Origin of the sequence: uncultured Dokdonia sp. (genome assembly GCF_947496725.1) — a bacterium.
GTDB lineage: Bacteria > Bacteroidota > Bacteroidia > Flavobacteriales > Flavobacteriaceae > Dokdonia.
The window spans coordinates 230,686-288,356 of record NZ_CANMDS010000001.1; the positions used below are offsets into that span (position 1 = coordinate 230,686).

Annotated in this window: 51 protein-coding genes (1 of these 51 running past the window's edge); 26 read left to right on the plus strand and 25 right to left on the minus strand. The window is 37.9% G+C overall.

The window, feature by feature from the left end; all coding sequences use genetic code 11:
- The 8 genes from Q0948_RS01040 to Q0948_RS01075 all read right to left on the minus strand — a co-directional run.
- Positions 1–397, minus strand: partial view of a glycoside hydrolase family 3 N-terminal domain-containing protein gene (locus Q0948_RS01040; RefSeq protein ID WP_298348390.1) — the 5' end (the start) only. It extends 2,525 nt beyond the left edge of the window; only the first 397 of its 2,922 coding nucleotides appear in the window; its start codon is at positions 395–397; its stop codon lies off the left edge, out of view.
- A gap of 150 nt (positions 398–547) precedes the next feature.
- Positions 548–1,042 carry a hypothetical protein gene (locus Q0948_RS01045; RefSeq protein ID WP_035324540.1) on the minus strand — a complete coding sequence of 165 codons (495 nt, stop codon included), beginning with the start codon at positions 1,040–1,042 and terminating at the stop codon, positions 548–550.
- A 198-nt stretch (positions 1,043–1,240) separates the two neighbouring features.
- Positions 1,241–2,032 (minus strand): (Fe-S)-binding protein, encoded by a 792-nt coding sequence (locus tag Q0948_RS01050; RefSeq protein WP_021778728.1) that lies wholly within the window; start codon positions 2,030–2,032, stop codon positions 1,241–1,243.
- A gap of 32 nt (positions 2,033–2,064) precedes the next feature.
- The gene (locus Q0948_RS01055) at positions 2,065–2,499 is read right to left on the minus strand and encodes a phosphoheptose isomerase (RefSeq protein WP_298348385.1); all 435 of its coding nucleotides are present in this window, start codon (positions 2,497–2,499) and stop codon (positions 2,065–2,067) included.
- Positions 2,492–2,830, minus strand: coding sequence for a hypothetical protein (locus Q0948_RS01060; protein WP_298348383.1), 339 nt, complete (start codon positions 2,828–2,830; stop codon positions 2,492–2,494). The genes Q0948_RS01055 and Q0948_RS01060 overlap by 8 nt, the downstream gene beginning before the upstream one ends.
- Positions 2,820–4,166: a 4Fe-4S dicluster domain-containing protein gene (locus Q0948_RS01065; protein WP_298348380.1), complete on the minus strand. Its 1,347-nt coding sequence runs from the start codon at positions 4,164–4,166 to the stop codon at positions 2,820–2,822. Before Q0948_RS01065 ends, Q0948_RS01060 begins: the two co-directional genes overlap by 11 nt.
- A 24-nt stretch (positions 4,167–4,190) precedes the next feature.
- The gene (locus tag Q0948_RS01070) at positions 4,191–5,135 is read right to left on the minus strand and encodes an MlaD family protein (RefSeq protein WP_298348378.1); all 945 of its coding nucleotides are present in this window, start codon (positions 5,133–5,135) and stop codon (positions 4,191–4,193) included.
- A 66-nt stretch (positions 5,136–5,201) separates the two neighbouring features.
- Positions 5,202–6,323, minus strand: coding sequence for an N-acetylmuramoyl-L-alanine amidase (locus tag Q0948_RS01075; RefSeq protein WP_298348376.1), 1,122 nt, complete (start codon positions 6,321–6,323; stop codon positions 5,202–5,204).
- A gap of 181 nt (positions 6,324–6,504) precedes the next feature.
- Between Q0948_RS01075 and Q0948_RS01080 the strand changes: the two genes are divergently transcribed.
- Both Q0948_RS01080 and Q0948_RS01085 read left to right on the plus strand, forming a co-directional pair.
- On the plus strand, positions 6,505–9,294 hold the full coding sequence (locus tag Q0948_RS01080) for a putative LPS assembly protein LptD (protein WP_298348374.1): 2,790 nt from the start codon (positions 6,505–6,507) through the stop codon (positions 9,292–9,294).
- Positions 9,295–9,345: 51 nt separating this feature from the next.
- Positions 9,346–9,726 carry a Rid family detoxifying hydrolase gene (locus Q0948_RS01085; RefSeq protein ID WP_298348372.1) on the plus strand — a complete coding sequence of 127 codons (381 nt, stop codon included), beginning with the start codon at positions 9,346–9,348 and terminating at the stop codon, positions 9,724–9,726.
- A 14-nt stretch (positions 9,727–9,740) separates the two neighbouring features.
- Here Q0948_RS01085 and holA read toward each other — a convergent pair whose 3' ends face one another.
- On the minus strand, positions 9,741–10,745 hold the full coding sequence (gene holA / locus Q0948_RS01090; protein ID WP_298348370.1) for a DNA polymerase III subunit delta: 1,005 nt from the start codon (positions 10,743–10,745) through the stop codon (positions 9,741–9,743).
- Positions 10,746–10,781: 36 nt separating this feature from the next.
- Between holA and Q0948_RS01095 the strand changes: the two genes are divergently transcribed.
- The 4 genes from Q0948_RS01095 to Q0948_RS01110 all read left to right on the plus strand — a co-directional run bounded on the left by Q0948_RS01095 (position 10,782) and on the right by Q0948_RS01110 (position 14,227).
- Positions 10,782–11,225, plus strand: a complete 444-nt coding sequence (locus Q0948_RS01095) for a type I restriction enzyme HsdR N-terminal domain-containing protein (protein WP_298348369.1) — start codon at positions 10,782–10,784, stop codon at positions 11,223–11,225.
- A 63-nt stretch (positions 11,226–11,288) separates the two neighbouring features.
- The gene (locus tag Q0948_RS01100; RefSeq protein WP_298348367.1) at positions 11,289–12,278 is read left to right on the plus strand and encodes a glycosyltransferase family 2 protein; all 990 of its coding nucleotides are present in this window, start codon (positions 11,289–11,291) and stop codon (positions 12,276–12,278) included.
- Between the two features lie 82 nt (positions 12,279–12,360).
- The gene (locus Q0948_RS01105) at positions 12,361–13,224 is read left to right on the plus strand and encodes an OmpA family protein (protein ID WP_298348365.1); all 864 of its coding nucleotides are present in this window, start codon (positions 12,361–12,363) and stop codon (positions 13,222–13,224) included.
- A 241-nt stretch (positions 13,225–13,465) separates the two neighbouring features.
- Positions 13,466–14,227, plus strand: coding sequence for a Two component regulator three Y domain protein (locus Q0948_RS01110; protein WP_298348363.1), 762 nt, complete (start codon positions 13,466–13,468; stop codon positions 14,225–14,227).
- A gap of 85 nt (positions 14,228–14,312) precedes the next feature.
- Here the strand turns inward: Q0948_RS01110 and Q0948_RS01115 are convergent, their stop codons facing one another.
- Entirely contained in the window at positions 14,313–14,930 is a 618-nt protein-coding gene (locus Q0948_RS01115; protein ID WP_298348360.1) for an L-threonylcarbamoyladenylate synthase, read from the minus strand.
- A gap of 74 nt (positions 14,931–15,004) precedes the next feature.
- Positions 15,005–15,220, minus strand: coding sequence for a DUF2945 domain-containing protein (locus Q0948_RS01120; RefSeq protein WP_021778714.1), 216 nt, complete (start codon positions 15,218–15,220; stop codon positions 15,005–15,007).
- A gap of 106 nt (positions 15,221–15,326) precedes the next feature.
- Here Q0948_RS01120 and Q0948_RS01125 point away from each other — a divergent pair, with 106 nt between their 5' ends.
- The gene (locus Q0948_RS01125) at positions 15,327–16,250 is read left to right on the plus strand and encodes an alpha/beta hydrolase (protein WP_298348357.1); all 924 of its coding nucleotides are present in this window, start codon (positions 15,327–15,329) and stop codon (positions 16,248–16,250) included.
- 83 nt (positions 16,251–16,333) lie between these two features.
- On the opposite strand, the gene Q0948_RS01130 is transcribed toward Q0948_RS01125, so the two are convergent.
- Positions 16,334–18,670 carry an ATP-dependent helicase gene (locus Q0948_RS01130; protein ID WP_298348356.1) on the minus strand — a complete coding sequence of 779 codons (2,337 nt, stop codon included), beginning with the start codon at positions 18,668–18,670 and terminating at the stop codon, positions 16,334–16,336.
- A 204-nt stretch (positions 18,671–18,874) separates the two neighbouring features.
- On the opposite strand from Q0948_RS01130, the gene Q0948_RS01135 reads away from it, so the two are divergent.
- The 13 genes from Q0948_RS01135 (at position 18,875) to Q0948_RS01195 (ending at position 30,008) form a co-directional block, all read left to right on the plus strand.
- Positions 18,875–19,258: a VOC family protein gene (locus Q0948_RS01135; RefSeq protein WP_298348353.1), complete on the plus strand. Its 384-nt coding sequence runs from the start codon at positions 18,875–18,877 to the stop codon at positions 19,256–19,258.
- Between the two features lie 158 nt (positions 19,259–19,416).
- Positions 19,417–21,261 (plus strand): hypothetical protein, encoded by a 1,845-nt coding sequence (locus Q0948_RS01140; RefSeq protein ID WP_298348351.1) that lies wholly within the window; start codon positions 19,417–19,419, stop codon positions 21,259–21,261.
- Between the two features lie 48 nt (positions 21,262–21,309).
- The gene (locus tag Q0948_RS01145) at positions 21,310–22,029 is read left to right on the plus strand and encodes a suppressor of fused domain protein (RefSeq protein WP_298348349.1); all 720 of its coding nucleotides are present in this window, start codon (positions 21,310–21,312) and stop codon (positions 22,027–22,029) included.
- Between the two features lie 21 nt (positions 22,030–22,050).
- Complete coding sequence (locus Q0948_RS01150; RefSeq protein WP_298348347.1) at positions 22,051–22,587, plus strand: DUF2199 domain-containing protein; 537 nt, start codon at positions 22,051–22,053, stop codon at positions 22,585–22,587.
- 20 nt (positions 22,588–22,607) lie between these two features.
- Positions 22,608–23,159, plus strand: coding sequence for a GNAT family protein (locus Q0948_RS01155; protein ID WP_298348345.1), 552 nt, complete (start codon positions 22,608–22,610; stop codon positions 23,157–23,159).
- Between the two features lie 28 nt (positions 23,160–23,187).
- The gene (locus Q0948_RS01160) at positions 23,188–23,712 is read left to right on the plus strand and encodes a hypothetical protein (RefSeq protein ID WP_298348343.1); all 525 of its coding nucleotides are present in this window, start codon (positions 23,188–23,190) and stop codon (positions 23,710–23,712) included.
- A 72-nt stretch (positions 23,713–23,784) separates the two neighbouring features.
- Positions 23,785–23,955, plus strand: a complete 171-nt coding sequence (locus Q0948_RS01165; RefSeq protein WP_298348341.1) for a hypothetical protein — start codon at positions 23,785–23,787, stop codon at positions 23,953–23,955.
- Positions 23,942–24,280 (plus strand): hypothetical protein, encoded by a 339-nt coding sequence (locus Q0948_RS01170; protein WP_298491230.1) that lies wholly within the window; start codon positions 23,942–23,944, stop codon positions 24,278–24,280. The genes Q0948_RS01165 and Q0948_RS01170 overlap by 14 nt, the downstream gene beginning before the upstream one ends.
- Positions 24,281–24,329: 49 nt before the next feature.
- Positions 24,330–25,544: an MFS transporter gene (locus tag Q0948_RS01175; RefSeq protein WP_298348337.1), complete on the plus strand. Its 1,215-nt coding sequence runs from the start codon at positions 24,330–24,332 to the stop codon at positions 25,542–25,544.
- A gap of 39 nt (positions 25,545–25,583) precedes the next feature.
- On the plus strand, positions 25,584–26,057 hold the full coding sequence (locus Q0948_RS01180) for a hypothetical protein (protein WP_298348334.1): 474 nt from the start codon (positions 25,584–25,586) through the stop codon (positions 26,055–26,057).
- A 324-nt stretch (positions 26,058–26,381) separates the two neighbouring features.
- Positions 26,382–27,788, plus strand: a complete 1,407-nt coding sequence (locus Q0948_RS01185; protein WP_298348332.1) for a vanadium-dependent haloperoxidase — start codon at positions 26,382–26,384, stop codon at positions 27,786–27,788.
- 191 nt (positions 27,789–27,979) lie between these two features.
- A complete protein-coding gene (locus Q0948_RS01190) occupies positions 27,980–28,813 on the plus strand; it encodes a DUF6503 family protein (protein ID WP_298348331.1) in 834 nt (277 codons plus the stop codon).
- Positions 28,814–28,907: 94 nt separating this feature from the next.
- Complete coding sequence (locus Q0948_RS01195; RefSeq protein ID WP_298348328.1) at positions 28,908–30,008, plus strand: two-component regulator propeller domain-containing protein; 1,101 nt, start codon at positions 28,908–28,910, stop codon at positions 30,006–30,008.
- A gap of 75 nt (positions 30,009–30,083) precedes the next feature.
- Here Q0948_RS01195 and Q0948_RS01200 read toward each other — a convergent pair whose 3' ends face one another.
- Positions 30,084–33,509 (minus strand): methylmalonyl-CoA mutase family protein, encoded by a 3,426-nt coding sequence (locus tag Q0948_RS01200; protein ID WP_021778700.1) that lies wholly within the window; start codon positions 33,507–33,509, stop codon positions 30,084–30,086.
- Between the two features lie 143 nt (positions 33,510–33,652).
- Here Q0948_RS01200 and purU point away from each other — a divergent pair, with 143 nt between their 5' ends.
- The 3 genes from purU to Q0948_RS01215 all read left to right on the plus strand — a co-directional run bounded on the left by purU (position 33,653) and on the right by Q0948_RS01215 (position 35,584).
- The gene (gene purU, locus Q0948_RS01205; RefSeq protein WP_298348325.1) at positions 33,653–34,507 is read left to right on the plus strand and encodes a formyltetrahydrofolate deformylase; all 855 of its coding nucleotides are present in this window, start codon (positions 33,653–33,655) and stop codon (positions 34,505–34,507) included.
- Between the two features lie 81 nt (positions 34,508–34,588).
- Positions 34,589–35,299: a DUF4197 domain-containing protein gene (locus tag Q0948_RS01210; RefSeq protein ID WP_298348323.1), complete on the plus strand. Its 711-nt coding sequence runs from the start codon at positions 34,589–34,591 to the stop codon at positions 35,297–35,299.
- A gap of 114 nt (positions 35,300–35,413) precedes the next feature.
- Positions 35,414–35,584, plus strand: a complete 171-nt coding sequence (locus tag Q0948_RS01215) for a Lacal_2735 family protein (protein WP_298348321.1) — start codon at positions 35,414–35,416, stop codon at positions 35,582–35,584.
- Here the strand turns inward: Q0948_RS01215 and Q0948_RS01220 are convergent.
- The 4 genes from Q0948_RS01220 to Q0948_RS01235 all read right to left on the minus strand — a co-directional run bounded on the left by Q0948_RS01220 (position 35,573) and on the right by Q0948_RS01235 (position 40,437).
- The gene (locus Q0948_RS01220) at positions 35,573–36,364 is read right to left on the minus strand and encodes an ABC transporter substrate-binding protein (protein WP_298348319.1); all 792 of its coding nucleotides are present in this window, start codon (positions 36,362–36,364) and stop codon (positions 35,573–35,575) included. The two genes, Q0948_RS01215 and Q0948_RS01220, sit on opposite strands and share 12 nt — an antisense overlap.
- 2 nt (positions 36,365–36,366) lie before the next feature.
- Positions 36,367–37,188, minus strand: coding sequence for an orotidine-5'-phosphate decarboxylase (gene pyrF, locus Q0948_RS01225; protein ID WP_298348317.1), 822 nt, complete (start codon positions 37,186–37,188; stop codon positions 36,367–36,369).
- A 7-nt stretch (positions 37,189–37,195) separates the two neighbouring features.
- Entirely contained in the window at positions 37,196–38,275 is a 1,080-nt protein-coding gene (prfA, locus tag Q0948_RS01230) for a peptide chain release factor 1 (protein WP_021778694.1), read from the minus strand.
- A 980-nt stretch (positions 38,276–39,255) separates the two neighbouring features.
- A complete protein-coding gene (locus Q0948_RS01235) occupies positions 39,256–40,437 on the minus strand; it encodes an AIR synthase related protein (RefSeq protein WP_298348313.1) in 1,182 nt (393 codons plus the stop codon).
- Positions 40,438–40,718: 281 nt separating this feature from the next.
- Between Q0948_RS01235 and Q0948_RS01240 the strand changes: the two genes are divergently transcribed.
- A complete protein-coding gene (locus Q0948_RS01240) occupies positions 40,719–44,099 on the plus strand; it encodes an ankyrin repeat domain-containing protein (RefSeq protein WP_298491227.1) in 3,381 nt (1,126 codons plus the stop codon).
- 176 nt (positions 44,100–44,275) lie between these two features.
- Positions 44,276–44,623 carry a hypothetical protein gene (locus tag Q0948_RS01245; protein ID WP_298348309.1) on the plus strand — a complete coding sequence of 116 codons (348 nt, stop codon included), beginning with the start codon at positions 44,276–44,278 and terminating at the stop codon, positions 44,621–44,623.
- 218 nt (positions 44,624–44,841) lie between these two features.
- Here Q0948_RS01245 and Q0948_RS01250 read toward each other — a convergent pair whose 3' ends face one another.
- From Q0948_RS01250 to Q0948_RS01285, 8 genes are all read right to left on the minus strand, one after another.
- Positions 44,842–46,347: a carboxypeptidase regulatory-like domain-containing protein gene (locus Q0948_RS01250; RefSeq protein WP_298348307.1), complete on the minus strand. Its 1,506-nt coding sequence runs from the start codon at positions 46,345–46,347 to the stop codon at positions 44,842–44,844.
- Positions 46,348–46,352: 5 nt separating this feature from the next.
- Complete coding sequence (locus Q0948_RS01255; RefSeq protein ID WP_298348305.1) at positions 46,353–47,750, minus strand: CsgG/HfaB family protein; 1,398 nt, start codon at positions 47,748–47,750, stop codon at positions 46,353–46,355.
- Between the two features lie 8 nt (positions 47,751–47,758).
- The gene (locus Q0948_RS01260) at positions 47,759–48,166 is read right to left on the minus strand and encodes a curli production assembly/transport component CsgF (RefSeq protein WP_021778685.1); all 408 of its coding nucleotides are present in this window, start codon (positions 48,164–48,166) and stop codon (positions 47,759–47,761) included.
- 13 nt (positions 48,167–48,179) lie between these two features.
- On the minus strand, positions 48,180–48,941 hold the full coding sequence (locus Q0948_RS01265; protein WP_298348302.1) for a CsgE family curli-type amyloid fiber assembly protein: 762 nt from the start codon (positions 48,939–48,941) through the stop codon (positions 48,180–48,182).
- Positions 48,942–48,974: 33 nt separating this feature from the next.
- The gene (locus tag Q0948_RS01270; RefSeq protein WP_298348300.1) at positions 48,975–49,472 is read right to left on the minus strand and encodes a hypothetical protein; all 498 of its coding nucleotides are present in this window, start codon (positions 49,470–49,472) and stop codon (positions 48,975–48,977) included.
- Between the two features lie 116 nt (positions 49,473–49,588).
- A complete protein-coding gene (locus tag Q0948_RS01275) occupies positions 49,589–51,115 on the minus strand; it encodes a hypothetical protein (RefSeq protein ID WP_298348298.1) in 1,527 nt (508 codons plus the stop codon).
- Positions 51,116–51,750: 635 nt separating this feature from the next.
- Positions 51,751–53,652, minus strand: coding sequence for a hypothetical protein (locus tag Q0948_RS01280; protein WP_298348296.1), 1,902 nt, complete (start codon positions 53,650–53,652; stop codon positions 51,751–51,753).
- 338 nt (positions 53,653–53,990) lie between these two features.
- Entirely contained in the window at positions 53,991–56,174 is a 2,184-nt protein-coding gene (locus Q0948_RS01285; protein ID WP_298348294.1) for a glutamine synthetase III, read from the minus strand.
- 311 nt (positions 56,175–56,485) lie between these two features.
- On the opposite strand from Q0948_RS01285, the gene Q0948_RS01290 reads away from it, so the two are divergent.
- Positions 56,486–57,496: a glutamine synthetase beta-grasp domain-containing protein gene (locus Q0948_RS01290; RefSeq protein ID WP_298348292.1), complete on the plus strand. Its 1,011-nt coding sequence runs from the start codon at positions 56,486–56,488 to the stop codon at positions 57,494–57,496.
- The last annotated feature ends 175 nt before the right edge of the window (positions 57,497–57,671 follow it).

Below are 57,671 nucleotides of genomic sequence, written 5' to 3' on the forward strand. Positions count from 1 at the left end.
TATTCCAAGGGAAAGCATATGTGCTATCTAGTCGCATTGCAAGTCCCCACTCTGCATCCATACCCACGAGGAGTTTTGTTTTTGACATTGCTTGAAACTCATTATTGAGTTTTGCCTGTCGCATAGGGCCACCTTTAGAGAATATGAGACCGCCTATGTGCTCTTCTTTAATGAGCTTTTTGATTTTATCTATCTTGACCTGAGGGTCACTTGAGAATATGTCAACCATAAATAGTTGACCTATGCGCTCCTTTGGAGTCATTTGTTGATAAACAGAATCAACCCAAGCGCGCTGTGCCACAATATCCTTTGCATATAAAGGATATTGCTCTTGACCGTAAGCAAAAGTCGTAATTAAAAGAAATAATAGTATGGTGAGATTGCGTGTAAACGCCATATAGTCTAAGTTTTTAAGTTGTCGTGTAGAAATCAAAAATAACGCCAAGGAGTGCTTTCTAATTACTAATATAAAAATAGGAGGTTTATTGTAACCCTGTTCTTAAAAATTAGAAATCTTAACAACATCTTATGAACTAAGAGAGACTAGCTATTTTCCTTTTTTAAGAAAGCGAGAATGCCAGCTATCTTTTGCAGCAATCTCCCAGTTTACTTTATACTCACCTACAGTAGCTACTAGATTATTAAACACTATAGTGTTCTTGCCTACTGCACCGTCTTTGATCATTTTTTTAAAATCAAGAAGTGTTTTATAATGTATGCGATCATTTTGATAATAAGTCACATTCATTTTATCAAGAAGATCTACACCTAGCTCCTCTTGTAATGATATAATAAATCGCACCTGGCTATCTATAGAGCATCCACTAGCGGCAGCTTCTGTTTGATCAAGGCCTATGGCTATAAAACGATTATATTTTATTTCAAAACCTGCCTTAAGACTTGCTCCGTGAGCTGTCCAGCCGGTTAAAAAAGTACTCAAATCTTTTTCTAGTTGAGCTACTTGCTCATCTGTAAATTTTTGATCAGACTGGTATAACCAGATTCTTGATGTGTCTGAAAGTGAATTAAAATCTACAAGCATATATTCTATTTTAAAAGTAAAAAAAAGCGGATGTTACATCCGCTTAAAATAAACTAAAACTATCGTACTTAAGGTATCGATATGTGAGTCTAACAATGATTATAAGGAGTAAAATACTACCAGGTGTCGATATGATATGAATGACTTTATCAAACAAATTTACCTTCTGACCAGGCTTATCCTTATCACCCATAGTCTCTACAATTCTTCTGCAGAGGCAATCATCTCTGCAACATCCATTACCTCGATGCTACCTTCCTTTTCTTTATTCTTAACACCATCTGTCATCATTGTGTTACAAAAAGGACATCCTGCTGCTATCACGTCTGGCTTCACCTCTAGTGCTTGCTCTGTACGCTCTATGTTTACATCTTTATTACCTGGTTCTGGCTCTTTGAACATTTGTGCTCCACCAGCTCCACAACATAAACCATTAGTCTTACACTTGCGCATTTCTACAAGCTCTACATCAAGTTTACGTAGTAATTCTCTAGGAGCTTCGTACACACCATTTGCACGTCCTAAATAGCAAGGATCGTGGAAGGTGATACGCTTTCCTTTAAACTTACCTCCCTCTACTGTAAGACGACCGTCATCAAGTAGTGATTTTAAGAATTGTGTATGATGTACCACTTCATAGTTTCCTCCTAGTGATGGATACTCATTTTTAAGTGTATTAAAACAGTGCGGGCAAGCCGTTACTATTTTTTTTACTTCATAACCATTAAGCACTTCAATATTTGTAACTGCCTGCATCTGGAACAAGAATTCATTTCCTGCTCTTTTTGCTGGATCTCCAGTACAACTTTCTTCTGCGCCTAAAACTGCAAAATCTACGTTTGCTTTATTTAATATACGAGCAAATGCTTTTGTAATTTTCTTTGCTCTGTCATCAAAACTCCCTGCACAACCTACCCAAAAGAGTACTTCTGGCTGCTTTCCTTGCGCCAGATATTCGGCCATTGTGGGTACTTTAAGTGTCTCACTCATATGCGTATATTACTATGTAATCTAATTATAATTTAATCTTCAAAGACCTCTATGGTCACATTCTTTTCTACTAGGTCTGTAAATTTACCTTTGTAGCGTGTTGCTTTTACTAGGTGATTATCTACCCAGTGATAATTTCCTCCTCTAGGTTTCCCCATTAAAAGGCTATGAAATTTAAACCCGTGACGGTTTAACCATTCTGTTGTTACATCTCTATGCTCTTCTGTTCTTGAAGTAAAGAAACAGATTATGTGCCCCTCATCATACCACTTGTTAAGCGTTTTTAATGCATCTGGAAAAGGCTCACAAGTACCCATACGCTCTGGCTCCTCATTTGGAACATCTTCTGTAATTGTACCATCTATATCTATAAGATAATTTTTAACACCTTCTGGAAGTACTGGACTTACGTGCTCTCCATCTTCTAACTTCTCGCTTAATAGCTTGTCTACGTCTTCTTTATTCATTGGTATCGTTTAGGTTTTTAAAATCTTCTTTACTAAATCTTACGTAGAGCGCCAGTCTATGCTCTCCAGGTTTTTTATATCTAGGGTTGTGACGCTCTATCATAGATTGTCGCATTGCCTCATCTCTTAATACTTGCATCTGGGGTTTTGTACACCAATCACAAAATATTTTTCTTACTGTAATGCTATCTATTTGTAACTGTGGCCCTACGAAGAGACGTGTGTACATTTTAAATTGTAAACTATCAATTTTATAATTTTTTGTAGGGGTTTGCGCTTTCGCGAAAGCGAAAAACAACAATCCTACTATTATAAAAATGTTACCCCTCATTAATCCAGTTACCTCTGTCTAATTGATTAAACGGCCACGGTGCTCCGTTATTTTCTATATTAGACATTGCATTATTTAAATCTGTAGGTGCTGCACTTTCTTCCATCACCATATAACGTCTCATATCTACAATGATACTCAATGGATCAATACCTATAGGACAAGCCTCAACACAAGCATTACACGTAGTACAGGCCCAAAGCTCCTCTTTTGTGATATAATCATCTAGCAATTGCTTGTTATCTGGTACAAATACACCGTTATTGCTGTCTATATTTTTACCAACTTCTTCAAGACGATCACGAGTATCCATCATAATCTTACGAGGGCTTAGTTTTTTTCCTGTTTGGTTTGCAGGGCACTCACTCGTACAACGTCCACACTCTGTACAACTGTAAGAGTTCATAAGTTGTACCCAGTTAAGATCTGTCACATCACTTGCTCCAAATTTTCCTACCTCTGCCTCTTCTGCTCCTTCTGGTGGTGCGGCAAATGGGTCTGCATTAGGATCCATCATAAGCATTACCTCATCTGTAACAGCTTGTAGATTATTAAACTCACCTTGTGGTTTAAGCTTTGCATACCAAGTGTTTGGGAATGCAAGTAAGATGTGTAAGTGTTTTGAGTAGTATAGGTAATTTAAGAAAACTAATATTCCTAAGATGTGTATCCACCAGGCAGCGCGCTCTACGATTATAAGAGCACTCTCAGACATTCCTTCAAAAAGTGGTGTTATGAAACTACTTATAGGGAAAGAGCCCATTATACTACCATCTGCAGATGCATAGTGAGCAGCTCCCATAGTTTGTAATTGTAAGTCGGCAGCATTCATTGTGAGGAAAAGCCCCATTAATACTACTTCAAAATAGAGTATGATATTACCATCAGACTTAGGCCATCCCTTCATCTCTGGTTTTAAGAATCGCTGTATTTTAATCACATTACGACGTAACCAGAAAATGATTACAGCTACAAGTACTAAAAATGCAAGAATCTCAAAGCTACCTATAAGAAAATCATATAACCCTCCTAAGAAGCTAAATACTCTGTGTGTACCAAAAAGACCATCTATAATGATCTCAAGGACTTCTATGTTTATAATGATAAAACCTACGTAAACAACAACGTGTAGAATACCAGATACTGGTCTTTTTACCATCTTGTACTGGCCTAAGGCAATCTTTGCCATATTCTTCCAGCGCTGTGGCTTGTTATCAGAACGATCTACATCTTTTCCCAGATTTATATTACGGGAAAGCTTTTTAATGTTTTTTACAAAGAAACCAACCCCAAGAACTAGGGCTACAAGGAAAATAAAATTTTGAATGTATTGCATAAAATTCGTTAGTTAAGCTCGCGCCTACTGTAACGAATCTTTAGGCGGAGTGTACGCTCCCGGTTTTTTACCAAAAAGCGAAAAATGAACATATCTCTTAGGGTTGAGCTTCATATCCTGAAGTAAGTCCCCCATCTGATTTGCTGTACGATCCAAATTTAAGTAAAGTTGCTCATCATTCAAAAGTTTACCTACGGTTCCTTCTGGAGAATTTAACTTATTAGAGATTTCTTGAAAATCTGCTATAGTCTTTTCTAAATCTGCAACCATTGTCCCCATTTGTATCTGCGACAACGAATCTGATAATGTTGCAAAATTACCACTCATTTTGTCAAGATTTGCTATGGTACGGTCTAATTTTACTTGGTTTTCTGATAATAAGGCATTTACAGACCCAGATATTCCTTTAAGCTCTCTAGAAGCTGTTGTAAAGTTTGCAATCGCGTCTCTTAAGTTTGCTCTTGTATCTCTATCTAGTACAGAATTTACGTTTACCAGAAGAGAATCTGTGTCACCTATTACCTTCTCAACTTGATTTTGTAATGGCGTAAGGCGCTCGTTTACTAGCTCCATAATACCCTCACCCATCTCACCTGGTAATGTATCTCCAGTTTTTGCATTTTGACCCTTCTCATAATTAGGAACTATCGCTAGTGACTTACCTCCTATTAATCCTCCACCGTAGACTCTAGCAAGACTCTGGTTTGAAAACTCAAAATCTTTCTCAACCACAAACTTTACGACAAGCTTACCAGAACTGTCTGCAAAGTCTATAGATAGTACTCTACCTACTGGCAACCCATTAATAGTCACCTGTGATGAAGGTGCAAGACCTTCTACGTTATCATATTTTGCGTAGAGAATTTTACTCTTATCTAGTAGATTATTTCCTTTAAGATAATTGTAGCCAAAAATAAGTAACAGCAATGCTGCAATTACTAGTATGGCGGTTTTGATTTCTTTAGACATTAATTGAGATGATGGTTATAAAAACAAATGTAGGTGAATTGTTAAAGGTCTACCTTACAGATAAGACTAATTTAACACTTGCTTAAGCTGTAACTTGTTGTCACTTTTATCAAAAGGTACAATAAAAGCTTCCTTATACCCCTTTGCTTTTGCATCTTTTAAAAATCTTCTAGCCAGTGTATAATCTGAGGTTGCTTCATAAAAATATTTATAAAGCCTCCCATCTTTAATTCGGCTCACATTCTTAAGTCCCTTAAAATTGTAAGATTTAGTCTCAAGCTTGCGCTTACTTGCCGCTAGCTGTACTTTAAAAGTAACATCTATATAAACCTTAGATTTTTCAACACGCACAGGTTCATTAACCACAGGTGCATCTGCCGCTACGGTAATACTTTCTGTCGCTTGTATAGCCTTCTTATAATTAGTCACCGCGGTACTTATGGCCTTTGCCATCTTGACTCTCCCCGCGTTTGAGTTTAAAAATCTTCCCTCTTCATTGTTAGTAAGAAAGCCAGTCTCTACAAGTACGCTAGGCATTACAGACCTGTGCAGTACCCAGAAAGGGCCTTGCTTTACACCTCTACTACTTCTTCTCACGGCACTTGTAAATTCTTTTTCTATAAAACTCGCTAGATTTAAACTCTGGTCAAGATACTCCTCTTGCATAAGCTCTAGCCCTATCATTGTTTCTGGTTTATTAGGATCAAAGCCAGCATAGCGCTCTTCATAATTATCTTCAAGAAGGATTACCGCATTTTCCTTTTTGGCAATGCGCATATTTTTTTCATTCTTATCGATACCCATTACAAACGTCTCTGTACCCTTTGCCTGGCTAGAGTGCGAGTTACAGTGTACACTTATAAAGAGATCTGCATTTGCTTCGTTTGCGATATCTGCTCTGGTTGCTAGTGGTATAAAGACATCCTTCTTTCTAGTATAGATAACTTCTACGTCTTTTTGCTTTTCAAGTTCGGCACCTACGGCTAATACAATGTCTAGCGCAATATTTTTTTCATAATACCCGTTTCCACGGTTTCCGCTATCGTCACCACCGTGACCGGCATCAAGCACGACCTTAAATTTCTTACTGGTTGAGGATGATTGCGCTTTCGCGAAAGCGCCATTAAGACAACTCCACACGAGTAGCCCAATTGTTAAATAAATCTTAAATGTGTCTTTTTTACGCATCCTTTGTATCAAATCTTACTCTTTTAAGCGTTAGGTATAAAATTAAACTCGTTTACTGATGTAACGTGCTGAATACGGGTGTTATTTTCAAAAAATATTTTCTAAGGCAAAAGCCGAAAAAAATATACGTAATTTTGGCACTTTAATTGATTGATATTCGCACAAAAATAGGCTAATCCCATTGCAAACAAAAACTGGACTCCTTCTTATTATCTGCTCACTTTGCTTGCTGCCGCTTCTTACAGTAAATGCTCAGGACGTTCCATCCAAGAATGATGCCAGACGTGTACCGCCTCAAGACACCACGCTTATGCAGAGTGCTACAGAAGGCTTTAAGACGCTAAAAGCTCCTGTAGACACATTAACTACAAAAAACATTAGCGTAGAGGAGCTACTTATAAAACCTCAAGACTCTGTAAAGAAAAAACCAGAAACACTTACAGATAAGGTAACCTATAAAGCTACAGACTACCAGCGCATCTCACAGCGCAAAAAGAAAATATACCTATATAACGAGGCAGAGATTCTTTATGAGGATATGAAAATTAATGCCGGAGAGATCATACTTGACTATGAGTCTAACACGGTGTTTGCAAAAGGTATTAAAGACTCTGCTGGTAATTATTCTCAAATACCGGTCTTTATACAAGGCGTAAATGAGGTACAACCAGACTCTATAAAATTTAATTTTGACACACAGCGCGCCCTCATCTATGGCTCACGCGTAGAAGGTGCTGGAGGGCAACAAATAAACCTCAAAGCCGAACGTAGTAAACGTGTAAACGACTCTGTGGTGTTTATGAGTAATGTAAAGATCACCACCTCAGAAGATCTAGACAATCCAGAATATTACTTTTATGCTAGGCGTGTAAAGTTTGTACCTGGTAAAAAGCTAGTTGCGGGTCTTACTAATATGTACATCGCAGATGTGCCTACACCCATCGGGATTCCTTTTGCTTTTTTCCCTATGGAAAAAGAGCGTAGTGTGTCTGGCTTTATTGTACCTGGTGTGGGTGAGAGTAATGAGCGTGGCTACTCTGTAACAGATGGTGGTTACTACTTCTCACTAAGCGATTATTTTAATCTTGCGCTTACAGGAGATTATTATACTAATGGTAGTTATGCCATACGAGCAGATACAGAATATAAACTGCGTTATAAATTTAACGGTCGTTTTAGTTTTAGCTCTGAGCGCATCCTTTTTAGTGAGCGAGGCTTACCAGACTTTTCTGAAACAAACACCTATAACATACGCTGGAACCACTCTCAAGACACAAAATCTAGTCCTAACAGTAGGTTTTCTGCCTCTGTAAACTTAGGTAGTAGTAACTTTTATAGACAATCGTTAAGTCAGGCAAACACGGGTAACTTTTTAAATAACAACTTTAGTTCTTCTGTGTCTTACTCACGTACCTTCCCAGGTACGGTACCTGTAAACCTTACGGTAGCAGCAACACACTCTCAAAACTCACAGACAGAGCAAATTACGATGTCGCTACCTACCACACAGCTTAACGTAGATAGAATCTACCCCTTTGCAGGTAAGTCTGGGTCCAAAAAAGGGCTTATTAAAAATGTAAATCTGAGCTATGCCCTACGAGCAGATAACCGTTTTAACACTACAGATGATGAATTTTTCACCTCAGAGATGTTTGAGAGCGCTCAGACAGGTATAAGACACAGCATCCCAATCTCTACTAACTTTAAACTCTTTAACTACATAAGTGCCTCAGTAAATGGTAACTTTGAAGAGAGCTGGGTTTTTAAAACTATAGATCAGAGTTTTGATCAAGACACAAAAACAGTGGTACGCGATACCGTAAATGGTTTTGATGCCTACCGTACTTATAGAGGTGGTGTAAGCCTAGGGACAACTGTATATGGTACTTTTAACTTTAAAGAAGGTAGTAAAATACAAACCATACGCCACGTGGTACGTCCTTCTATAGGGTGGTCATACACTCCTGCCTTTAGCCAGTTTTATGACACCTATGAGCGCAATGACCCTAACGACCCATTGAGTGACGTTTTTGATGAGACTGTTGAGTACTCACGTTTTGATGGAGGTTTTTTTGGAGCACCTAGTAACCAGGTGTCTAACTCACTTTCTTTTAGTCTAGCAAATACACTTGAGGCTAAAGTGAGAAGCAAAGACAGCACAGCTACAGAGCCCCGTAAAATCAATCTTATAAACAACCTTAACATAAGGACCTCTTATAATTTTGCCGCAGAAAGTCTCAGGCTTTCTCCTATAAATGTTAATGGCTCTATACCTATTATACAAGACAAGCTAGATATCAACTTTGGTGGAAATCTAGATATCTATGCGCTTAACAGTTCTAATCAAAGAATAGATAAGCTCAACATAAATAATGGTGGTAGCCTTTTTAGACTTACTTCTGGGCAAGCGAGTTTTGGTTACAGTTTTTCAAGTAGAGACTTTGAGAAAGGTGGTAAAAAAGATCCCGGTCGCAATACAGATCGTACAGAAAACTCAACCTTTGCTGGTGGTGGCCGTCCAGATGACTTACTGGGTCAAGGAGTAGATATTACCGGAAATAGAAATGCCGGAAGAGATGAACCAGATGAAGATGAGGAAGAAAAAGAAGTAGAATTCTACACCTTTAAAGTGCCGTGGAATTTACGTTTTGGCTATCAAGTAGGTTATGCAAATAATGCTAGACAAGACCAGATAAGCACCCACTCTATTGTAATAAGTGGTGATATAAAACTAGGCAACCGCTGGACCGTAGGAGGATCTACTGGGTATGACCTTGCAAACCCTGGTATTACATACACCTCACTTAACTTTGCAAGAGATCTTGAGAGTTGGAATATGCGCTTTAGCTGGGTACCACCTGTAAATAATGACCTGAGTAGAACCTCGTGGAATTTCTTTATTGGGATTACCGGTAACCTGCTTAGTGATATAAAATATGACAAACGCCGTACCCCAGACCAGCAATTATAATAGAGATAGTAGTAATTACGCTTTCGCGAAAGCATACTAAAAACCATACTAATGAAAAAAATAATCACAACTTCAAACGCCCCAGCACCTATAGGACCGTACAATCAAGCAACCCTTGTAAACGGAATGTTATATACTAGCGGACAGATTGCCATCATACCAGCAACTGGCGAATTTTTTAAAGGAAGTATAGAAGAGGAAACTGAGCTTGTAATGCAAAGTGTAAAAGCGATTCTTACCGAAGCGGGAATGACTTTTGAAAATGTGGTAAAGACTTCCATCTTTATAAGTGATATGGAAAACTTTGGGAAGATAAACAGTGTGTATGGTAAGTACTTTAACGAGGCAACAGCTCCTGCTAGAGAAACCGTAGAAGTGGCAAACCTACCTAAATACGTAAATGTAGAAATAAGCGTAATCGCCGCCGAATAATAGGTGTCTAGTCCTTAGTTCATAATCTTTACGAGCAGTTCTTTGAGTAAATCATTACTTGCAAAGGCACTTGCTCCTACTCCTTTACTTTTTACATCTACCTCTCTTATGAGGGCGATACAGGCGCTCACCTTTTTCATAGGGTAGTTACGAGCGGCGGTGATGTACTCACCTACAAAAAAGGGAGATACTCCTAGCGTTTTTGCCACTGTAGCTTTATCCTTTTGCGGTAAGCCGTGATATTTTAGTATACTTGAGAAAAGGCTAAAAAGTTGCCCCACGGTAAGTACTAGCGGGTTATCTTTTGGGTTTTGTGTAAAGTACTGTGCGATGCGCTGTGCTTTTACGACATCTTTTTCTGAGATAGCTTTACGAAGCTCAAAAATATTAAAGTCCTTACTTATACCTATGTTCTCCTCTATAGCCTTTGGGGTAATCTCACTCCCTTTAGGTAAAATAAGCATCAGTTTATTGAGCTCATTTACTACTTTACTTAAATCATTACCTAGGTAATCTACTAGCATTTGTGCTGCCTTAGGCTGTATGTGGTAGCCTTCATCTATTAGTACACGGCGCAGCCAGTCACCTACTTGGTTTTCATAAAGCTTCTTGCTTTCATAATGCACTCCGTGCGTTTTAAGTGCTTTTGAGAGTCCTTTGCGCTTGTCTAGTTTCTTATACTTATAAGCCACTACCAGCACTGTAGTAGGCTGCGGATTTTTTACATAATCTGCAAGCTTTTCTATTGTACGAGAGAGGTCTTGTGCTTCTTTTACAATCACCACCTGTCGCTCTGCCATCATAGGGTATCGCTTTGCATTGCTCACAATATCTTCTATAGAGACATCACGACCATAAAGTACTACTTGATTAAATCCTTTTTCGGCTTCATCAAGGAGGTTATGCTCTATGTAATCTGTGATTTGATCTATAAAATAGGGTTCCTCTCCACTTAAAAAATAGATAGGTTTTATGATCCCATTTTTAATATCGTCTACTATGTTTTTTGCGTGCTTCACCTTTGGCTTTTCCCGTAGAACTCGTACTATTGTGGTATGCAACAGCTCTCTTTTCCTGCATACTCCTTTAGGCTCAAAAATAGCGAAAACAAACCGTATATATTTGACCTCATACGCAAAAAATTCTTGGTATTAACTCCAGAAGAATGGGTGCGACAGCACGTACTACAATGGTTAACAAACGATAAGGGATATCCCATAAGTCTCATTAATGTAGAAAAAGAGATACGCGTAGGAAATACCCGTAAACGCTATGACATTGTGGTTTTTAAACCAGATGGATCTCTGTATATTATAGTAGAGTGCAAAGCGCCAAAGGTGCAAATCACTCAAGCTACTTTTGACCAGATAGCCAGGTATAATCTGGAGTTGCAAGCAGACCTGCTTATGGTTACAAATGGTCTCTCACATTACTATTGTAAAGTAGATGCTACCGCAGAGCGTTATGACTTTTTAAGAGAACTACCAGATTATAAATAACATAATGGACTTTATTGCGCTTTCGCGAAAGCGTATTAACATAAAAAAGCTTTTATTTGCACCGTGAAAATTGCAATCGTCATCCTCAACTGGAATGGTAAATCGCTACTAGAACGATTTTTACCTTCTGTAGTATCCCATAGTCCAAACGCTGAAATATATGTCGCAGATAATGCGAGTACAGATACTTCTGTTGCTTATGTTCAAGAGCAATTTAAGGAGGTTAAGATTATACAAAACTCAGAAAATGGTGGCTATGCAAAAGGCTATAATGATGCATTAAAGCATATTATGGCAGACATCTATGTACTGCTTAACAGCGACGTACAAGTTACCGAAGGCTGGCTAGAACCTGTGATTGCATTATTTGATAATCCGCTAGTAGGTGCTGTACAACCTAAAATAAAAGACCTTAAGAAACCTACACACTTTGAGTATGCTGGTGCGGCCGGAGGCTATCTAGATGCTTTTGGTTATCCATTTTGTCGCGGGCGTATTTTTGATACCTGTGAAGAAGATACGGGTCAATATAATGACACAAGGGAGGTACAGTGGGCAAGCGGAGCTTGTCTTTTTGTAAGAGCACCCTACTTCTGGCAAGTAGGAGCGCTAGACGAAACTTTTTTTGCACATCAAGAAGAGATAGATCTTTGCTGGCGTTTACGTAATATGGGATATCAAGTACTAGCGAGTGGTGCTAGTGAAGTATTGCATCTAGGTGGCGCTACACTTCCATCAGAAAATCCTAAGAAGACATTTTATAATTTTAGGAATACCTTGTTTAATGTGATGAAGAATGTAAAGGGAATAAGAGCTTTCTTTATCGTCTTTGCACGACTTATACTTGACGGTATTGCTGGTCTTAAATACCTTTTTGCAGGAAAGCCCAAGCATTTACTTGCCATTGTAAAAGCGCACTTTAATTTTTATTACCACTTACCATCATTACTGGTTAACCGCATGACACTCAAGCATCCTACTCCCTACGCGCAGACCTTCTCAATAGTATGGAAGTACTTTGTTCAAAAAAAGCAGTACTTTAAGGACCTGTAAGAAATCTATAAATATGTGTTAACGATGATCCACAAGCAAGTGGGTTTCGTACATTTATAAACATTTTAAAGTTAAACAACCTATGAAACGATTATTGATTGCTGGTATAGCTAGCACTTTACTCTTAACTTCTTGCGTTTCTAAAAAAGAATATGCTGCGCTAGAAGCGAGACAGCAAGAAACTCAAGACCTTTTAAACTCTGCTACGGTTAAGCTCAACGCTTGCCTTGAAGAAAAAGCAAGTGCAACCACTCGTGTAAAATCACTTGAGGAGCGAGTTGCCGAAATGAGAAATGACAAGAATGAACTTATACAAAGTTCTAAAGACCTTACGGTTCTTACTAAGCAGGGCGCTGTAAATCTTGAGAAGTCACTTGAGAGCCTTAAAGAAAAGGATCTTAAAATTAATAGACTACAAGATGCCCTTACTAAAAAGGATAGTGTAACTCTTGCTCTAGTAACTAGTCTTAAACGTGAGGTAGGTATCAATGATCAAGATATTGAGATTAATGTAGAGAAAGGTGTGGTATTTATATCACTATCTGATAAAGTACTCTTTAAGAGTGGTAGTTACCAGATTACTTCTAGAGCAGAAGAGATACTAGGTAAAGTTGCTACTGTTATAAATGGTAAGCCAGACTTTGAAGCGCTAGTAGAAGGTCATACAGATGATGTACCTTATAATAGAGGTGTCCTCATAGATAACTGGGATCTAAGTGCAAAAAGAGCAACTGCTATTGTACGTAAGCTTGTTGAGCTAGGTGCAAACCCTGCACAACTTATTGCAGCTGGACGAAGTGAGTTTGTACCACTTGTACCTAATGACACTCCAGAAAATAAATCTACAAACAGAAGAACGAAGATTTATGTACTTCCTAAGATTGATCAATTTTATAATATGATTGAGCAGGAAATGAAAAATATGTCTGAAGAAGAAGGGAACTAATCCCAATCTATTTTAACAAGATTTGACTAAAGGTTACCGTTTAACGGTAACCTTTTTTCGTTCATATACACAATTCTGACTCGACGAAAGACACGCCGAACTACCAAAACACCGATTAAATACACAAATTACACGATTAAATGTTAAAAAATCGTGTATTTCGTCGATAATCGAGAAAATAGTGTTGTTTACCGATTAAATGCTCTTACATTTGAATAACCCAATCATAAACAAGAGAACTATGAAATCAATTACACTAACTATCCTTTGCTTCTTTTTTACAGCTTTTGCTATCGCAGAAATTACTCCTGCTCAAAAACAAGCCCTTGTAGATTTATACAACAGCACAAACGGTAATGAGTGGACAAACTCTTGGGATCTTAACGATTCTCCAGAAAACTGGAAAGGTGTAACTATCTTTAGAGATCAAGTTCTTGCAGTAAGTTTAAGAGACAATAACTTAACGGGTACATTACCTGCTTCTTTAAGTAACTTAACTTCTCTTAAAGTACTTAATTTACACAACAACAAACTAGAAGGAACAATACCAGCAAGTCTTGCTACTATAAAAGGGTTAAAAACAATTAACTTATCTCTTAATAGACTAGAAGGAACAATACCTACAAATATTCTTGCAATGGGTTCGCTTGAGTATTTAGATCTTTTCTTTAACCGTCTTGAAGGTTCTTTACCGACAGATCTTTCTGGATTAAAGAAACTTAAAAGATTAAGCATTTACAGTAATGACTTAGAAGGTGAGTTACCTAGCTCAATCACAAGTCTTACTAACTTAAAAGAATTACAACTTAACAGTAATAAATTTACTGGAGAGTTACCAGAAGGAATCGCAATGTTACCATCTTTAAAGAAACTAAGTGTTTTTGATAATGATTTTAGCGGTGAGTTTCCAAACAGCATCAACACATTAAGCTTAGATGAGTTAGTTTACCACGATAACAACTTCTCTACAGTAGCATCAGACGCCCTTGCAGGCGGAGAATAAGTTACTAGTTTCATAGCTAGTAAGCCCCCCAAATCTTTTTATTAGATTTAGTTAAGAGCCTCTTCCTTTGAAGAGGTTTTTCTATTTATAGCTCTGGACTTCCTTTTCCTTCTCTTATAAGAATAGGCTCATCACCTGTAAGATCAATTACGGTAGAAGGTACATTGCCTCCATAACCTCCATCTACTATTACGTCTACCCTATTTTGCCATTTCTCAAAGATGAGCTCTGGATCTGTGGTATATTCTATCACCTCATCTTCATCATAAATAGAGGTAGATACAATAGGATTTCCTAGTGCACGTACAATGGCTCTTGTAATCTCATTATCTGGTACACGTATACCCACTTCCTTCTTTTTCTTAAAAGAGCTAGGCAAGTTATTATTACCAGGTAATATAAAGGTGTACGGTCCCGGCAGGGCACGTTTTAATATTTTAAAGGTCTTTGTATCTATCTGTCGCACATAATCTGAGAGATTGCTTAAATCTTCACACACAAAGGAAAAGTTTGCCTTAGCAAGCTTTACGCCCTTTATCTGCGCCACCTTTTCTAGTGCCTTTGCATTTGTAATATCACAGCCCAGTGCATATACAGTATCACTTGGGTAAATAATAAGACCACCAGCTTTTAAGATCTTTACAATTTGCTTGAGATCTTTAGGGTTTGGGTTTTCTTCGTAGAGTTTTATAAACTGTGACATAGCATAACATTTAGATAGGTTAAAATTACAAAGAATAACAGCGCCATAAAGACGCTGTGTATAATTAGGAGGTATTATGCGTCTGCGCGCTCTACTTCACTTTCTAGCTTGAGTACATTTGTACCGTCTTCTTGCTCTATGTAGAGGGCTTTGTTTCCTTCTTCGCCATCGCGGGTAACTTCGTTTCCTTTTATGGTACGGGTGACACTCTTTGTAAATGTAGACTGTACTTTACCCTCTGCTGTGCCATTTCCCCAGCTCCATTTTACTTTTGTTCCTTCTTTAATCATCTTGTTTTTTATTTAAAGTTAGGGAGTTTGCCACAAACTCCATAAAAAACTAACGCAACCTTAACATAAAAAGCACATCTACACGTTAGTACTTAAAACTATCTTAATGAGACCGCTACACACACTCCTACTTGCTGTATTACTATCATTCTTAACAATAAACTGTTCTGATAGCGAGGAGCTAGTACCAGAAGTTATCACAGATGATGTTGTTGCAACAGATGACGGCCCTACAGAAGAAGCAGACCTAGAAGCCTTAGTACTTACAGATGTATCATATGGTGACGACCCGTTACAGGTGTATGACATCTACCTCCCTGCTGGTCGTAAGGCAACCAGGACTAAAACCATTATCCTCATACACGGTGGTGGCTGGGTAGAAGGAGATAAGGAAGATGTTACTGCTTTTATAGACCTCGTGCAATCGCTACACCCAGACCACGCAGTGGTAAATATGAATTATGTACTGGCAGACCCTCCTAGTGTGCCTGCGTTTCCTAACCAGTTTCTAGATGTGCAGGCGGTAATAGATCAACTAGACGACACCCACGAGGAGCTAAGCTTTCTTAACGAGTATGGGTTTGTAGGTCTTAGTGCTGGGGCACATCTGGCTATGATGTATGATTATACCTATGATACACAAGACCAAATAAAATTTGTAGCAAACATAGTGGGACCAGCAGATTTTACAGATCCTTTTTATGCAGATGAGCCTGGTTTTGAGCAATATCTAGATGCACTTACAGATGAGAGCGCATACCCGGCAAATACAAACCTTGCCGAAGCATTAAGCCCTGCCATTGTAGCAAATGTAGATAGCAGCCCTACCCTACAGTTTTATGGTAATGAAGACCCGCTGGTACCCCTCACAAACGGGCAGCGACTAGACACGGCATTATCTAACAATAATGTACCTCACATCTTTACAGTATATGATGGTGGTCACGGTAACTGGGACGAGACAAGTTACCTAGACGTACGTACCAAGATAGGGCAATACATAGATCTCTACCTTGCGATAGAAGAATAAACAACTGTGTTGCGAGTAAGATGTAATGAGGCTGTTTACGCTTTCGCGAAAGCGCAACAAAAACCCTTATCACTCCTCACCTACTACTCTACAATCTTAAGTTTTGCAAAGCGCAGAAGCAATTTTTTAAGTCCGCCGTTTTCAAAATTGATTTCAGCTTTTTGGTCTTGACCTTTGCCTTCTATACCGGCTACAATTCCTTTTCCAAAACGTATGTGCTCTACAACAGTACCTGGCTCTAGACTACCTGCCAGTGATGGCGTAGCACTATCTCCTGCGGCTGGACGTATCTTTCTAAGTTTACGTAGTTGGTCTTGTGTAGGTGTTCCTACCTTAGGTGGTGTGCCACTTACCGGCTTCTTGAGACGCAGTTTACTCTTATCTACATCGCCAAAGATATCTGCATCTATAAGCGGTTTATAGCGATAACTCTCCATAGGTGTCTGGTAGTCCAGATACTTATCATCTATCTCCTCTATAAAGCGGCTAGGCTCTGCATCTACCAGTTTACCCCAGCGATAGCGAGACTCTGTGTAGGTGAGATATGCCTGCTTCTCTGCTCTAGTGAGTGCTACATAAAAGAGACGTCGCTCCTCCTCTAGCTCACTACGTGTACTCATACTCATACCAGAAGGAAAGAGATCTTCTTCCATCCCCACGATGTATACAAATGGAAACTCCAGCCCCTTTGCAAGGTGTATAGTCATAAGTGCCACACGGTCATCATCACCCGTATCATTATCTAGTGTGGTAGCCAGCGCTACATCTTCTAGAAACTCTGCCAGCGAGCCAGTGGCATCTGCCAGCTCTTTTTGCTCTTCTACAAAGTCGCGCATACCGTTAAGGAGCTCCTCTATATTTTCTATACGAGCAATTCCCTCTGGCGTACCGTCTTTTTTAAGTTCTTGTAATAGGCCTGTCTTTCTTGCAACCGTCTCTGCTACGGTAAAGGCGTCACTCTCTTCATTAAGAATCTGGAAACTCTTAATCATCGTGACAAAATTCTTAAGCTTGGTCTGTGTACCGCGATTTATATTCATCGAGGGACCTAGCTGTTCTATTTTATCCATCACCTCAAACATAGAGCGGCCATAATGCTTTGCCGCCACCGTAAGTTTGTCTAAGGTGGTACCGCCTATACCACGGGCAGGGTAGTTTACCACACGCTTGAGTGCTTCCTCATCTTTTGGGTTAACCAGTACACGCAGGTAGCCCAGTACATCCTTTATCTCCTTGCGCTGGTAAAAGGAAAGTCCACCATAAATACGGTATGGGATGTCACGCTTGCGCAGGGCATCCTCCATTGCACGAGACTGTGCATTTGTTCTGTACAGTATCGCAAAGTCACCATTGTTAAGCTGGTGGTTCATTCTATTTTCAAAAATGGAGCTTGCCACATAGCGTCCCTCCTCACCATCTGTAGGCGAGCGGTGCACGATAATCTGGCCTCCATCTTCGTTTGCCGTCCATACGGTTTTATCAAGACGGGTTTTATTTTTTTCTATCACGCTGTTTGCCGCCTCCACAATATTTTTTGACGAGCGATAGTTTTGCTCCAGGCGGTACATTGCCACATTCTCATAATCCTTCTGGAAGTTAAGAATGTTATTAATGTTTGCCCCTCTAAAGGCATATATACTCTGCGAGTCATCACCCACCACACAGATATTTTGAAACTTATCTGAGAGTGCCTTTACAATAAGGTACTGGCTATGGTTTGTATCTTGATACTCATCTACCAGTATGTATTTAAAACGGTTTTGGTATTTATTAAGCACCTCTGGAAAGCGGTTGAGCAGCTCATTTGTGCGTAGCAGTAAATCGTCAAAATCCATCGCGCCGGCTTTAAAACAGCGATCTACATACTCTGCATAGATCTCTCCCATACGTGGGCGTTTTGCCATCGCATCTGCCTCTACCAGCTCTGGATTATTTGCATAGGCACGCACGGTAATCAAGCTATTTTTAAAAGAAGAGATACGGTTTTGTACCTGCTTGTACTTGTAGATATCCTTATCTAGCTGCATCTCCTTGATAATAGCACTTATAAGACGTTGTGAGTCTTGGGTATCATAAATAGTAAAGTTAGACGGGTAACCTAGCTTATCTGCCTCGATACGCAAGATTTTGGCAAATATGGAGTGAAAGGTTCCCATCCATAGGTTTTTTGCCTCATTGTTACCCACAATACCGGCAATACGTTTTTTCATCTCACGTGCCGCCTTATTTGTAAAGGTGAGCGATAAGATATTAAAGGCATCTACCCCTTGTGACATCAAGTATGCGATGCGCATTGTGAGCACACGTGTTTTACCAGAGCCCGCGCCCGCAATCACAATAAGGGCACCATCTTTATGTAGTGTAGGTGCACGCTGGGCATCATTTAAGCCCTCAATATATACTTCTAATTTTGAATCCATAGCAGGGATCTAAATTACGGACTCCACCCGTGAATTAAAACCCAAAAAGAGACTTTTATAGCCATTTTTTTAACAATGGATATGGGTACGCTTTCGCGAAAGCGTAACACCACACAACCCCACCTACCCCGAGACAGGTAGCCGCACCACCGGCTTGCCTGTACCCAAAAAAATGATGATCTTTAAACCTCACAATCATCACCTATGCATACATTTACCTTTAACCATATAGCGCTCTCTGTGACAGATGTGGCGGGGGCTGTCGCTTTTTACCAAAACGTTTTTGGCTTTACCGAGATAGAAAACACCGCCTCTGTCTCCCCCACTCGCTGGCTCGCGATGGGCAATGGCAAACAACTACACCTCATACCGCGCCCAGATGCCATCATAAAAACTAATAAAGCCGTACACTTTGCCCTAGCCACAGATAACCTGGGCGGTTTTATCACACACCTCAAAACCCTCGCCATAGACTACTCAGACTGGCGCGGCACGCCTACTAAAGATTATGTGCGCAACGACGGCATACAGCAGGTATACTTTCAAGATCCAGATGGCTACTGGGTGGAGGTAAATGATGATGTGTAGCCTCTCCGTTTTTTACTAGTACTTATTTTAAGAAAATATTAAGACCTGCTTTACGGAAATCCGTAACAATGAGAGGGTTGTATGGGGTATATTAGCAATAGTGTTTATAGACTAGTTATGAGTAAGCTAAAGTAACGATAGTAAAAAAATAAAAATATATGAAATTAGAGAAGATTCTGGATAAACTCGGTTCGATAGAAAAGAACTCTTTCATTAAGATAATTGATAACATAATATCTAAAAGTCCAAAAAACGCAAAACAAATTGACAAGATTTTAAGCTCGTCAGATAAAGGTCTAAAATCTGTTGACAATCAAAATATTTCGAAAATTTTTGCTCTAACAGCAGGCGAATTTCAAGAACATATAAAATGTGAGTTTCAGGAAATCACATCACAACTAGACATTTTAATTGACATCATAATTCGCGATGGAAATTGCATAATGAAACAGGATTGGTTTTCTCGTTTATATGAAACCGAAATCAAGCATATAAAAAGTAGAATAAAAACATTAAATGCAGATTTTGAAAATGACAAATCAGAGTTAAGTGCTTCTAGGAAAAGAGACTATAAAATTTACAAAGCGTGTTTACACACTGCTTATCACAATGATGTCGAGAACAATAGAGATGCTAAAATAACTTCAGATGAATTATCAATAATACTTACACTTTCTAAACAATTAAGTCTCTCACAAGAAGAAGTAAAGTTGATTAATTATTCCATTTTACCTATTAAAAAGCTTGATATTCAAGATGTAATTAAGGGACTAAAAAATATTGGCGTTATTTTTTATTCAAATAAAGAAAATACAATCTATGTAGCTGATGAAATGGTTAGAATGCTACGAAGAGTTAGACAAAAAGAAGTAGCTGAAAAATTCTACCGTAGAACGTTAAAACTTCTTAGAGCACCAATTATTAACCAAATTGCACGCGAACATAACATTGACAGAAAATTAACCTATTCTCAAAAAAATGAAGAAATAATAAAAGAAGGTGTTTCATTTACAAGTTTACTTTCAGAAGATATTTATAAGCCAGAAAGTACGTTAACTGAAAAGAAAAAAACACTGAACGAATTGTGCGAAAAAGGCTTGAATATTCAAAATCTAAAAGGAAGTGTTCTCGAAGAAAAAATCAGCAGTCTAATTGAACATTTTGAAAGTGTTGAACGAGACGAAAAAGTTGGTATTTCCTTAGATGGATTTGAAAAACTTCTTACAGAATTAAATCAGTCGTTGCCAAAACTTAATAAACAGATAAGAGAGCAATTTGAACTTCAAGACGAATTTGTTTTAAAAGCGGATTTCTTGCTTGATTACAATATTAAACCAAGAGATATCTTAGATCTAATCGTTAAACAAGATTTAACCAAATTCATCAAAGACAATGGAATTAAACAACGTGGTGATGATATTTTAAATATACTAGAGCATTATAAAGATGTTGAGAATTTATATTTAGAGAATTATGAAAACGTTGCTTACAGGAATTTAAACCTTTTAAAGGAAAATGGAATAACTGTAAAAGAAAGTGAACTCGGTTTAAAATTTGAAGAATTGACAAAGACTATTTTTAGTGGTTTAGGTTTTAATGTAGACGAAATCTTAAAAAACAAACTAAATACTAAAAAGGATATGATGGATATTCTTTTAAACTTAGAAAACAATGAAATAATAATTGTTGAGTGTAAAACAAGTAAAGAAAGAGGTTACAACAAGTTTAGTTCTGTCTCAAGACAATTAAAATCTTACCAAAACGTAGCTTTAAAAAATGATTTACGAATTGTAAAAATTCTACTTGTTGCACCGGAGTTTAGTGATGATTTTGTTACAGATTGTGAGATGGATACAGAAATGAATTTATCACTTATAACTGCATCTACACTTTCAAACATTTCAGAGGCTTTTAAATCATCAAAGTATTCTGAATTTCCACACGTTTTATTTCGCGATATTGTGATTAATGAAGAACGAATTATAAAAGCGCTGAGTAAATAAAAAAACTAATTCCTAAAAGAGAGCTAAGTATAAACTACCTTATATTAAATGGAAAAATCTGAATCTGGCGCACCAATATATCGTTATACGGCATCCAAAAAGAATGATTTTGAGATAGCTACTGGAGGAAATTCTATACAAGAAATATCAGATCATATCGAAAAACATATTGGAGAAATTCATATGGTATTTCACGAAATCATATCAGATCAAGTTCATATAGATATACACTGGGTAAAGCCTACAAAAGAAAAACCATTTCATACGTTAGTAACATCCGGTATGAGTGATAAGCCAATGAATACACCAGATGATGTCATAAATTGTGATTATACAGAAATAAGTATTTGCTTACCTCCAGAATGGAAAATATCTCAAGAGGACTTTAAAGATGAAAGTAATTATTGGCCTATTAGATGGTTAAAGTACTTAGCGAGGTTTCCTCACGAATATAATACTTGGCTTGGTTATGGACATACAATTCCAAATGGCGACCCAGCTGAACCTTTTGCTTCTAATACAAAGCTCAATACAGTGGTACTCTTACCTACAATTATTTTTAGTGAAGATTTTCATACTTTGGAATTACCGAATAAAAATATTGACTTTTATTCATTAATACCTCTTTATAGCAAAGAAGTAGAATTAAAAATGAAAAAAGGTGTAGAAGCACTTTTTGATGGTTTCGACAAATTTTCTGTAACTGATATATTAGATATTCACAGACCAAATACTGTAAAGAGGAAAAAACTTTTTGGATTATTTTAAGGAAGATAAGTGAGTTAAGAAATGTTCTGGAAAAAGAAGAAAAACAAATCGACTAAATTCGACTGTTCTAAATGTGGCAAGGCCCATTCAGAATGGCCTGCATTGGGTTACATATCACCAGATAATTATCACAACCTTATTGAAAAAGAAAAGGCAGAGTTAGCAATATTAAATAGTGACTTTTGCGAAATTCATTATGAAGACCAAATTGACCGCTTTATAAGGGTTACTCTAACACAAAAAGTAAATAGTAGTTGTCAAAATCTAGATTATGGACTTTGGGTTTCTCTTAGCGAAAAAAGTTATTCAGATTACAAAGAAAATTTTAATAACACCCATCACGAAACTGGTTATTTTGGCTGGTTATGTAGTAACATAGCTTCATATGAAAGCACTTCATCAATCCCTTGTGACGTAATTACAAAGGGCGGAAATGAAAGACCTGAGATTTTACCGCACAAAGACTTTGAACATCCCTTTGTACAAGATTATTATAACGGAATTTCCAAAATGGAAGCAGAAAGTAGAATAAGGGATATGTTAAAGAAAGCAGGGTGATTAAGAACTAAACCAATAAAATGACACATATAGCATTAACAGCTCAGAGCATCTCACTACGGCTTATAGAACTCTCAGACCTGGCAGCTATACACGCACTGCATTCTATTCCCGAGACAGATAGATACAACACGCTAGGCATCCCAAAAGATCTAGAGGAGACCAAGCATATTATCACCAGCTGGGTAGCAGCTCATAGTGCGACACCTATCACAACTTACACCTTTGCCATACTGCGTGCTACAGATCAAGAGTTCGTTGGGCTTATCGGTTTAAAGTTATGGCCTCAAAAACATCGTAGAGGTGAGATATGGTATAAGATCCATCCAGACCACTGGCGCAAAGGCTATGCCACTCAGTCTGTAAACTTGATCTTAGATTTTGGTTTTGACACGCTCAAACTACACAGAATACAAGCAGGCTGTGCCGTAGCAAATACCGGCTCTATAAAAGTGCTAGAAAAAGTAGGAATGATACGAGAAGGCCGCGGCCGCAAGGTCTTACCTCTTAAAACCGGCTGGTCAGATAATTTTGAATACTCCATTCTAGATACCGATGCGCGTGGGGAGTGAGGGTGTGAATTTTTGAGTTGAATAATATATGGCAGGTTTACTTTTCTTTTTTATTGTACTTCCACTTTCTATTATACTATTCTTATTATGGTGTTTTAGTCAGAAAAAGTACTTTGTGCAACTTTTAATTGGGCTTTGGGTTGGCATTATTATACTCTTTATTATCTCAACCATTGCAAAACCATTCTACACCAAAAAAGTACTTGATAAAGAAGATTTTTATGGTGAATATGTTATCGACAGAAATTATTTCTCTGGAAAACAAGCAGACTGGCAATACAACAACTTCCGATTTGAAATTAAGGATAATGACTCTATCTACTTTTATACAACAGAAGGAGAAACGATACATAAAACTTTTAAAGGTACTATTACAACCCCTAGTCCATATCAATCTGCAAGACTGTCAATTCATATGGAGCAACCTATACATCATATACTAAACTCAGACCCGACCATTTATCGTGAAGTATGGGGGTTTTTCTTAGTTTTTAATTCACCTGAGTTCAACAATATGTACTTTCGAAAAGGTAAGTGGAAAGAAATTAAGTAGTCCAAAAAAATAGACCGACTTTAAAATTGAAAACAATTTAATAGCGATGCAAATATTTATAAAAATTGTAAAATGGATAACGTTATTGTTTTTAATACTTGTAATTCTATCATTTACAATTTTTCAGAATACACCTATAGAAATTGCCAATATGCACTGGCAACAGTACTACTATCGCTTCCTATTAGAAGGTTTACCTATAATGGTAATCTTAACCCTTATATGGACTTTGAAAAAAAGTAACTCTAGAAAACAAAACCTTCTTATTGTAATTTTAACTATTGCGATGACAATTGCAATTTCATTTTACTCATTATTTTTAACCTTTCGATTTGGTTTTGGCACTTGGATAGATTACAATATTGCATATGAGAATAAATCAAATCCCACTCAAACTATTAATGAACAAATTTATGATGTGGGCGCCTTCGGTTACGGTGGAAAAAGAACTGTTAAACTCACTCCTTTTTTAAAATATTGGAACAAAGTAAAACACGTTGATACCTTGAGTATTGATCACAAAAAATGGAAGCGAGTAGATAAAGAAGGTGATATAAAGTTCCCCTGATAATGAAAATCAATTTTTCTAATAGTACCAGATTGACAGCAATATAGATATGTATTTAAATCAAAAACACCACAAGGAAACCCTATATTTTGCAATTTCTACAATGCTAGAAAGAGCATCATACTACGGTTTACGTGCACTAGTTATTCTTTATATGGTAGGAGAAATACTTAAAATGGAGCGTGCTGATGCATTTTCTATTTATGGAATTTTTACTGGTTCTATAGTTTTTTCTAAAATTATAGGTGCCGTTATAGGAGATATTATAATTGGAAATAAAAAAGCTATAATTGCTGGCGGTATTATTCAAGCGCTAGGAGCATTTTGTTTATGTATACCGAGCACAATAGGCTTATATCTAGGTCTTTTCCTTACTGTTTTAGGCAGTGGTTTATTTACTCCTAACATCATTTCGAATTTTGGCAAATCCTATCTAATGAAAACCAAATTACTAGATGCTGGGTTTACCATATTCTATCTAGCTTTAAATCTAGGTTCATTTTTAGGGATTCTAGCGATTGGTTATATCGGAGAAATGTATAGTTATACTATTGGTTTTATAATCGCGGGGACTCTAATGTTACTTGCCTTAATTCCATTATATTATACTAAAGCAGTTAATTATCAAAAAATAGAGGTGATTAAATCCTCACCTTCAAAAAGGTTAATATCCATACTAAGTGCTTTACTGCTAGTGGGGTTATTCTGGGGTTTTTATGAATTATCTGGCAACCGAATTTACGACTTGCAGCTACAATTAATGGAGAAATCTACTTTAGCCATTCCAAAGCATTTATGGCAATCTTTAAATGCCATTTTCATTTTACCGATAAGTATTATTGCTATTGTAATTTGGTCCTACTTCTTCAGTAGTCAATCCTTTAAGCTAATGATTGGTTTTATTTCAGGAGCCATATCCTTTGGCATATTACTATTAGTGCCAGAAACAGCAACAGATAGTCATACGATGACTTACTTAATCTCTCTTGTATTTCTTGTAATTTCAGAAATACACATCGCACCAATTGTTTATTCCATTTTGACAAAATTTGCGAACCCAAAATATTTGGCAATCTTAGTGAGCTTGGTTTTTTTACCTACGCGATTAATCTCTCTAATTTTTGGACTATACAGAGACAGGCTGTATGATTATCCAATGTTAGGACTCAAAATAGGACTTATTGGAATGGCTATTATAGGAGTATTGCGGGGGATTTATCAATTGTTTCGCAAAAAAGTAACTTGGAGCCGTAAACTCGATTAACATATCCATAAACCACTCTACATTTACTAACTTTATAAAATGCACAACAAACCATCTTTAGTACCACTTGCCATCTACGGCATCACAGCGTTTCTGGCACTTGTGACGCTCCTAGACTTTGCGTTGCCAGGTACGGTATATACAGAAGAGGTGACTCGTGTACAAAAAAAGAAACAGCGGTACTATAACGCGGGTGGCAACTCACACAACTCTTATGAAGTTGTGACGCCAAAACACCAATTTTCGGTAGAAGAGGATATTGCAAAGTCTGCAGAAGGTAAATCTATGAGCTATACCGTCTCTTTACTATGTAAAGAAGTTAATAGCTATAGCATACTCCCCTCGCAAGATCGCAGCATTTACTCGTTTAGGCTTGTCTCTGGGTTTGTGCTTCCGCTGCTGTTGTTGCTAGCCATTGGTATTAAATTTCGCTTTAAGAAGGACCTCAGCATCTTGCTTTTTGTGCTTCAGCTGCTTGTGGTGGGTAATTTTATATGGTTACTCTTCTGGTAAATGAGTTTTAAGGGTGTGAATCCTGCTTTCGCGAAAGCGTCATATCCCCAATTATACAGCTTGTAAACGGCACTTAGCCTCGCCACCCAAATACGATTTATTAAAAAAAACACTATCTTACATATTAATATACAGACTTTTAGCGTTTGTATATGAGGTAACATCCCTATGTACTACAATTTTTATCCAAACATCTAAGTTGTAGTTAGTAATACCGAGATCTATACCAAGGGTCAATCAAACAAATATGTCCATTTAAAATGTGCGCACTGCTACGGCAACTGCGACGGGCTATTAGTTTGTAATCTTTAAAAACCCTTATATATGAAAACTTCACAAATCAAAGTGTTAGCGATCTTGCTATTTCTCTTTCTGTATGCCTGTGCAGATGATGATGACAACACCACAACGACCACCACTACCCCAGCCGATGATGATCCCATAGCCCTTACAGATCAAACCGCCCAGCTCATTACAGAGTGGAGCGACCTCTGGGTGAGCATAGACCAGTTTACTAATAATATGCGCCCTAACACCATCACACGCTCCCTAGCATACATACACCTTACGGGCTACGAGACCGCCGTGCCTTTTATGGATAGCTATACCTCAAATAATGAGAGACTAGACGAACTCGATGTAGATATTAATGAGCTTGAGGATAATGTAAATCTAGATCTTGCACTTAACCGAGCATATGCTATTGCGTTTGATCACTTTATGTTTAGCATATCGCCAGAGGCACGTGGTGACGTCTTTAGATTTAGAAATAACAAAGAAGAAGAGCTGGAGCAAGGCCTTAGTGAAGATGTGATAGACAACTCTAGAAGATGGGGAAGACACGTGGCAAGACGTGTTATTGCATACAGCGAGACAGATGAGGCTGGTGAAGAGCAAGTGCGAGATCAAACTCCGGCAGACTATGTAGCTCCCGTAGGTGATGGCCTCTGGGCGGCTAGTGATGATGAGGATGCGTGGTTTCCTTACTGGAGAGAGGTGCGCGCCTTTGTGATAGAACCAGAAGAAACGAGTAGTACAGACTTTAGCTCCTTACTTACTTATAGTGAAGACGCAACAAGTGACTACTATATGAGTATGAGTTCTGTAAATACCATTGCCACCGCCGCTGCAAATGGTGATGATGAAAACCTATGGATTGCCGAGTTTTGGGCAGATGATGTAGAGGGTATTATGATAAGCCCACCTGGAAGACAGTTTTCTATCGCAAACCAACTTATAGAGCAATATGACCTTGATTTTGATCAAACTCTGGAGTTATTATTGCGTCTTAGTTTTGCTATAAATGACGCAGCCGTGTCTGCTTGGGATGATAAGTACACGTATAACACGCAGCGACCTAGCACTTACATTAATGAGTTTATAGATGAAGACTTTACGACTAATCTTGCGAGATTTGTGGTGGCGCCTAATCCGGCTTTCCCTAGTTATCCTTCTGGCCACGCAACATTTGCAGGAGCAGCTGGAGGGGTTTTTATAGACTTTTTTGGCACAGATGCTATAGACTTTACAGACAACACCTACCTAGGTTTTGATTACATTATAGATTTTATAGGTACGCCACGTAGTTATACCTCGTTCAGCGAGATGGCTTCAGAAAATGCTTTTTCTAGAGTACCGCTGGGAGTACATATACAAGAGGACTCAACAGAGGGATTACGTCTAGGCTATGAAATCGCAGATGCTGTAAATGCACTAGATCTTTCTAATTAAAAAACAGCCGCTGGCTTAGCACTATATCAAACTACAACCACTGTGATGTACTATTGCAGTGGTTTTTTTACGCTTTCGCGAAAGCGGACACCTACACAATGCTAAAAAAATGCTAAACTCCCTTTAAAGCAACCTCACCACTACACCGGCTATTACATTTGCGCCTTATAATCACAGCAAACAACAACCTTATGACTTTAAAAACGACGCTAGGCATTCTTATTGCCCTTATATGCATATCGTGTAATAACACAACACAGCAAACCCCAACAACAACAACCGAAAATGTTGTAAAAGAAGAAACACCCACTTTTACAAATAAAGGCCACGAACTTGTATACACAATGATGCAAGAAGTAGGCGACTATGCTACGCTAGCTGCAAAAAATGATGTTGTTTACACCTACACGTATCAAACTCCAGACGGGCAAAAGGACGTCTCTACAGAGAAGTACATCTTTGACGGTGAGTACTCTTTTGGATTATATAACACCCACCAGCGCACACTTCCAGAACTAGAAGGCACCATAGAGCAAGGGTATGATGGTAAGGAATACTGGCTTAAAAATGAAGGAACCATAATTACAGATGAGGCTGCGCTTAAGCGTGTAGGCTTTAACAGACCTACTAACTACTACTGGTTTACAATGATGCAAAAACTAGGAGATCCAGGTCTTGTGTATGAATATGTAAAACAACAAACGGTAAACAACATTAACTACGATGTGGTAAAAGTAAGTTTTGAAAGCACTGGAGATAAACCTCAAGATATCTACCAACTGTACATCAACCCTGAGACAAAACGTGTAGATCAATTTTTATTTACAGTAATAGACTTTGGCGTGACAGACCCTTACCTTATGGAGGTAAGCTATATAGAAGTAGATGGTTTACAAATCCCTACAAAGCGTCGTTACAAAAAATCAAATTGGGACGCTACGGTTACAGATGCACCGTGGATCACAGTAGACTGGACAGATATTACCTTTGATAATGGTCTAGAAAAGAGCTTATTTGTAAAATAATAGATAAGCAGTCAACTAAGATTTGACACTTTTTTGACAGTTGCAAGAGCGCATTGTTTAAAGTTTGACTTACATTTAATGTAAATCTCTTTAAATGATGCGCTTTTCTATTTACCTACTCATAACCTCACTAGCCGTACTAAGCTATAGCTGTACCTCTCAAAATAAACAAAGAGATATACAAGATGAAACACCATCTCAAAAAACTAGCCGTATCTCAACACAAGCTCCTGCAAAAGATTATAACTTTAATTTGAGTCCGCCGCCATTAAGCCAATTCATACGTAGGATCTTTCAAGATTCTCAAGGTAGCTTATGGATGGGAACTAATGGTGATGGCGTGATACGATATAATGGAACGAGCGTAGACTACTTTTCTATAGACGAAGGTTTTAATGGCGAGGCAGTGCGAGCAATTCTGGAGGATAAAGATGGTACACTTTGGTTTGGGACCAATCGAGGTCTTGTAAGCTATGATTTGAATGCGACGACATCTCGCAGTAAACCCACTTTTAAAAACTACGCAGAAGCGCAAGGACTCACTGCAAATAATATCTGGAGTATCTTACTAGATTCAGAAGGAACCTTATGGATAGGCGCTGTGAGTGGCATAAACACCTATGACGGAACAATTTTTACTCCTTTCCCACTACCAGAAACCACAGTAGATAATTCTCGTGGTGTCTCAAGTACGACCATTGTGCATAGCATAATGGAGGATACAAAAGGACAGCTTTGGTTTGCCTCAAACGGTGGTGCTTTTATATGGGATGGCAATACGCTAGATACCTTAAGCTCCAAAGACGGTCTCGCAGGTAATAATGTGAATGATATGCTAGAAGACCGCACAGGTAATATCTGGTTTGCAACACACCATAAAGGCGTGAGCCGCTATGATGGAACAAAGTTTACAAACTTTACTACAGACGGAGTGATTACAGGAGAAGAAGTGTGGAGTCTCTTTGAAGATTCAAAAGGAAATATCTGGTTTCCTGCCGAAAATGCTGGGGTATACAAATACGATGGAAATAGCTTTACCAACTATAATGAAGACGATGGCTTACAAAGCAATGCTATCCAAACCATTTATGAGGATAATACTGGCATCATCTGGCTAGGTGGATATCAAGGGCTTTCTAGGTTAAAAGGTGATAAGATCATACCCGTCACGGAAAGTGGCCCGTGGAAGGATTGAGCAGATCATAGATTACTTAAAAACAAAAAAGGCGACCATACGGTCGCCTTTTTAAATAACTATCATCCCGTAGTATTACATATTACGTCTGTACTGCCCTCCTACTTCAAAGAGCGCACTTGTGATTTGTCCTAGTGAGCAAACCTTAGTTGCTTCCATAAGTTCTTCAAAAATGTTGCGGTTATTAATCGCTGCATCTTGAATTTTTGCAAGCTCTGCTTCTATCTTATCTGCTTTTTCCTTGTGGAGGTTTTCTAGCATTTCGATTTGATATTGCTTCTCCTCTTCGGTAGCTCTAATTACTTCGGCTGGGCGTACTGTTGGACTTCCTTTTGAACTTAAGAAGGTGTTTACTCCGATTATTGGGAATTCACCGTTATGCTTAAGCGTTTCATAATACAAGCTTTCTTCTTGTATTTTAGAACGCTGGTACATCGTCTCCATCGCTCCTAGTACACCACCACGCTCTGTGATTCTGTCAAATTCTAGTAAGACTGCCTCTTCTACAAGCTCTGTAAGTTCTTCTATAATAAATGATCCCTGTATTGGGTTTTCGTTTTTAGTAAGTCCTAGCTCTTTATTGATAATAAGCTGTATTGCCATTGCACGACGTACACTCTCTTCTGTAGGCGTTGTGATTGCTTCATCATAAGCATTTGTATGTAGCGAGTTACAGTTATCATAAATCGCATACAAGGCTTGCAAGGTTGTACGTATGTCGTTAAAGTCAATCTCTTGTGCGTGTAAGCTACGCCCAGATGTCTGGATGTGATACTTAAGCATCTGTGCACGTGAGTTTGCTTTATACTTTTCCTTCATTGCTTTTGCCCAAATCTTACGTGCAACACGACCTATAACCGCATATTCTGGATCGATTCCGTTTGAGAAAAAGAACGATAAGTTAGGACCAAATTTATTGATATCCATCCCACGACTTAGGTAGTACTCTACATACGTAAATCCGTTAGATAATGTAAGTGCAAGTTGTGTAATAGGGTTTGCTCCTGCCTCTGCAATGTGATATCCAGAGATAGACACACTGTAGAAGTTACGCACTTTTTGTTCGATAAAATACTCTTGTACATCACCCATTAAGCGCAGTGCAAACTCTGTAGAGAAGATACACGTATTCTGCGCTTGATCTTCTTTAAGAATATCTGCTTGTACCGTACCACGCACTTGTGTAAGCGTCTCTACTTTTATGCGGTTATACACATCTGCTGGGAGTACTTGGTCACCTGTTACGCCAAGTAACATTAACCCTAGACCATCATTTCCTTCTGGAAGATCACCTTGGTATGCTGGACGTGTTTTTCCTTTATAGATAGCTGCAATCTTTGCTTCTACCTCTGCTTCTAGTCCGTTTTCTTTTATGTACTTCTCACAGTTTTGATCTATAGCGGCATTCATAAAGAAACCTAGCAACATAGGCGCAGGTCCGTTTATGGTCATACTTACAGAGGTCATTGCGTGACTCAAGTCAAAACCAGAGTACAATTTCTTTGCATCATCAAGACAACAAATACTCACTCCCGCGTTACCTATCTTACCATAAATATCTGGACGGTGACCTGGATCGTTACCATATAAAGTTACCGAGTCAAAAGCGGTACTTAATCGCTTAGCCGGCATTCCTAAACTCACGTAGTGAAAACGCTTGTTTGTGCGCTCTGGTCCTCCTTCTCCTGCAAACATACGTGTAGGATCTTCTCCCGTACGTTTAAAAGGATAGAGTCCCGCAGTGTATGGGAATTCTCCCGGTACATTTTCTTGTAAACACCAGATTAAGATATCTCCCCAAGCTTGATACTTTGGCAAGGCTACCTTAGGTATTTCTGTATGTGATAATGACGCACTGTGCGTAGGGATTTTAATCTCCTTGTCTCTTACCTTAAAGGTATACACAGGCGCTTTGTATCTATTTACTTTCTCGTCCCAACCGGTAATAATCTCCCAGTTATACGGATCAAGATCCATTTTTTTACGGTCAAACTGTGCCAGCAACAACTTGACAAGATCTTTATCTTCTTCGGTAGTTTCGGCGGCAAAGTCTGTGATTTGTAAACCTGCTTTGTCAAGTGCTGGAGTAACTCCTGCTATGGTCTCAATGGTTTTAAATATTCCGTAGAGACGTTGTGCTGTTTCTTGTTGCGCTTTCGCGAAAGCGTCATACCCTCTATTACTCTCTGCAATCTCGCTCAGGTAACGTGTACGCGCTGGAGGTATTACAAAGATCTTCTCACTCATCTCCTGGCTTATCTCAAAAGTACTCGTAAGATCTGCCTCGTTTACCGTGTTTACCTTTTCCATTATACGCTTGTAAAGCGTGTTCATCCCTGGGTCGTTAAATTGGCTTGCAATGGTTCCAAAAACTGGCAACTCATCTTGCGGTGTATCCCACAAGTTATTGTTGCGCATATATTGTTTCTTAACATCACGTAGCGCATCTAGCGATCCACGCTTGTCAAATTTGTTTATTGCAACAAGATCTGCAAAGTCTAGCATATCTATTTTCTCGAGCTGCGTAGCTGCACCAAATTCTGGTGTCATCACATAAAGCGACACATCGCTATGCTCTAGTATCTCTGTATCTGACTGCCCAATACCTGATGTCTCAAGGATGATTAAGTCATACTCAGCTGCTTTAAGTACTTCTATGGCTTCGCCTACATACTTAGATAGTGCGAGGTTACTCTGTCTCGTAGCCAGCGAGCGCATATACACACGCTCATTGTTAATCGCATTCATACGGATACGGTCACCTAGTAAGGCTCCGCCCGTTTTACGCTTAGAAGGATCTACAGAAATAAGACCAATAGTCTTCTCTGGAAAATCGATAAGAAATCTACGTACCAGCTCATCTACTAGTGACGATTTACCTGCACCTCCAGTACCAGTAATACCAAGTACGGGTGTAAGTGAAGATTCATTCTTTTTATGAATCGCATCAAGCGTATCTTTTGCAACCTCTGGAAAGTTTTCGGCAGCAGAGATTACTCTGGCTATAGCCGTAGGTACTTTATCGCTAAGTTGAGAAGCTTGGTTATCTAGCTTATCTCCTATGGCATAATCAGACTGCTGTACAAGGTCATTAATCATCCCTTGTAATCCCATCGCACGGCCATCATCTGGAGAGTAGATACGAGTAATCCCGTAATCCATAAGCTCTTTAATTTCTTCTGGAAGTATCACACCACCTCCTCCACCGAAGATTTTAATATGCCCCGCACCTTTCTCTTTAAGAAGGTCGTACATATATTTAAAATACTCATTGTGCCCTCCTTGATAAGAGGTCATTGCAATGGCATTTGCATCTTCTTGTATGGCCGTATTTACTACTTCTTCTACACTGCGGTCGTGACCTAAATGTATTACCTCTACACCGGTACTTTGTATAATACGGCGCATAATATTTATCGCGGCATCGTGTCCGTCAAAAAGGGAAGCAGCAGTTACTATTCTAACTTTATGCTTAGGAGTATAAGGAGTGGCTTGTTCCATTTGTAATTTTAAGTATGTATAACGATGTAAATTTACGTAATATTCAATAATAAAGCGAGTTGAATATGAATTACACAAAAAAGAAAGTTTATATGTGATTTGCGTTATAATATGTGCAATTTAGAGGTAAGAAAATCAAGCGTATGGCACATCTTACCTTACTTATACACTGCAAAGATCAAAAGGGAATTATCGCCTCGGTGACCAATTTCATTTTAGAAAACGAAGGAAACACCACCTATATAGATCAGCACGTAGATGCGGTGGCAAATGTATTTTTTATGCGCCTTGAGTGTGTATTTACAAATACTTCCTTTAACACTGCACAGTTTAAAACGGCTTTTAAAGAAAAGCTTGCAACTCCCTTTGAGATGCAATGGCAACTTTATCCCGCTACGCAAAAACTCAAAATGGCCATTTTTGTGTCAAAATATGATCACTGCCTTTATGATATACTAGGCCGCTACAACGCTGGCGAGCTTAACGTAGACATTCCTTTTATCATAAGTAACCATAGTGATCTCGCACATATTGCGGCTAATTTTGACATCCCGTTTTATCACATCCCAGTGACAAAAGACACCAAAGCTGCTGCAGAGCAAGAACAGCTTAAACTACTCAAAGCACATCAAGTAGACTTTATTGTACTAGCTCGCTATATGCAAATCGTAACGCCTACGGTAATAAATGAATTTCCACATCGCATTATAAACATACACCACTCTTTCTTACCTGCCTTTGTAGGTGCAAAACCTTATCACGCGGCCTTTGCTCGCGGTGTAAAAATTATAGGCACCACCAGTCACTACGTCACAGAAGAACTAGACGCAGGTCCCATCATCGAGCAAGACACCATACGTGTAACCCACAGCCACACCATTCCAGACCTCATTGCAAAAGGTAGGGACCTAGAGAAAATCGTACTCTCAAGAGCGATAAAATTACACGCACAGCATAAATGCTTTGTGTATGGCAATAAGACGATAATTTTTACATAAAAGAAATGAATAAGCAGGGTTACGCTTTCGCGAAAGCGTAATTATCAATTATATTTACCACAATACTTAAATGACATTATTATGAAAAAGATCATCGCTGCACTCGTTTTATTTTCACTCGTTTCTTGTGCCGAATTACAAGGCGTTATAGATAGTTTACCTACAGAAACTGGAACTTCTGGAATAAGCAACCAGATGATAGGTAGTGGTCTCAAGCAAGCGTTAGACTTTGGAATTGATAAACAGGTAACAAAGCTTACCTCTACAGATGGTTTTTATAAAAATGAATTGGTAAAAATCTTATTACCAGAGGAGTTACAAAAAGTTGATAAAACACTAAGAGCAATAGGCTTAGGAAGTCTTGCAGATGAAGGTATAAAAGCCCTAAACCGCGCTGCCGAAGATGCGGTAAGTGAGGCTACACCTATCTTTGTAGACGCGGTGAAGCAAATTACCTTTAACGATGTACGCACCATTTTACTGGGAACAGATAATGCGGCAACTCAATATCTAGAAGGAAAAACAAACACGGCATTGTATAATAAATTCAACCCTGTAATTAAAAATAGCTTTGCAAAAGTAGGCGCAGATCAAATCTGGACTAACCTCATCACAAAGTATAATGACTTACCTCTTACAAATAATGTAAATCCAGACCTTACAGATTATGTAACGCAACAAGCGCTACAAGGTGTCTACACAATGATCGCTGTTGAGGAAAAAGAAATAAGAACAAAAACACAAAGTAGAACTACAGATTTACTTAAGCGTGTGTTTGCATTACAAGATTAACAAGATTAATCTTACATTAATTGCTTGATTTTTATATAGTTATAACATTTTGGTTGAAATATTTTTTTTACATTTAATGTATAAAAGGAATCCCCAAAAACTAATTAATCAAGTATGAATACTGTTGCCTCAAAACATAAGCGTCTCAAATCTTTTATGCAACGCAAACATCAAAAACTTGTAGAAGAGTCTTATAACCTTATGTATACAGATCACGCTAAGAGCGATGTGCTTACCTATGAAGCTCTACAGCTTGATAAAAAGATGAAGTTCTTAAAGTTTTAAATCTCTACACAGGCTGGCAAAATATGGAAAGGCTTTTATGAGCCTACTGCCGTACCAAGAGAAAAACTCGCCATCTACAAGTATTACCTGTGCTGTTGTATTTTTTTGAAAATCCTCTATGTGCTTTTCTGAGAAAGGAAATGGCTCCGAAGACAAGAATACATAATCTAAGTCTTTGAGATCTTCTTCGGTAACTGTAGGATACCTTCCTTCGTTATTTTTAAACGCATTTATAAAACCTAGCTCCACGATAAGGTGATGTATAAAGGTATCATCACCTACAACCATAAGTGGCTCTTTCCATATAAAATAGCCAACTTTACGGGTGTTAATGGGTTTTGTTATGCTTTCGCGAAAGCGTTCTTGTTCTTCTTTAATGCGAGTTGTGATTGTTGTAGCACGTTGAGTCACATTAAAAATAGTACCAAATTGTATGATAAGATTGTGAGCATCTTGAAGCGTCTTAACATCAGATAGGTGTACGGTTGCAATATCTTGCAGTATACGAACCATCTCCTCTGTATTTTCTTCTTTATTACAGAGTATGATATCAGGTTGTAGTGCCTTAACCTTATCAAAATGTACTTGCTTTGTACCTCCCACAACGCTTACTTCATTGCGTAAAGTCACTGGGTGAACACAAAATTTTGTAATACCTACAAGTGAAGATTGTAAACCTAGATCTACCAACAGCTCTGTCTGGCTAGGCACTAATGAGACTATGCGCACAGGCGTATGATCAAAAGTAAGGGATCGCCCCATCTGATCTACTATGTGCATCTCTAGCTGTTTTGAACTAAAATCTCTTGCATTTCTGACTGCATTTGCTGGGCAACATTACGTGCTGCAATGGCAAAATCTTCTCCTTGAGAATTATAGATAATACCTCTTGAAGAATTAACTAGAAGACCAATATCTTCTGTCATACCATATTTACATACTTCACGTAAGCTACCTCCTTGTGCTCCTACACCCGGTACAAGTAAAAACGCTTCTGGTATGATGGCTCTTATATCTGTAAGATACTCTGCCTTTGTCGCACCTACTACATACATAAGCTGGTCACTATTTTCATAGCTCTTAGAAGTCTCAAGTACGTGTTTATATAGCTCTTGCCCATTAATAGTCTGGGTCTGAAAGTCAAAAGCACCTTGGTTAGACGTAAGGGCTAGCATTATGGTATGCTTATCTTTAAAAGCGAGAAAAGGCTCTACAGAGTCTTTACCCATATATGGCGCTACGGTAACTGAGTCAAAATTGAGATCTTCAAAAAAGGCTTTTGCATATCGTGTAGACGTATTACCTATATCGCCACGTTTTGCATCTGCTATGGTAAATTGCTCTGGGTATGTTTCATTAATATAATTAATGGTTTTCTCCAGCGCCTTCCAGCCCTTAAGACCATAAGCCTCATAAAATGCCGTGTTAGGTTTATAACCTACACAAAGGTCTTGAGTCGCATCTATAATGGCTTTATTAAAAGCAAAGATGGGATCTTCTTCTTTTAATAAGTGCTTAGGTATTTTATCAAGATCTGTATCTAGACCTACAATAAGAAAAGATTGTTTCTTTTTAATCTGCGAGATAAGATCTTCTGTCTTCATTGTGTGCTTATAATTCTCCTTCGGTGAACTTGAGTTTTTCTGTATTTTCTACAAGTCTTAACTCTTCTAGTATTTTTTGAATATCTCCATTTATAATGTTTTGGAGATCGTATAAAGTAAGTCCTATACGGTGGTCTGTCACACGTCCTTGTGGATAGTTGTAGGTACGTATTTTTGCACTACGGTCACCACTACTTACTTGAGAGTTACGCTTTGCAGCATCTTCTTCTTGCTTTTTTGCAAGTTCAAGATCATATAGACGTGAGCGTAGTACCTTAAAGGCTTTCTCTTTGTTTTTGTGTTGTGATTTTTGATCTTGACACTGTGCTACAAGTCCTGTAGGGATGTGTGTTAATCGTACTGCAGAGTAGGTTGTATTTACAGACTGCCCTCCTGGCCCTGATGAACAGAAAAAGTCTACACGTACATCTTTAGGCTCTATTTGTACATCAAACTCTTCGGCTTCTGGAAGTACCATTACGGTAGCAGCACTGGTGTGTACACGACCTTGAGTTTCTGTCTGAGGTACACGTTGTACACGGTGCACTCCAGCCTCAAACTTCATTGTACCGTACACATCTTGACCTGTAATCTCAAACTGGATTTCTTTAAATCCTCCAGAGGTACCCTCTGAGTAATCTACCGTACTGTGTTTCCACCCAGGCACACTATCTACATACTTAGTGTACATTCTGTAAAGATCTCCTGCAAAGATACTTGCCTCGTCACCACCGGTTCCCGCACGTATTTCTACTACGACGTTTTTGGCATCTTCTGGATCTTTTGGGATAAGCATCATTCTGATTTTTTCCTCAAGTTCAGGAATACCAGATTTTGCTTCTTCATATTGCATTTTTGCCATTTCAACCATCTCGGCATCGCTACCGTCTGCTATGATTTCTTCGGCTTCTTTAAAATTATCTGTAAGCTCAATATATTCTTCACGCACATCCATTAGTGCCTTTAAGTCACTATACTCCTTGTTAAGAGAGACATAACGTTTTTGATCTGATATAATATCTGGCTGTATGATAAGGTCACTTACCTCATCAAAACGCTGCTTTACTATCTGTAATTTTTCTAACATCTACTTTCTATAATAAGTAGCGAATTTACGATAATTTAAGCGAGGAATGAAAGAGAAATACGGTTGTATGCTTTCGCGAAAGCGAGAAAACAAGACTTCTATATAATTAAGAATAGTTTGTTAATTCCCCCTGTTCTTCTTCTTGTGATGAATTATCTAGTACTGTGTACAAGAAAAAAGTTAAACCAAACACAAAAAAGATATGATATAAGTAATAGAAGTGATTGATACCAAAATAGTAAGCTAGAAGTGATGACACATCTGAAAAAATAAAACAGAAGACAAAAAACATAAATGCAAGCGACCTATTATTATTAGCCACTCTATTATACAAAATCGCCGTAGCTCCTAAAAATGTAATAATAATCCCGAATAGAAAAACAAATCCCGACTGAAAACTGCCTTGGTAACTCTCCTTTACTTGAGATATTAATTCATTAAGTATAAAAACGTTAAGCGCCATAAAGATAAAAGTGTACAATATGGCTGCCTTATCTTTTATGAAAGTACTAAATAGGTCCAAACGTTTTATGCATATAAGGCCATATGAGACGCAGCCCAATAAAATGTATGCTATTTGCCCAGAGCTTTTATTAAAATAAAAAACAGAAATCTCTCTCAAAACTAGCATAATGAGTATCCCAATAATGAGATATCTTATACGGCTTGCTCTTAGAATGTAATAGATAAGATAAACAACTACAGTAAACAGTGGCGTGAACCTAAAAAAATTATAGTCAGCCCTTAAGTATATAGAAAGTACATTGAGTACAATCAAGATTACGGTAACTAATGGTAAATATTTACATACCTTCCCTAGCGAAAATCTCATTACTTCGTTGTTAGTTGAGGATTCTTAAAATTCTTATTACTTTTTTACAAGTAAAAGAATCTAAGGTAAGTATTTTTTTGTAAGAATTCTAGTAAAAAAAATAATTAATAGTAACGTAATTTACTTACAAACAATTGATTACCTATTTCTAGTAAGTAAAATCACCGTTAGCACTACTTATACTTAGTTTTTTACCAGAAGGTGAATCTTCTACCCTACCTACTATTTGTGCATCTACATTATAAGATTTTGATATCGCAATAAGATCATCTGCCACCTCTTGAGGGCAATAAATCTCCATACGGTGCCCCATATTAAAGACTTGATACATTTCTTTCCAGTCTGTGCCACTCTCCTCTTGAATTAATTTAAACAAAGGTGGTGTCTCAAAAAGGTTATCTTTTATAATGTGTAGATTTTCTACAAAGTGTAAAATTTTAGTTTGTGCTCCTCCACTACAGTGTACCATACCGTGTATACTGTCTGACTTATATTTAGATAATATATCTTTTATAATAGGTGCATAGGTTCTAGTAGGTGATAATACGAGTTTACCAGCATCTATAGGACTATCTGTAACTGCGTCTGTAAGTTTTTTTGAACCACTGTACACTAGATCTTCAGGTACTGCTGCGTCAAAGCTTTCTGGATATTTTTGAGCTAGGTAGTTATCAAAAACGTCGTGACGAGCAGAGGTAAGACCATTACTTCCCATCCCACCGTTATAAGAGGTCTCATAACTAGCTTGACCAAAAGATGCTAGACCTACAATTACATCACCAGGAGTGATATTTGCATTATCTATCACATCACTACGCTTCATTCTTGCCGTTACTGTAGAGTCTACAATAATCGTGCGCACAAGATCACCCACATCTGCGGTTTCTCCACCGGTACTGTGTATGGTTACTCCGTATGACTTAAGCTCTTCTAGTAACTCTTCAGATCCATTAATAATAGCCGAAATTACTTCGCCCGGTATGAGGTTCTTATTACGCCCTATGGTAGAAGATAACATTATATGATCTGTAGCACCTACACATAGTAGGTCGTCTATATTCATAATGAGCGCATCTTGAGCGATACCCTTCCATACAGAGATGTCTCCCGTTTCTTTCCAATACATATATGCCAGAGCAGATTTTGTCCCTGCGCCATCTGCGTGCATTACAAGACAATAATCATCATCTCCTGTAAGTGCATCTGGTACGATTTTACAAAATGCTTTGGGAAACAAGCCCTTGTCTACATTTTTAATCGCGTTGTGTACATCTTCTTTACCAGCAGATACTCCGCGTTGTGCATATCGTTTAGAAATTTCTTGGCTCATTAGGTAGATTTTATGGCGCAAAAATAGGGATTAATTAATGAGAGGTAAAATAGACTAGCCTGCAGTTATAAACTATTTGTAAAATGTGGCGGGTTGTTGTTATTACGCTTTCGCGAAAGCGTAAAATAGACGCTAAAAATCAGTTTTTTCTTACATCAATATTTTACCAAACTCTCTTCATTCCAGTAATTTATGCCTTAGTCTATTTGAGTTTTTTCTTTGCTTATTTATGTCTACTTTCAAGGTTCATTAACCATTCTATTTATTAAATCTTATACACCTTGAACAACTTTCTTTTTAATAAAAGTTACTACATATTACATATCGCCCTCCTTTTAAGCTCACTCTCTGCGATGAGCCAAGATGATGGACTCAAACGACAAGATGTTTTGGGTCACGGCTTCGATGTGCGCTATGTAGATGCCCTAGACTGGGGCACATCTTCAAAGGGCAAACTGCTTTTTAAGGGTGGCTCCTCTACAAGTAAGATTTCCTCATCACCTGCTGTATCTTATCATTTTGTCACCACCCCTTATGAGTATGAGAAGGAACTCTTACGCACAGACTCTCTAGACAGCCCTTTTCAGTCTATTAATAGTCACGCATATTATGAGGCCTTTGAGGCAGACGGCAGCGACAAGCTACTCTTTGTATATACTCAAAAGAGAAAACCTATAGAACGTAAATCTCTACGCACAAGCTCTACAAAAACATTAGATAGTGCGATGGTGGCAGATTTTTCAAGACTGGGGCGTGATATTACACCAGAAGGTTTTATACACAGATACGGGACTCATTATGCAGACCAAGTTGTATACGGTGGTATATTTTTAAAAAGAAACCTCATTAAAAACACAGATTATATTTACTCACCATACGAGAAAGATGAGTTTCAACAACAGGTTGTAAAAGATATTATTGCAACTCATACAGGAGCTAGTGATCCAGATCTTTATATAAATGCTGGGCAAAGCAACACCTATACCATAGGAGGAACAAAAGATGCGCAGTGGTTTACAGACTGGGAAGGTAACGTATCTCAAAATAGTAAGCCCATAGAGGTCACATTGCAAACGTTTTCAGAACTCTTTAGAACGGTATCTATGCCAGAGGTTGAAGACAAGGCAAAAAAAGTAAGAATGCTAGATAGTGTTATAGAAGTCGCAACTGCCTATGCTCAAAAGGCCGTACAGCGACCAGTAACAAGTAAATATTATAAAAAGTACTCCCTACGCTTTAAGCAAGATCTCACTAAGATTATTAAAAAAAATATGGGAGGTGAGGATGCAACGAGCACAGACTACACGGGAGATATATTTTTTGGTGGCTTTTCAAAAGACGATGCTATACTTGATATAAAACCGCTTATTGAGTTGGGTGGACTCCGTCTTGAAACCCTTATTACAGACGAAGAAGTATTTCTAGATAGAAACGTTATAATCACCATAAAAGCCGAAGACCTTAAAAGAGGCTACCTAAGTGTATGGGATGATGCAAAAAAACTAGTAAAAGGAGGCGGCAGGACGCGCTTGCGAGTTTCTGGTACAGAAGACGCAAAGACCTATTACAAAGACATATTAAAGCAAAAAGTAGAAAAAACCATCGAGCTAGAAACGATTGATAAGGACATCTATGATATCACCTACACTGCAGAGATTATTAAAGACGAGGGCCTTATTGAGAACATCACAACTACTTATAATTATGTACTAGATACAGAGCTTGTTGCTGCTGCTGCGACCGGTAATATCCCGTTATTAAAAGACTTATTTAAAAAAAATGGAAACGTAGGTGCAAATGGATTACTACAAGCCATCATTACTAATAAACAAGATAACGATGTTCTTAACTTTGTACTAGATAATGGCGTGATACCTAATACCGAAGATCTGGATGTAGCTTTTGAACCTAAAAATTTTGAGAGAGAAAAAGCACTCATTCTTTTAGAACGAGGAGCAAAGCCTAAAAATAATATGATTTATAAAGCGGTGGCTTATAAAGAGGCAGATGTAATTTATGCACTCTTTAGAGAAGGAGCCATACCTAGAAATAATGATTTAGCTTATGCGCTTGAGCTCTACCACTACCCTACTGTAAAAGCGTTAATGAGTGAAGAGTTTGAAGAATTTGTAGCTGGTAAAAACGAACTACTTCTCGCTGCCGAAAATAATGACGAAGATCTTGCTCAAAAATTTGTTAAGCTAGGCTCTACCGCAGATGCCTACATTCTAGACAGAGCAACCCAGCACGATAATATGGCTCTACGTAATGTTATTGTACCTGTTACCGAAGCAAGCGGAGAAACACTTGAGGTCGTAGCAAAACTAAATGATACAGATCTCTTTAATTATTTTGTTAAGAAAGAGGCAAAACTTGATTCTAATCTTGCAGCAGAGGTCGCGGTAGATAACAGTAACACCGCCATACTTGATATGGCACTTAAGAGTGGAGCTCAAGCCACAGAGATACTCACCTATGCCATTGAGAAAGATAACAAACCAGCAATAGAAGTATCATTAAAAAACAAAGCCGTTGCAGATGAGGTTTTCTCATATGCCGCAAAGTCTCAAGACACACAACTCTTTAATGATGCCCTTAATACGTACAACGGCACTCCTGCTGTAGCGCTAGAGGCTGCCGTACAAGAAGACCGTGTGATGCTGGCGCAATCTGTGATAAGTACAAAAAGTGCCTCTATAGATGCCACTCAAACATTAGACCTTGCCGTCTCAAAGGAAAATCTTGAGATGGTTGAGCTACTTGTGCAAAACGACGCAGACCCATCTCAAGGTATTAAAACGGCCGTATCTAGAGAAAATGAATCTATTACCGCTTTCCTGGTGACCAAGGGAGCAGCTACGGCAGACCCGGCGCTATTACAAGAAGCTGTAAAAAAAGAAAATCTCGCCATATCAAAAATCCTTATAGAACAAGGACAGGCTAATGTAAGCGAGGCTATTGTAGATGCTACAGAAACCGGTAATAAGGAAATTACTGGCTATTTACTAGAGAAAGGTGCAGTTACAGAAGAGGCTCTTAACGCTGCTATGGAAACTAAGGACGAAGATATTATTCTTCTCATCTTAGCAAAAACAGAACATATCGACCCGTCGTTTATCTCTACTGCTGCCAGAAAAGGAAATCTCAAAGTTGTACAAGAACTTATAGAACGAGGTTTAAGTACAAGTATCGCTCTAGAAGACGCGATGCGTTACAAACAACTAGATGTTGCAAAATTACTCATAGAGAATGGTGCAAAACCTACACAGTACGACCTAGAGCTCTCTCTTAAATTTAACTTTATAGAAGGAACAAAACTTGTACTCGAGCAAGGTGTAACACCTACGGAAGCATTTGAAAATGGTTATTACCCCCTACATCTAGTTACAGAGACGTATGAAACTACAGATAGTGATTTGATAAAACTTCTAATATCTTATGGAGCAGATGTAAACGCACAAAACAAAAGAGATGAGACTCCATTACACCTAGCTGCTAGTGGCAACGAGAATGCACTTCCCACTGTAACAGCTTTACTTGAGGCAGATGCAAATGCACTACTCACAAATAAGAACAATCTTACTGCTTTGGATTACACCACTAACAAGGCGCTAAAAAACATCATTAAAAAAGCACAAAAAGAAGCACGCAAAAAATCCTAAGGTGAAATTACATTTCTAAAGTTTATAGGTACGCTTTCGCGAAAGCGTAATTATATATAGTTATTCCGAATCGCACTTGACCTTTGATAGATCTATGAAAAAAAACGTAAGTTTATCGCTCAGTCAAATCTTGAAAATGCAACTCTTATTTTAATTTTTGATTTGTATTAACACCTATGAAAAAATTAGATTACGATATCATACCATTAATAATCTCCGTTGTACTGATTTTGGTATCATTGTTTGTAGTATTCACTTCAAAATATGTCTTTGATATAAAACATTATCTTGGACTTACTAGTGTTATAATTTCGGCTTATTTCTATTATAAGAATAGAATGACTTACTATTTAGTTTTTGGAATGTCACTATTGGTTGGGATTTTTGGATTAGTTGGTTTTTACTACTCAACTTTTAAAGTTGGTTTTGGAAGTTTTGGTATTAATCCAATTATGATGGGGCTGTTAGTTTTACATATCTCTTTAATATTTCAGATGGTAGATAAATTGGACTCAAACAAATAGTTTCATAAAAAAAGCAATAATTTAAATATGTGATTTAGTGTATGTACGCTTTCGCGAAAGCGTAATTATATTGATAATATAAAACACCGCAAGATTTGGATAGTGAAAACACCATAAGAGAGCTAAACAATCAAAAAGAAACTCTTTGATTTTACTTGAACAAAAAAAGCTCCTTTATATAACTATAAAGGAGCTTTTAGTATAAGTATATATATAGCCTATTGCCAGTCTGGCATAGCGCCATCTTCTACTAGTGTAGTCCTAGAATCATCACCTAGTTGAGAAGACACTATGTCTCTTACAGAGACCTCATCATTAGGTGTATTTGTAAAAATAATAGATGCATTAGTAGGTGAAAAACGTGGGTCTAAATCATTTGTTCCGGCAGGTTTACTACCAGACTCATCTACTGGAGTATTGCCCGTGCCTAACTCGTAGGTAAATACACGTGTGTCTAGTTGTAGATAGTTAGGGTTTTCAAACTCTGAGACATCTCTAGTAAACACGATGGTGGCACCTGTGATAGAAATGTCAAGACCTCCTAACGCTCCTTGAAAACCTGTTACAGCCGTCTCTATAAGGTTACCATCTAGATCTAGCACAAGAATCTCTGCCGCATAACCAGATACATTATTAGTTTTTATAACGAAAAAGTCGTCAAATCTTGCTCTTTCTACTTCTGTGATAAAACTACCGTCTGGCGTGGTATAAACGAGCTCTAAGCCCCCTCCATCTGTATTTATAGAAAATAATTTATCAAAACTAGGGAAGTATAATTTCTCTCCAGTAGGTTCCCAAGCAAAGTCTACTTCTTCTAGATTAAAACCATTTACAGGTTGTGATGCTGTTACTTGAAAAACGTCACTCCCATCCTCATTCATTGTAAATAGTTGTGTCTCTCCTCCTACGGTACGTAAGAAAGCGATTTTATTTACTTCTGTATTACGTCTAGGTCTAAAACTATTAGACGATTGCGAGGTAAGAGCAAGGGGACCTAATCCAGTTTCAGAACCGTCATCTGTAGAATAGATTACATTATTACCGTTACTCTCTTTACGTACAAATACTAATCTATTATTAGGCTCATCAATGGTATTAAAAGAACTAAACTCACTATTTACATCTGGGTTTATACCATCATTTACTGTTACTTGCCAGAAGTACTTTGTAGAAAAGGCAAGATTATTTACAGATAAAAAAGTATCTGTTACGTTCTGAAAATTAAGAATCTCATTAGTCATATCATTACGTAACTCTACTTGATATACTAGTTCATCAAAAGGATCTGGATCTGTTACTGTCCAAGTAAAGAGTACGTCTTGAGCCACATCTTCTGCCTCATCTGCCGGAGTGACTAATATTGGTATACTAGGTGCTACATTATTTGCTGTTTCTGGTTGTAATTCAAAAATGACATTTGTAGTACTACCCTCTGTAACCGTTGCAGGCTCAAAAGCTGTTATAAAATCGGCCTTTTCGGCCTGTACGGAGTAATCACCTACTAAGACTTCACCTAAATCAAAACTTCCATCTTCTCCTGTAAAAACAGTATTTGATGGTGGGTTTGTAGATATTTTTACATTTGCCTGTGGTGTATTATCACCTTCAAAAACAACAACACCCGTAATATTACCGATACCTGATTCTCCTAATGTGTCTTCACTACAACTTACTAATAAGCTAAGTGTGCAACATAAAAAGAATATATATAAACCTGTTTTCATTTTGATTAATTTAATGGGATTACCTCGTCTTCTACCTCTTCGTTTTTATCTTTTAAAATGCTATACCTCAGCCCGAAACCAAAATTGAAGTAGAAATCATTTCTTCTACCATTTACGGCAAAATCTACATCATCTACAAAAGTCAAATTTTGTTCGGCAAATAACTTGAGTCCTACTCTATCACTTACTTTGTAGAGCACACCTCCGCCATACTGAACCTTAGGAGCGCTTACATCGTTATCACCAAAGAGGTAGCCGCCTCCTGCATAGATAAAAGGTGTGAAGTTATCTGTAGGTAATATTTCATAATTGAGGTTGAGGTTAAGGCTAGTATAGGCTTGCTCAAACTCAGTCCCGGCTTTAAATCTTTGATACCTTCCGTTAAAATGTAAACCAAAAGTAGAGCCTAGCGCTGTCTGGTAACCAAGCTGTACAAACTCACCAAATTTCTTATCTGCAAGGTCTCCATCAAAGAGGTTTGCTCCTAAAGCAAAGTCAAAGTGTGAGTTTGCTACATTAGGTTTATATACTCTATCATATAATCGCGTAGACTCTTCTAGTTCCTTTTCTTTATAATATTGTGCTACTACTTTTTCATTGAGTTCTCTACCCTTACTAGTAGACCATAAATTATCTTCTATACCTTCTATAATAAGACCCCTTACAGATTTTTCTATGGCTTCCTTTATTGCTAGTTGTACAGGCTCATTACGTGTAAAACCAGTCTCCACCTCTAGCAGTCGCTGAAAGTTTACATATTTAAACAAACTAGCATCAAGTGACTGTGACAATATGGTTTTTGAGACATAAATAGTTTTTAAAATCTCACCACTTTGAGTGTTAATGGCACGTAAATAAACAGTAACTCTATCTTGACGGTATTGTGTAGAACCACTTATACCAAAGTATCTTGCGCCTAGTCCTCCAGTTACAATATTTGTATCATAAGAGACGATACCTCCTTCAAGTAAGATACCCGCAAATAAAAGACCTGGTAACCTAGGTTCGTTTGGGTTTGTGGTTTTTCTAGCTTCATCTCTAGTTTGCTTTATAATATTACGCTCTTGTAATAAATTACCTAGGTTCTCTCTCTCTAGAGTTCTAAACCACTTAGAATCCTCAAGTGCTTTTAACAAGATAGCGGTAGATCCTTGTGTTACCGCTGTACTAAATGTACTCGCAGTAGCACTAGCCTTAAATTGACCAGTGAGGTCTCTAAAGTTATATACTCCCACGTCAATTCTTCTTGATGTAGGTGGCAATGCCAGAAGGGAATCTGTAGTTGCAAGCTTTTCTCCAGTTCTAGCTTCTTCAGGTCCTAATGGCTGGTTAAAATAAGTACCGCAACTAGATAGCGTGCTAAGTATTAAAACTAAAAGGCCTATTTGTAAAATATACTTCATAATCACTATTAGTTAGGAACAATGACCTGTGTGGTCTCCCCAGTATTTATATCTAATATATTAATTACAAGCCCCTCTGCAGTTTGAAAAGCTTCAACCTCAAGACTCCCAAATGTAAATGTACCTTCTTGTAACTCTCCATCTTCTCCAAATAAAGACCTTGTAATACTATTACTTATATTATTAAGCAGCGTTCTATTTATATCTTCTGTAAAGCGCTCAAGATCGGTTTGTTGTGCAAATGGATCTACCGCATTAGGATCTGTAAATGAGTTTTGAGCATCTGCAGATGATTGTAGCCAGGCATAGTTAAACGAGCTTCCTCCAAAATTTGGGTTTTTAGGAGTGTACACAAGTTGCTGTGAGAAGCAACCACCTGTGACAAACAATCCTGCGATAAGTATAAAACTTTTCATAAGTAGTCTGGAATTAATATGATGTTAAGAGTTGTTTTGTTTTTGCTAGTTGATTAAAGTGACCTTGTACTTTGCGTATACACTCCTCTGACGCTTTCCTTAAAAACTCGTCTCTAGGTTGTGCATTAAATTGTACGATAGTAGTAGTACCTTCTATTATTTTTAAAACAGTACTCCTACCAAGTCCAAAATCCTCTTTTATTATAATATCTTTAGACCATTTTATATTATTGATATTACATTTCTGAAAGAAATATCTATAAAAATCACGCCCAGCTTTTGTTTTTGTATCTTCTATAATCAAACCTGTAAGCCCTATAGATTCTCCCGTTTGGAGCGCTTGGCTTAGTATATTACTTTGTCCTACTTTAGGTATTTGATCTATAATCTCTGCGACTATAACACGATCTTTACCTATCAAATTATCACCATCATAAATGAGTAGTAAGATAAGTGCATCTTTACTTTTTTCTATAAGCATAGCATAGTCATTGAGTATGACTTTTTGAGAGGGCTCTATTACAGACCTTCCTTCTGCTTCTTCTTTTTTGGGGTTATTTGTTCCGTCTCGTTCTATTATTGAGAACTTGTACCGGATACTTCTATTTAGATCTGTGACATTAGAAGCATTTGCTGTTATTAAGTAAAGTCCATTAGACTCAACTATCTCAATCTTTGCAGCAATTTCTGTATTGTAGAATTTTTGCGCCTGCATCTTGTTTGTCAAGATTATGAGCGCAGTAAGTAGTATGTATGTACTATAGCGTAACATCATTAAAGTATGCTATTATGAAGCTAAGTAATAAAATTAGTTAAACTGACGAACTATAACAGCTTGACCAGATCCGTTACCTGTCTGAGTTACTTTTATAGGCCCAGAAGAACGGCTAGTTCCATACCTTTCTAGTTCTAAATTATTTCCTTTTTGTATCACCTGCATACCAGATCCAGATGCATTGCTTCTAGAAACATCTATTACAGAATTTCCATTTCCTAATTGATACACACTCTCTGAAATGTTATTACCTCTTAAGGCAATTGCAACATCATTACTATTACCATTTTGAGAAACTGTAACAGAAGAGCTAGACGATACTATATTAACGTAAGATGCATTAGCTTGACCTACCTGCTGTATGAGCACACTATTATTAGGCAAATTATTATTTACTCTAGGTAACTGCTCTGTAGCTACTAGATTAACAAGATTAGAACGACTTATAGTTTCTGGTGCAGCCTCATTAGTCTGAGCAGCTAGTGATGCACTAAAAAGAAATGCAAAAATTAATAAACTATAGATTTTCATAATATTTTATATAAAGAAAAGGGTGTGTGAGAATTAATGATCACAACACCCTTTTCAGGTTATTTTTAATCACACTTAAATGTAGTGATTATTTGTGTCTTTAGAACTATAATTCCTTAGAATCCAGCTTGAAGTGTAATAGATCCATTTCCTGCACCTAATTGTGTTGTAGTTGCAGTATGACCGTTACCTAATTGCCCAGTTACCTGACCATTTAAAAGTCCATCTTGATCAACAGTTGAAGTGTTTCCACCTCCTAGTTGTCCAACTGCAGACCCGTTACCGATACCGTTTTGATCTACTATAGATGTGTTAAATGCACCTGCTTGACCTACTAATGATCCGTTAAGTGATCCTACTTGATTTACTACAGACCCATTTGCAGTACCTAACTGTCCTACTATAGAACCGTTACCAAATCCTGTTTGAGTAACTGTAGAACCGTTACCAGTACCAGCTTGAGCTACTAGAGAACCGTTACCAATACCTGCTTGCGCCACTAGTGATCCATTAAGACTTCCTACTTGACTTACTGTTGAGTTGTTAAGAGCTCCTGCCTGTAAAACTGCAGATGCGTTACCGCTACCATCTTGTGATACCGTAGAACTGTTTAAAGCTCCTAGTTGTGCTACAAAAGATCCATTAGAAGTTCCTACTTGATCAACATCAGAATTATTTGCAACTCCTAATTGTAATACTAAAGATCCATTTGTTGTTCCATCCTGCTTTACATCAGAAACGTTTCCTAATCCAGCTTGTGCTACAAAAGAAGCGTTGCCTGTACCATCCTGCTCTACATCAGAATCATTTGCAGTACCTAACTGAGCTGTGATTGCACTGTTACCAGTACCATCTTGATCAATACTACTATCATTAAAAGTTCCTGTTTGTGTAGTAGATGCAACGTTAGAATCACCCTTCTGTGCGTGATCTGTCATATTATCATCTCCTAACTGTACGTTTGTTGAAACATTAAAATCTCCATCTTGATCTTCTAGAGAAGTGTTACGATTACCTGTTTGAGTACTAGTTGCAATGTTTGCATCTCCAGTTTGAGTCTGTGTAGCGTCATTACGGTTTCCATCTTGAGTAATAAATGCAGCATTTGCCTCTCCTCTTTGTGTTTGAGATGCCATATTACGGTTACCATCCTGATCAATATCTGCAAAGTTTCCTGGAGCATTCTCACTCATACTAGACTGATCTTGCATAGCTGTATTACGATTACCAGTAGAGTTTATGAATGCCTGGTTGTTGTCATAACGTTGCTTTTGTGAAGCAGTGTTTCTGTTTCCTAACTGGACTGTAGAAGCAACATTGTCTTCTGCATATCCAACTCCTTGGTCTATCGTAGCACCGTTACGGTTACCTACTTGTAAAACACCAGCTGTATTACGATCACCCTGTGAAGATACATCTGATGCGTTACGGTTTCCTAACTGTACTACAAGAGCACTGTTAGAATCTCCACCAGCCGCGTTGTTTCTACCATCTTGATCTACTACAGAGGTGTTGTTTCCTCCTACTTGTAGAACTCCAGATGTGTTAAGTGTTCCTCTCTGATCTACATCACTGTCATTGTTTTGTGCAAAACCAACAGTGCAAAACGCAAGCGCCGCAGCACTTAATAATAATTTTTTCATAATAAAAAAGGTTTAATTAATAAATATATAAATGGTTAATAAATACAGTTTAAAAATGGTCACACGCGTCAACAGCATCATCTATAATGTGCGCTATACCAATACTTTTATTACGGGGGAGATATATTACGAGGGGGAGGATTGTTTTTGTAATACATTGCTAAATTATGCAAATTGTACCCTTAGTCAACATCGAAACGAAAGTTTTCGATAAAGGGAGAGCTTCCTCTGCCTTTAAAACTCTCAACACCCCATAATTACTAGTACTCACGAGCGAGGGGTAAATGCCCTTTAATAAAGAAGGGTTATTGAGATTAAGATAATTCTTACATCTAAAGGTCTAGTTTTCAATCTATATATCAATAAGTTACAAGTTAAAAACTACGTACCCGATAGCAAGGTTTTAATAGATTTAAAAATAGTAGGTGTTAAGGGGTACGCTTTCGCGAAAGCGTAATCACAAAATGAATAATCTGTATAATTTGAAGTAAATACTCTTAATAATGTAACGAAAAAAGCACCGCTAGGGCGGTGCTTTATCCATTCATATAATTACTATGAAATAATTATGTTATCGGGTACGGAGATACTAAGTGTATACTACGCATACCCACGCAGCATACAATTAAAGGTTATTAAAATCCTGCCTGCAGTGTTACAGAACCGTTACCTACACCTACCTGAGTAGTTGAAGCAGTGTTACCTGTTCCCGCTTGTCCAGTAATCTGTAAGTTAAGAACTCCCGTCTGACTAACAGTAGAAGTGTTACCCATACCTAACTGCCCAACTAGTGAAGCGTTTGCACTCCCGTTTTGTGTTACTGTAGATGTATTGTTCATACCATCTTGTAATGTGATAGACGCATTACCAAGACCTAAAAATACTCCAGTAGATGTCTGACTAACGGTAGAAGAGTTTCCTGTACCTACTTGACCTGCATAAGAGAAGTTTACATCACCAGACTGATCTATATCTGCCAAATTTGATGTACCATCTTGTGCTACTTGAGAAAAGTTTAAGTTACCTACTTGGTCTACATTTGTAAGGTTTGCATCTCCATCTTGATCTACATCAGAAACGTTATCGTCACCAGTTTGTACAATGTACGCTTGGTTACCATCTCCCATTCTTTGTAAAACATCAGAATCATTATTATCTCCTGTTTGACTAACTGTAGCAGTATGATCATCTCTAAACTGACGTACCACTGAGTTGTTATCATCTCCGGTTTGGTTCACATCTGCAGTGTTATCATCTCCAAAACCAGCTCCCTGAATAATTCTTGAATCGTTGTTATCACCTATTTGATCAGTACTCGCAATATTATCATTTCCTCTCTGACGAGTATAAGCCATATTATTATCGGCATTGCCATCAGAAAAATCATATTGAAAAGATTGTGCAAAATTACCATTACCTTCTTGAATCACCTCAGATTCGTTAGAATCGCCTAACTGGAATGTTGCCGCGAAGTTACTATCTCCTGTTGTTGTCGTTGTTGCCAAGTTAGAATCTCCTAATTGTCTTGAAAATCCTAGGTTATTATTTCCTGTTTGGCGAATTTCTGAATCATTGTCATTACCAGGAGTACCAAATATATAGAAACCAGTAGCATCTCCTTGATCAGTTTCTGCATAGTTTCCATCCCCATTTTGGTCGGTAACAGCTCTATTTCTGTCTCCAAGTTGATTAACATCTGCTGTGTTAAAATCCCCTCTTTGACGTGTCCAAGAATAATTATTATCTCCATCTTGGGTTGTAATAGACCCATTACTATTTCCTTTTTGAATAGCTACTGCTTTGTTGCTAAAACCATTTTGATCTACACTCGCAATGTTCATATCACCATCTTGATCTACACGAGATTCATTCTCGTCTCCCATCTGGTCAACATCACTATCATTTCCATCACCTACCTGAAGTACATCACTATCATTACGATCACCTGTCTGGTTTTCTGTACTTGTGTTATCATCTCCAAATTGTACAAGAGTTGCTAAGTTTTCTTCACCTCTTTGTACTTGTGTACCCGTATTATCATCACCATCTTGATCTATAGTAGCAGTACTACCCATAGCTCCGTTTGTTAATGTAGACTGGTCTTGTGTTGCCGTGTTATCATCTCCTACTTGAAGAATTCCTGCAGTATTGTTATCATAACGTTGCTTTTGTGAAGCTGTATTACCGTTTCCTATCTGTAGTGTTCCCGCAACGTTATCTTCGGCATAACCTACACCTTGATCAATATTTGCACTGTTACCTAACCCAAACTGAGCAACCCCAGCTAGGTTACGATCTCCTAGTTGAGATATAGTAGATGTACTAGCTCCTACCTGCAGTACTCCTGCAATGTTACTATCTCCTCCAGCCGTAGGTCCAGAGTTCAATCCATCTTGTGTGATTGTAGAGGTGTTACTTCCTAATTGTAAGGTAAGTTGTCCATTTGTTGTTCCTGTCTGGCTTACTGTACTAGTATTCTGTCCAAAAGCAACAGAACAAATAGCTAGTGCAGCAGCGCTCATTAGTAATTTTTTCATAATAAAAAAGTTATTGATTAATATATAAATGGTTAATAAAAACACGTCAATATAGGCCAACAACAGAAACGTCATCATCATCAAAAATGTGAAAGCCAAAACTTGATATTACGGGGGAAAAATACTCTAAGGAGGAAATTATAATCGAGTATAGGTGCAAGTTAACTTGCTTAAAATGATTTTACACTATCACAAACACAGTTTTCGACAAAGTGTAAAATACTCATAATCAGAGCACACAGAAACCCTAGTAAAAAGGAGGTGTCACAAAAAGACAACTACCTATTACCGAATAATAAATCTAAAATAGATTTGAAAAATCTTACAGAAAACTGTAATTAATTTACAAAAAGAAGCTCTCTATATTTTGGCAAAGGCCATAAATCGTCTTCTACAAGTAATTCTAACTTATCACATTGTTTCCTTATAAGTTCAAAATAAGGCTTTACTTTATCTGCATAATCACCTGCTTTTTTCTCTAATTCAAGACCATTAGATTTTTTACGTACATCTATCATTTCTGTGATAAGTGTATTAATACTAGCGATGTGATTTGATAAGGATTTTATGATGGTTGTTTGCGCTTTCGCGAAAGCGGTATAATCATCACCATAAATATCTTTTAGGCCTCGCACATTATCTATAAGTACATTTTGATATCGTAAGGCTGTAGGGATGATATGATTACGAGCAACATCTCCAAGAACACGGCTCTCTATCTGTATACGTTTTACATACTCCTCGAGCTCTATCTCATAACGTGCCTGTATCTCTACAGTATTCATAATCTGTAATGAGTCAAAAAGCGCTACACTAGCTTTACTTACTCTAGCCTTTAGAGCCTCTACTGTTGTTCTGTTATTACTAAGCTTACGTTTTTTTGCTTCTTTTTCCCAAGAGTCACCATATCCATCACCTTCAAATCGTATATTCTTGCTGTCCTTAATATACTCTCGCAGTACGTTAAAGATGGCATCATCCTTTTTCATATCCTTGGTATCCACTAGCGTGTCTACTTCTTTCTTAAAGGCTATGAGTTGCTGGGCAACAATGGCGTTAAGAACGGTCATAGGGTTTGCACAGTTTGCAGTAGCTCCTACTGCTCTAAACTCAAACTTATTACCAGTGAAGGCAAAGGGTGATGTACGGTTGCGATCAGTATTATCAAGTAAAATCTCTGGTATTTTACCTATAACATTGAGCTTAAGGTCTGTTTTTTCTTGTGGTGACAGCTTTCCATCTGTTACCTTCTCAAGTTCATCTAGTACTCTAGTAAGCTGTGATCCTATAAAGACAGAGATGATTGCTGGTGGTGCCTCGTTTGCTCCCAGTCTATAATCATTACCCGCACTAGCAATAGATGCTCGTAGTAGTGCCTCGTGCTCATAAACAGCTTTTATGGTATTTACAAAGAAGGTTAAAAACTGTAAATTCTTCATAGGTGTGCTACCTGGGCTTAATAGGTTGACACCTGTATCTGTAGCTAGCGACCAGTTATTATGTTTACCACTACCGTTTATACCATCAAAAGGCTTCTCGTGAAAGAGCACCTTAAAATGGTGACGCTGGGCGACCTTTTGCATAATATCCATAAGTAGGGCATTATGATCTACCGCAAGATTTGCCTCTTCATATACTGGAGCCATCTCAAACTGATTTGGCGCTACCTCATTATGTCTTGTTTTTACCGGTATCCCTAGCAAGAGACATTCTTGCTCTAGCTCTTTTAAGTATGCTAGCACACGAATAGGAATAGAACCAAAGTAATGATCATCCAGCTGTTGTCCTTTTGCCGCAGCGTGACCTAAAAGCGTTCTCCCTGTAAGTGTTAAGTCTGGTCTCGCAGCAGCGAGTGATGCATCTACAAGAAAAAACTCTTGCTCCCACCCTAATGTTGCAGTTACCTTATTTACATTTTTATTAAAATAGCGAGCAACATCTGTCGCGGCCTCATCTATTACATTAAGCGCTTTGAGTAGCGGAGTCTTAAAGTCAAGAGCCTCTCCAGTATAAGCTACAAAAACTGTAGGTATACAAAGTGTGTTATCATATATAAATGCAGGCGACGTAGGGTCCCAGGCGGTATAACCACGTGCTTCAAAAGTATTACGTATCCCTCCGTGAGGAAAACTTGAAGCATCTGGTTCTTGTTGTGCGAGCTGTGCGCCGTCAAATTTATCTATGACGTGACCCTCTGGTGTAACTTCAAAAAAAGCATCGTGCTTCTCTGCAGTAGCACCAGTAAGTGGTTGAAACCAGTGTGTGTAATGGGTTGCTCCTTTTTCTAGCGCCCAAGATTTCATACCTGTCGCTATAGCATCTGCAGTGATGCGATCTATATTATCACCTTTACGTATGGCCGTTTGCACACTATCAAACGTAGATTTTGACAAATACTGTCGCATAGCTTGCTCCCCAAAGACACTAGACTTATATAAAGACGATGGTCGTCCTAGTGATTCAAAAGTAACTGCAGGTCTATGTTGCACATCGTGCAGTGCTTGAAAACGTAATTTTGACATAAATATAGAATGCTGTATGATAGTGACTCTCTTGATAACAGCGCACTATCGTGTTTGATATAATCTTCTTTTGCGATAAGGAAACTCCTTATACATAGTAAAGGTGTTTATTAATTTCTTTATTTCTCACCTTATATACATTGCAAATATAAGAGATTTACAAAAAAATGTCACATTTTTTACACACCCCCTAAATTTTGAGGGGTTGTTAATAAGATGATATAATTTTTAATAAATCAACCCCATAATTGATACTGCATTTCAAAATTATTTTATCTTTGCCCTCGTTAACTAAAAACATAAATGCTATTATGAGCAAGTCAAAATTAGAATACATTTGGTTAGACGGGTATACACCGACGCAAAATATGAGAAGTAAAACTAAGGTTGTAAACGACTTTAGTGGTAAACTAGAAGACTGTCCAGTATGGTCTTTTGATGGTTCTTCTACAAAGCAAGCTTCTGGTGGAGCTTCAGACTGTCTTTTAAAGCCAGTTGCTATCTACCCAGATCCACAACGTGCAAATGGATTTTTAGTAATGACTGAGGTTTTAAGTGCAGATGGTACTCCGCACGAGTCAAACCATAGAGCAAAAATAGATGATAATGATAATGACTTCTGGTTCGGTTTTGAGCAAGAGTATTTCATTATGGATACAGAAACACAACTACCATTAGGATTCCCAATAGGTGGATACCCTGGACCACAAGGTATGTATTACTGTTCTGTAGGTGGTAAAAACACACACGGTCGTGACTTTGTAGAAGAGCACGCAGATCTTTGTATAGAAGCTGGTCTTAACTTTGAAGGAATTAACCAAGAGGTTGCTTCTGGACAGTGGGAATTCCAACTTTTTGCAAAAGGAGCAAAGAAAGCAGGAGATGAGATCTGGATTGCTCGTTACCTACTAGATCGTCTTACTGAGCAGTACGGATGGTACATAGATTATCACCCAAAACCAATAAAAGGAGACTGGAACGGTTCTGGAATGCACGCAAACTTCTCAAACACAACATTGAGAACGTGTGGATCTGAAGAGACTTACAATACAATATGTGAGGCTTTCCGTCCATTTACAAAAGAACACATCAAAGCATACGGAGCCCACAACGAACTACGTCTTACAGGAGATCACGAGACTGCATCTATAAATGACTTCTCTTACGGAGTATCAGATAGAGGAGCATCTATACGTATCCCTATTATCACTGTAGAGCAAGGATGGAAAGGATGGTTAGAAGACCGTCGTCCAGCTTCAAACGCAGATCCATACAGAGTAGCAGGTCGTATTATCGAGACTGTAAAAACAGCAAAGGTTTAATTCTGATTTAATTATATTGTGAAAAATGCTCAACTTAGGTTGGGCATTTTTTTTGCGCTTTCGCGAAAGCGTAAACACGTCTCATATAATAAAACAATTAATTTCATCATATCTATAGACAGTATTCGATGACTTAAAATTGCCTATAGAAGACAACATACATTCCTTGCAATTA

Coding starts and splice junctions, on each gene's coding strand:
- Q0948_RS01145 (WP_298348349.1), top strand. CDS start 21,310: ATGGAAAAATCTGAATCTGGCGCACCAATATATCGTTATACGGCATCC.
- purU (WP_298348325.1), top strand. CDS start 33,653: ATGGCACATCTTACCTTACTTATACACTGCAAAGATCAAAAGGGAATT.
- Q0948_RS01180 (WP_298348334.1), top strand. CDS start 25,584: ATGCACAACAAACCATCTTTAGTACCACTTGCCATCTACGGCATCACA.
- Q0948_RS01110 (WP_298348363.1), top strand. CDS start 13,466: ATGAAATCAATTACACTAACTATCCTTTGCTTCTTTTTTACAGCTTTT.
- Q0948_RS01260 (WP_021778685.1), bottom strand. CDS start 48,166: ATGAAAAGTTTTATACTTATCGCAGGATTGTTTGTCACAGGTGGTTGC.
- Q0948_RS01050 (WP_021778728.1), bottom strand. CDS start 2,032: ATGAGTGAGACACTTAAAGTACCCACAATGGCCGAATATCTGGCGCAA.
- Q0948_RS01185 (WP_298348332.1), top strand. CDS start 26,382: ATGAAAACTTCACAAATCAAAGTGTTAGCGATCTTGCTATTTCTCTTT.
- Q0948_RS01235 (WP_298348313.1), bottom strand. CDS start 40,437: ATGAGCCAAGAAATTTCTAAACGATATGCACAACGCGGAGTATCTGCT.
- Q0948_RS01055 (WP_298348385.1), bottom strand. CDS start 2,499: ATGAATAAAGAAGACGTAGACAAGCTATTAAGCGAGAAGTTAGAAGAT.
- prfA (WP_021778694.1), bottom strand. CDS start 38,275: ATGTTAGAAAAATTACAGATAGTAAAGCAGCGTTTTGATGAGGTAAGT.
- Q0948_RS01265 (WP_298348302.1), bottom strand. CDS start 48,941: ATGATGTTACGCTATAGTACATACATACTACTTACTGCGCTCATAATC.
- Q0948_RS01075 (WP_298348376.1), bottom strand. CDS start 6,323: ATGCGTAAAAAAGACACATTTAAGATTTATTTAACAATTGGGCTACTC.
- Q0948_RS01245 (WP_298348309.1), top strand. CDS start 44,276: ATGAAAAAATTAGATTACGATATCATACCATTAATAATCTCCGTTGTA.
- Q0948_RS01215 (WP_298348321.1), top strand. CDS start 35,414: ATGAATACTGTTGCCTCAAAACATAAGCGTCTCAAATCTTTTATGCAA.
- Q0948_RS01190 (WP_298348331.1), top strand. CDS start 27,980: ATGACTTTAAAAACGACGCTAGGCATTCTTATTGCCCTTATATGCATA.
- Q0948_RS01150 (WP_298348347.1), top strand. CDS start 22,051: ATGTTCTGGAAAAAGAAGAAAAACAAATCGACTAAATTCGACTGTTCT.
- Q0948_RS01165 (WP_298348341.1), top strand. CDS start 23,785: ATGGATAACGTTATTGTTTTTAATACTTGTAATTCTATCATTTACAAT.
- Q0948_RS01250 (WP_298348307.1), bottom strand. CDS start 46,347: ATGAAAACAGGTTTATATATATTCTTTTTATGTTGCACACTTAGCTTA.
- Q0948_RS01270 (WP_298348300.1), bottom strand. CDS start 49,472: ATGAAAATCTATAGTTTATTAATTTTTGCATTTCTTTTTAGTGCATCA.
- Q0948_RS01200 (WP_021778700.1), bottom strand. CDS start 33,509: ATGGAACAAGCCACTCCTTATACTCCTAAGCATAAAGTTAGAATAGTA.
- pyrF (WP_298348317.1), bottom strand. CDS start 37,188: ATGAAGACAGAAGATCTTATCTCGCAGATTAAAAAGAAACAATCTTTT.
- Q0948_RS01290 (WP_298348292.1), top strand. CDS start 56,486: ATGAGCAAGTCAAAATTAGAATACATTTGGTTAGACGGGTATACACCG.
- Q0948_RS01105 (WP_298348365.1), top strand. CDS start 12,361: ATGAAACGATTATTGATTGCTGGTATAGCTAGCACTTTACTCTTAACT.
- Q0948_RS01120 (WP_021778714.1), bottom strand. CDS start 15,220: ATGATTAAAGAAGGAACAAAAGTAAAATGGAGCTGGGGAAATGGCACA.
- Q0948_RS01045 (WP_035324540.1), bottom strand. CDS start 1,042: ATGCTTGTAGATTTTAATTCACTTTCAGACACATCAAGAATCTGGTTA.
- Q0948_RS01135 (WP_298348353.1), top strand. CDS start 18,875: ATGCATACATTTACCTTTAACCATATAGCGCTCTCTGTGACAGATGTG.
- Q0948_RS01070 (WP_298348378.1), bottom strand. CDS start 5,135: ATGTCTAAAGAAATCAAAACCGCCATACTAGTAATTGCAGCATTGCTG.
- Q0948_RS01095 (WP_298348369.1), top strand. CDS start 10,782: ATGCAACAGCTCTCTTTTCCTGCATACTCCTTTAGGCTCAAAAATAGC.
- Q0948_RS01065 (WP_298348380.1), bottom strand. CDS start 4,166: ATGCAATACATTCAAAATTTTATTTTCCTTGTAGCCCTAGTTCTTGGG.
- Q0948_RS01115 (WP_298348360.1), bottom strand. CDS start 14,930: ATGTCACAGTTTATAAAACTCTACGAAGAAAACCCAAACCCTAAAGAT.
- Q0948_RS01210 (WP_298348323.1), top strand. CDS start 34,589: ATGAAAAAGATCATCGCTGCACTCGTTTTATTTTCACTCGTTTCTTGT.
- Q0948_RS01275 (WP_298348298.1), bottom strand. CDS start 51,115: ATGAAAAAATTATTATTAAGTGCTGCGGCGCTTGCGTTTTGCACTGTT.
- Q0948_RS01160 (WP_298348343.1), top strand. CDS start 23,188: ATGGCAGGTTTACTTTTCTTTTTTATTGTACTTCCACTTTCTATTATA.
- Q0948_RS01255 (WP_298348305.1), bottom strand. CDS start 47,750: ATGAAGTATATTTTACAAATAGGCCTTTTAGTTTTAATACTTAGCACG.
- Q0948_RS01085 (WP_298348372.1), top strand. CDS start 9,346: ATGAAAAAAATAATCACAACTTCAAACGCCCCAGCACCTATAGGACCG.
- Q0948_RS01280 (WP_298348296.1), bottom strand. CDS start 53,652: ATGAAAAAATTACTAATGAGCGCTGCTGCACTAGCTATTTGTTCTGTT.
- Q0948_RS01285 (WP_298348294.1), bottom strand. CDS start 56,174: ATGTCAAAATTACGTTTTCAAGCACTGCACGATGTGCAACATAGACCT.
- Q0948_RS01060 (WP_298348383.1), bottom strand. CDS start 2,830: ATGAGGGGTAACATTTTTATAATAGTAGGATTGTTGTTTTTCGCTTTC.
- Q0948_RS01175 (WP_298348337.1), top strand. CDS start 24,330: ATGTATTTAAATCAAAAACACCACAAGGAAACCCTATATTTTGCAATT.
- Q0948_RS01195 (WP_298348328.1), top strand. CDS start 28,908: ATGATGCGCTTTTCTATTTACCTACTCATAACCTCACTAGCCGTACTA.
- Q0948_RS01220 (WP_298348319.1), bottom strand. CDS start 36,364: ATGCACATAGTAGATCAGATGGGGCGATCCCTTACTTTTGATCATACG.
- Q0948_RS01125 (WP_298348357.1), top strand. CDS start 15,327: ATGAGACCGCTACACACACTCCTACTTGCTGTATTACTATCATTCTTA.
- Q0948_RS01155 (WP_298348345.1), top strand. CDS start 22,608: ATGACACATATAGCATTAACAGCTCAGAGCATCTCACTACGGCTTATA.
- Q0948_RS01140 (WP_298348351.1), top strand. CDS start 19,417: ATGAAATTAGAGAAGATTCTGGATAAACTCGGTTCGATAGAAAAGAAC.
- Q0948_RS01130 (WP_298348356.1), bottom strand. CDS start 18,670: ATGGATTCAAAATTAGAAGTATATATTGAGGGCTTAAATGATGCCCAG.